Source organism: Cupriavidus sp. 01T418, assembly GCF_056398885.1.
In genome coordinates this window covers 1-56,119 of the sequence record NZ_JBFTQG010000040.1, presented here as the reverse complement: position 1 = coordinate 56,119, position 56,119 = coordinate 1, and the positions used below count along the sequence as shown (strand labels likewise).

53 protein-coding genes (1 of these 53 cut by a window edge) are annotated in these 56,119 nt (G+C 66.2%); 33 read left to right on the top strand and 20 right to left on the bottom strand.

The genetic code is table 11. From position 1 onward, the window contains the following. Positions 1–5,089, top strand: partial view of an AAA domain-containing protein gene (locus tag AC1DQ3_RS28065; protein ID WP_477123424.1) — the 3' portion only. Its footprint begins 389 nt before the window's first position; the window shows 5,089 of its 5,478 coding nt (coding positions 390–5,478); its start codon lies beyond the left edge, outside the window; its stop codon occupies positions 5,087–5,089. A gap of 72 nt (positions 5,090–5,161) precedes the next feature. On the opposite strand, the gene AC1DQ3_RS28060 is transcribed toward AC1DQ3_RS28065, so the two are convergent. From AC1DQ3_RS28060 to msrB, 5 genes are all read right to left on the bottom strand, one after another. Beyond that, positions 5,162–7,594, bottom strand: coding sequence for a TonB-dependent receptor (locus AC1DQ3_RS28060; RefSeq protein ID WP_477123423.1), 2,433 nt, complete (start codon positions 7,592–7,594; stop codon positions 5,162–5,164). Between the two features lie 89 nt (positions 7,595–7,683). Beyond that, positions 7,684–8,067, bottom strand: coding sequence for a DUF2946 family protein (locus tag AC1DQ3_RS28055; RefSeq protein ID WP_477123422.1), 384 nt, complete (start codon positions 8,065–8,067; stop codon positions 7,684–7,686). A 396-nt stretch (positions 8,068–8,463) separates the two neighbouring features. Continuing rightward, a complete protein-coding gene (gene msrA / locus AC1DQ3_RS28050) occupies positions 8,464–9,204 on the bottom strand; it encodes a peptide-methionine (S)-S-oxide reductase MsrA (protein WP_477123421.1) in 741 nt (246 codons plus the stop codon). A gap of 58 nt (positions 9,205–9,262) precedes the next feature. Next, a complete protein-coding gene (locus tag AC1DQ3_RS28045; RefSeq protein ID WP_477123420.1) occupies positions 9,263–11,044 on the bottom strand; it encodes a cytochrome c biogenesis protein DipZ in 1,782 nt (593 codons plus the stop codon). A gap of 38 nt (positions 11,045–11,082) precedes the next feature. Next, the gene (gene msrB, locus AC1DQ3_RS28040) at positions 11,083–11,595 is read right to left on the bottom strand and encodes a peptide-methionine (R)-S-oxide reductase MsrB (RefSeq protein ID WP_477123419.1); all 513 of its coding nucleotides are present in this window, start codon (positions 11,593–11,595) and stop codon (positions 11,083–11,085) included. Positions 11,596–11,924: 329 nt separating this feature from the next. On the opposite strand from msrB, the gene AC1DQ3_RS28035 reads away from it, so the two are divergent. Both AC1DQ3_RS28035 and AC1DQ3_RS28030 read left to right on the top strand, forming a co-directional pair. Further along, the gene (locus AC1DQ3_RS28035; protein WP_477123418.1) at positions 11,925–12,656 is read left to right on the top strand and encodes a response regulator transcription factor; all 732 of its coding nucleotides are present in this window, start codon (positions 11,925–11,927) and stop codon (positions 12,654–12,656) included. After that, a complete protein-coding gene (locus tag AC1DQ3_RS28030) occupies positions 12,653–14,158 on the top strand; it encodes a sensor histidine kinase (protein WP_477123417.1) in 1,506 nt (501 codons plus the stop codon). The genes AC1DQ3_RS28035 and AC1DQ3_RS28030 overlap by 4 nt, the downstream gene beginning before the upstream one ends. A gap of 26 nt (positions 14,159–14,184) precedes the next feature. Here AC1DQ3_RS28030 and AC1DQ3_RS28025 read toward each other — a convergent pair whose 3' ends face one another. Then, the gene (locus tag AC1DQ3_RS28025) at positions 14,185–15,084 is read right to left on the bottom strand and encodes a LysR family transcriptional regulator (protein ID WP_477123416.1); all 900 of its coding nucleotides are present in this window, start codon (positions 15,082–15,084) and stop codon (positions 14,185–14,187) included. A gap of 211 nt (positions 15,085–15,295) precedes the next feature. Here AC1DQ3_RS28025 and AC1DQ3_RS28020 point away from each other — a divergent pair, with 211 nt between their 5' ends. Together AC1DQ3_RS28020 and AC1DQ3_RS28015 are read left to right on the top strand one after the other, a co-directional pair. Then, positions 15,296–15,736 carry a DoxX family protein gene (locus tag AC1DQ3_RS28020; protein ID WP_477123415.1) on the top strand — a complete coding sequence of 147 codons (441 nt, stop codon included), beginning with the start codon at positions 15,296–15,298 and terminating at the stop codon, positions 15,734–15,736. 131 nt (positions 15,737–15,867) lie between these two features. Continuing rightward, positions 15,868–16,296 carry a TOBE domain-containing protein gene (locus AC1DQ3_RS28015; RefSeq protein WP_477123414.1) on the top strand — a complete coding sequence of 143 codons (429 nt, stop codon included), beginning with the start codon at positions 15,868–15,870 and terminating at the stop codon, positions 16,294–16,296. A 49-nt stretch (positions 16,297–16,345) separates the two neighbouring features. Here the strand turns inward: AC1DQ3_RS28015 and AC1DQ3_RS28010 are convergent, their stop codons facing one another. Both AC1DQ3_RS28010 and AC1DQ3_RS28005 read right to left on the bottom strand, forming a co-directional pair. Further along, the gene (locus tag AC1DQ3_RS28010; protein ID WP_477123413.1) at positions 16,346–16,768 is read right to left on the bottom strand and encodes a hypothetical protein; all 423 of its coding nucleotides are present in this window, start codon (positions 16,766–16,768) and stop codon (positions 16,346–16,348) included. Between the two features lie 131 nt (positions 16,769–16,899). Next, positions 16,900–17,229 (bottom strand): helix-turn-helix domain-containing protein, encoded by a 330-nt coding sequence (locus AC1DQ3_RS28005; protein ID WP_477123412.1) that lies wholly within the window; start codon positions 17,227–17,229, stop codon positions 16,900–16,902. 419 nt (positions 17,230–17,648) lie between these two features. Between AC1DQ3_RS28005 and AC1DQ3_RS28000 the strand changes: the two genes are divergently transcribed. Beyond that, a complete protein-coding gene (locus tag AC1DQ3_RS28000) occupies positions 17,649–17,903 on the top strand; it encodes a hypothetical protein (protein WP_477123411.1) in 255 nt (84 codons plus the stop codon). A 54-nt stretch (positions 17,904–17,957) separates the two neighbouring features. Continuing rightward, complete coding sequence (locus AC1DQ3_RS27995) at positions 17,958–18,305, top strand: hypothetical protein (RefSeq protein WP_477123410.1); 348 nt, start codon at positions 17,958–17,960, stop codon at positions 18,303–18,305. Between the two features lie 75 nt (positions 18,306–18,380). Here the strand turns inward: AC1DQ3_RS27995 and AC1DQ3_RS27990 are convergent, their stop codons facing one another. After that, a complete protein-coding gene (locus AC1DQ3_RS27990; protein ID WP_477123409.1) occupies positions 18,381–19,592 on the bottom strand; it encodes an MFS transporter in 1,212 nt (403 codons plus the stop codon). A 313-nt stretch (positions 19,593–19,905) separates the two neighbouring features. Between AC1DQ3_RS27990 and AC1DQ3_RS27985 the strand changes: the two genes are divergently transcribed. The 10 genes from AC1DQ3_RS27985 to AC1DQ3_RS27940 all read left to right on the top strand — a co-directional run bounded on the left by AC1DQ3_RS27985 (position 19,906) and on the right by AC1DQ3_RS27940 (position 31,426). Continuing rightward, the gene (locus AC1DQ3_RS27985; RefSeq protein WP_477123408.1) at positions 19,906–20,286 is read left to right on the top strand and encodes a VOC family protein; all 381 of its coding nucleotides are present in this window, start codon (positions 19,906–19,908) and stop codon (positions 20,284–20,286) included. 202 nt (positions 20,287–20,488) lie between these two features. Further along, the gene (locus tag AC1DQ3_RS27980) at positions 20,489–22,972 is read left to right on the top strand and encodes a penicillin-binding protein 1A (protein ID WP_477123407.1); all 2,484 of its coding nucleotides are present in this window, start codon (positions 20,489–20,491) and stop codon (positions 22,970–22,972) included. A 270-nt stretch (positions 22,973–23,242) separates the two neighbouring features. Next, a complete protein-coding gene (locus AC1DQ3_RS27975) occupies positions 23,243–23,917 on the top strand; it encodes a CDP-alcohol phosphatidyltransferase family protein (RefSeq protein ID WP_477123406.1) in 675 nt (224 codons plus the stop codon). Between the two features lie 16 nt (positions 23,918–23,933). Beyond that, positions 23,934–24,764 carry a HalD/BesD family halogenase gene (locus tag AC1DQ3_RS27970; protein WP_477123405.1) on the top strand — a complete coding sequence of 277 codons (831 nt, stop codon included), beginning with the start codon at positions 23,934–23,936 and terminating at the stop codon, positions 24,762–24,764. Further along, positions 24,761–25,768, top strand: a complete 1,008-nt coding sequence (locus AC1DQ3_RS27965) for a flippase-like domain-containing protein (RefSeq protein WP_477123404.1) — start codon at positions 24,761–24,763, stop codon at positions 25,766–25,768. The genes AC1DQ3_RS27970 and AC1DQ3_RS27965 overlap by 4 nt, the downstream gene beginning before the upstream one ends. Before the next feature lie 128 nt (positions 25,769–25,896). Then, positions 25,897–26,661: a phosphocholine cytidylyltransferase family protein gene (locus tag AC1DQ3_RS27960; RefSeq protein WP_477123403.1), complete on the top strand. Its 765-nt coding sequence runs from the start codon at positions 25,897–25,899 to the stop codon at positions 26,659–26,661. Beyond that, complete coding sequence (gene aepX / locus AC1DQ3_RS27955; RefSeq protein WP_477123402.1) at positions 26,658–28,364, top strand: phosphoenolpyruvate mutase; 1,707 nt, start codon at positions 26,658–26,660, stop codon at positions 28,362–28,364. The genes AC1DQ3_RS27960 and aepX overlap by 4 nt, the downstream gene beginning before the upstream one ends. Beyond that, complete coding sequence (gene aepY / locus AC1DQ3_RS27950; RefSeq protein ID WP_477123401.1) at positions 28,361–29,545, top strand: phosphonopyruvate decarboxylase; 1,185 nt, start codon at positions 28,361–28,363, stop codon at positions 29,543–29,545. Before aepX ends, aepY begins: the two co-directional genes overlap by 4 nt. Continuing rightward, on the top strand, positions 29,546–30,610 hold the full coding sequence (locus tag AC1DQ3_RS27945) for a 2-aminoethylphosphonate aminotransferase (RefSeq protein WP_477123400.1): 1,065 nt from the start codon (positions 29,546–29,548) through the stop codon (positions 30,608–30,610). Between the two features lie 138 nt (positions 30,611–30,748). After that, positions 30,749–31,426, top strand: coding sequence for an MlaC/ttg2D family ABC transporter substrate-binding protein (locus AC1DQ3_RS27940; protein WP_477123399.1), 678 nt, complete (start codon positions 30,749–30,751; stop codon positions 31,424–31,426). Positions 31,427–31,435: 9 nt separating this feature from the next. Here AC1DQ3_RS27940 and AC1DQ3_RS27935 read toward each other — a convergent pair whose 3' ends face one another. From AC1DQ3_RS27935 to AC1DQ3_RS27920, 4 genes are all read right to left on the bottom strand, one after another. After that, entirely contained in the window at positions 31,436–32,788 is a 1,353-nt protein-coding gene (locus tag AC1DQ3_RS27935; protein ID WP_477123398.1) for an MFS transporter, read from the bottom strand. Between the two features lie 104 nt (positions 32,789–32,892). Next, on the bottom strand, positions 32,893–33,108 hold the full coding sequence (locus AC1DQ3_RS27930) for a DUF2783 domain-containing protein (protein ID WP_477123397.1): 216 nt from the start codon (positions 33,106–33,108) through the stop codon (positions 32,893–32,895). 35 nt (positions 33,109–33,143) lie between these two features. Further along, the gene (locus AC1DQ3_RS27925) at positions 33,144–34,904 is read right to left on the bottom strand and encodes an FAD-dependent oxidoreductase (protein ID WP_477123396.1); all 1,761 of its coding nucleotides are present in this window, start codon (positions 34,902–34,904) and stop codon (positions 33,144–33,146) included. Positions 34,905–34,976: 72 nt separating this feature from the next. Beyond that, positions 34,977–35,936, bottom strand: a complete 960-nt coding sequence (locus AC1DQ3_RS27920; protein ID WP_477123395.1) for an MBL fold metallo-hydrolase — start codon at positions 35,934–35,936, stop codon at positions 34,977–34,979. Between the two features lie 289 nt (positions 35,937–36,225). Between AC1DQ3_RS27920 and AC1DQ3_RS27915 the strand changes: the two genes are divergently transcribed. Together AC1DQ3_RS27915 and AC1DQ3_RS27910 are read left to right on the top strand one after the other, a co-directional pair. Next, on the top strand, positions 36,226–37,020 hold the full coding sequence (locus AC1DQ3_RS27915) for an IclR family transcriptional regulator (protein WP_477123394.1): 795 nt from the start codon (positions 36,226–36,228) through the stop codon (positions 37,018–37,020). Positions 37,021–37,024: 4 nt separating this feature from the next. Next, a complete protein-coding gene (locus tag AC1DQ3_RS27910) occupies positions 37,025–37,894 on the top strand; it encodes an IclR family transcriptional regulator (RefSeq protein WP_477123393.1) in 870 nt (289 codons plus the stop codon). Positions 37,895–37,952: 58 nt separating this feature from the next. Here the strand turns inward: AC1DQ3_RS27910 and AC1DQ3_RS27905 are convergent, their stop codons facing one another. Next, on the bottom strand, positions 37,953–38,654 hold the full coding sequence (locus AC1DQ3_RS27905) for a glutathione binding-like protein (RefSeq protein WP_477123392.1): 702 nt from the start codon (positions 38,652–38,654) through the stop codon (positions 37,953–37,955). Positions 38,655–38,805: 151 nt separating this feature from the next. Between AC1DQ3_RS27905 and AC1DQ3_RS27900 the strand changes: the two genes are divergently transcribed. Next, positions 38,806–39,051, top strand: a complete 246-nt coding sequence (locus AC1DQ3_RS27900) for an AbrB/MazE/SpoVT family DNA-binding domain-containing protein (RefSeq protein WP_477123391.1) — start codon at positions 38,806–38,808, stop codon at positions 39,049–39,051. A 233-nt stretch (positions 39,052–39,284) separates the two neighbouring features. Here the strand turns inward: AC1DQ3_RS27900 and AC1DQ3_RS27895 are convergent, their stop codons facing one another. Both AC1DQ3_RS27895 and AC1DQ3_RS27890 read right to left on the bottom strand, forming a co-directional pair. Next, entirely contained in the window at positions 39,285–40,340 is a 1,056-nt protein-coding gene (locus tag AC1DQ3_RS27895) for an alkene reductase (protein WP_477123390.1), read from the bottom strand. 98 nt (positions 40,341–40,438) lie between these two features. After that, complete coding sequence (locus AC1DQ3_RS27890) at positions 40,439–40,735, bottom strand: ArsR/SmtB family transcription factor (RefSeq protein ID WP_477123429.1); 297 nt, start codon at positions 40,733–40,735, stop codon at positions 40,439–40,441. Between the two features lie 383 nt (positions 40,736–41,118). Here AC1DQ3_RS27890 and AC1DQ3_RS27885 point away from each other — a divergent pair, with 383 nt between their 5' ends. From AC1DQ3_RS27885 to AC1DQ3_RS27865, 5 genes are all read left to right on the top strand, one after another. Next, entirely contained in the window at positions 41,119–42,693 is a 1,575-nt protein-coding gene (locus AC1DQ3_RS27885) for a DUF1800 domain-containing protein (protein ID WP_477123389.1), read from the top strand. Positions 42,694–42,723: 30 nt separating this feature from the next. Continuing rightward, a complete protein-coding gene (locus tag AC1DQ3_RS27880; protein WP_477123388.1) occupies positions 42,724–44,076 on the top strand; it encodes a DUF1501 domain-containing protein in 1,353 nt (450 codons plus the stop codon). A 251-nt stretch (positions 44,077–44,327) separates the two neighbouring features. After that, a complete protein-coding gene (locus AC1DQ3_RS27875) occupies positions 44,328–44,846 on the top strand; it encodes a BON domain-containing protein (RefSeq protein ID WP_477123428.1) in 519 nt (172 codons plus the stop codon). Positions 44,847–45,007: 161 nt separating this feature from the next. Then, a complete protein-coding gene (locus AC1DQ3_RS27870; RefSeq protein ID WP_477123387.1) occupies positions 45,008–45,883 on the top strand; it encodes a hypothetical protein in 876 nt (291 codons plus the stop codon). An 8-nt stretch (positions 45,884–45,891) separates the two neighbouring features. Continuing rightward, positions 45,892–46,284, top strand: coding sequence for a nuclear transport factor 2 family protein (locus tag AC1DQ3_RS27865; RefSeq protein WP_477123386.1), 393 nt, complete (start codon positions 45,892–45,894; stop codon positions 46,282–46,284). Here AC1DQ3_RS27865 and AC1DQ3_RS27860 read toward each other — a convergent pair. Both AC1DQ3_RS27860 and AC1DQ3_RS27855 read right to left on the bottom strand, forming a co-directional pair. Further along, positions 46,258–46,653, bottom strand: a complete 396-nt coding sequence (locus AC1DQ3_RS27860) for a PIN domain-containing protein (protein WP_477123385.1) — start codon at positions 46,651–46,653, stop codon at positions 46,258–46,260. The two genes, AC1DQ3_RS27865 and AC1DQ3_RS27860, sit on opposite strands and share 27 nt — an antisense overlap. Next, a complete protein-coding gene (locus AC1DQ3_RS27855; RefSeq protein WP_477123384.1) occupies positions 46,650–46,895 on the bottom strand; it encodes an AbrB/MazE/SpoVT family DNA-binding domain-containing protein in 246 nt (81 codons plus the stop codon). Before AC1DQ3_RS27855 ends, AC1DQ3_RS27860 begins: the two co-directional genes overlap by 4 nt. 133 nt (positions 46,896–47,028) lie before the next feature. On the opposite strand from AC1DQ3_RS27855, the gene AC1DQ3_RS27850 reads away from it, so the two are divergent. The 3 genes from AC1DQ3_RS27850 (at position 47,029) to AC1DQ3_RS27840 (ending at position 49,208) form a co-directional block, all read left to right on the top strand. Continuing rightward, positions 47,029–47,523, top strand: coding sequence for a MarR family winged helix-turn-helix transcriptional regulator (locus tag AC1DQ3_RS27850; protein WP_477123383.1), 495 nt, complete (start codon positions 47,029–47,031; stop codon positions 47,521–47,523). 189 nt (positions 47,524–47,712) lie between these two features. After that, a complete protein-coding gene (locus AC1DQ3_RS27845) occupies positions 47,713–48,138 on the top strand; it encodes an organic hydroperoxide resistance protein (protein ID WP_477123382.1) in 426 nt (141 codons plus the stop codon). Positions 48,139–48,281: 143 nt separating this feature from the next. Beyond that, complete coding sequence (locus tag AC1DQ3_RS27840; protein ID WP_477123381.1) at positions 48,282–49,208, top strand: LysR substrate-binding domain-containing protein; 927 nt, start codon at positions 48,282–48,284, stop codon at positions 49,206–49,208. Between the two features lie 227 nt (positions 49,209–49,435). On the opposite strand, the gene AC1DQ3_RS27835 is transcribed toward AC1DQ3_RS27840, so the two are convergent. Beyond that, positions 49,436–50,509: a porin gene (locus tag AC1DQ3_RS27835; protein ID WP_477123380.1), complete on the bottom strand. Its 1,074-nt coding sequence runs from the start codon at positions 50,507–50,509 to the stop codon at positions 49,436–49,438. Positions 50,510–50,878: 369 nt separating this feature from the next. Here AC1DQ3_RS27835 and AC1DQ3_RS27830 point away from each other — a divergent pair, with 369 nt between their 5' ends. From AC1DQ3_RS27830 to AC1DQ3_RS27810, 5 genes are all read left to right on the top strand, one after another. Further along, entirely contained in the window at positions 50,879–51,247 is a 369-nt protein-coding gene (locus AC1DQ3_RS27830; RefSeq protein ID WP_477123379.1) for a helix-turn-helix domain-containing protein, read from the top strand. Positions 51,248–51,249: 2 nt separating this feature from the next. Next, on the top strand, positions 51,250–52,584 hold the full coding sequence (locus AC1DQ3_RS27825; RefSeq protein WP_477123378.1) for a type II toxin-antitoxin system HipA family toxin: 1,335 nt from the start codon (positions 51,250–51,252) through the stop codon (positions 52,582–52,584). A gap of 644 nt (positions 52,585–53,228) precedes the next feature. Then, positions 53,229–54,011: a dienelactone hydrolase family protein gene (locus AC1DQ3_RS27820; RefSeq protein ID WP_477123377.1), complete on the top strand. Its 783-nt coding sequence runs from the start codon at positions 53,229–53,231 to the stop codon at positions 54,009–54,011. A 69-nt stretch (positions 54,012–54,080) separates the two neighbouring features. Next, positions 54,081–54,251, top strand: coding sequence for a hypothetical protein (locus tag AC1DQ3_RS27815; RefSeq protein WP_477123376.1), 171 nt, complete (start codon positions 54,081–54,083; stop codon positions 54,249–54,251). Then, on the top strand, positions 54,248–55,321 hold the full coding sequence (locus tag AC1DQ3_RS27810) for an FUSC family protein (protein WP_477123375.1): 1,074 nt from the start codon (positions 54,248–54,250) through the stop codon (positions 55,319–55,321). Before AC1DQ3_RS27815 ends, AC1DQ3_RS27810 begins: the two co-directional genes overlap by 4 nt. A gap of 435 nt (positions 55,322–55,756) precedes the next feature. Here AC1DQ3_RS27810 and AC1DQ3_RS27805 read toward each other — a convergent pair whose 3' ends face one another. Then, complete coding sequence (locus AC1DQ3_RS27805; protein ID WP_477123374.1) at positions 55,757–56,020, bottom strand: hypothetical protein; 264 nt, start codon at positions 56,018–56,020, stop codon at positions 55,757–55,759. Between the last annotated feature and the right edge of the window lie 99 nt (positions 56,021–56,119).

Sequence of the window (56,119 nt, the reverse complement as noted above, 5' to 3'; positions counted from 1 at the left end):
GTACCTGCCCGGCCCGGGCAGCTGGGAGTTGCTGGTCGGCCATCACGACGAGATCGGCGACATCTTCCTGCTCGGCATGGTGCTGGCCAGCCTGGCTTGCGGCTCGGACTTCGCAGACGAAGACGATCTGCGCGGCTTCGTCGCCCACCGCCGCAATCTGTTCCTGCTGCACGAACGGCTGCATCCCATCGTGGCTGCGGTGATCGTGGAGATGACCGAGGTCAACCGGCACGACCGCGCCACCGGCTTGTTCGCGCTGGCCACGCGGCTGCGCACCTGGCGCGAGCAGCCGCCCGGCCTGGACGTGGAACGTGCGCTGGCCGGCGCCAGCGGGGCAGCGCCGCGCCGCAGTGCGGTGCTCGCGCATCTGCGCGACCGCCTGTTCGACCTGTCCCGGCGCAACCGCCTGCTGTACTTCCGTCCCACCGCGGCCAGCGTCAACCTGACCGTGGCCAGCGTGCCGCTGATGCTGCAGATCGAAAGCGTGCGGCCGGAGCACATCTGCACCTGGGGCGGGCCGTTCGCCGCCGAGCTGGTGGACGGCAAGCCGGTGTCGCTGCAGCGCTGGCTGCGCTTCGACGACCAGCCTTACCTGCCGGCGGCGCTGGACCGGCTGATCGCCGAAACCCGCCGCGACCGTGCCGAATTCGGCTTCAGCAACCTGCGCCTGGCGGTGGCATTCCTGCGCTGGCACAACCTGAAGGAAGCACCGGACGAGCGCATCGTGACGCCGCTGCTGTGGCTGCCGGTGGAGCTGGTCAGGCGCAAGGGCGTGCGCGACCAGTACGTGATCCAGTGCGCCAGCGGCGAGGCCGAGTTCAACCCGGTGCTGCGCCACCACCTGAGCCAGCTGTACGACATCCGCCTGGACGAGACGGTGGACCTGGGCAAGACTTCGCTGGCCGAGATCCATGCCAATATCCTGGCGCAGATCCGCGGCTCCGAACCGGCGGTGGCGCTGCGCCTGGTCGACAAGGCCGCGGTGCGGCTGGTGCGGCAGAAGGCGCTGCAGCGCATGCAGCAATTCCAGCGCCGCAAGCCGGGCGCGGCCGCCGCGCGCGCAAGCGGCGGCGGGCTGCCGCCGTACAGCTATGCGCAGGACGATTACCGGCCGCTGGGGCGGGCGCTGTTCGAGCACTGGGTGCGGCCGAGCGAGCTGCCACAGCGCTTCGAGGCGGGCGCCGCGCCGAGCGCCGGTCCGCGCCAGCCGAACATGACCCAACCCGCCGCCGAGGCCGCGGACGCTGGCGAGCGCACGGGCTTTGCGCTGCAGGAGTCCGACGGCCACCGCTATGCCTGGGACCTGGACCTGACCCAGGTGACGCTGGCCAACTTCAACTACAGGAAGATGTCGCTGGTGCGCGACTACGCGCAACTGCTGGACGAGCCTGGGCCCAACCCCGCCTTCGACCGCGTGTTCTCGATCGAGCCGCGCGAGGTCGAGACGCAAGCGCCGGCGCCAATGGCGCTGGGCGAACAGTGGAGCGTGGTGGCGTCCGATGCAACGCAGAACGCCGCGGTCGGCCTGGCGCGCAGCCAGCGCAGCTTCATCATCCAGGGCCCGCCGGGTACCGGCAAGTCGCAGACCATCACCAACCTGATTGCCGACTATGCCGGGTGTGGCAAGCGCGTGCTGTTCGTATGCGAGAAGCGCGCAGCGCTGGACGTGGTGTTCCATCGGCTCAAGCAAAGCGGGCTGGATCCGCTCTGCTCGCTGATCCACGACTCGCAGACCGACAAGAAGGCCTTTATCGCCGATCTGCGTGCCTGCTATGAGCAGTGGATCGCGCAGCCGCACGACGGTGACGCGCTGGAGGCGCGGCGCGCGCTGGTGGTGGAAGCCCTGGCCGTTCAACAACGGCAGATTGACCGACTCGAATCAGCGATGGCCGCAGTGCCCGAGGCGCTGGGCGAGAGCGTGCGCGCGCTGCTGCGCCGCCTGGCCGAACTGCCCATCGTGCCCGAGGTTGGCCCCGCCATGCGCGAGCGCCTGCCGGCGCTGGCCGGTTGGGATCGCCAGCGCGACCTGACCCAGCGCGTGCACCGCGCCATGCGCGAGCGCTTCGGCATGGACGCGCTGGCCGCGCACGCCTTCGCCCGGCTGTCGCCCCCGTTGCTGGCCGACGAGCGCGCTTTCGGCCGCGCCGAGCAACTGTGCAACGATGCCGAGGCGCTGTTCGAGGCGCTGGACCCGCTGCTCGACAGCACCGCCAGCCTGATCGACCACGACACCGCGCTGGAACAGGCCCGCGCGATCGCCGCCGACAGCCAATGGCTGCTCGATACCGGCCTGGCCGCGCACCTGGAACTGCTCGATCCTGCCTCGCCGGCGCATGGCGCGCTGCGCCAGGTGCGCGCCGATCTGGAAACACGCGCGCAGGCGCTGGCCGCCGCCCAGGCGGCAACGTCGAACTGGCGCGACAAGCTCAGCCCCGGCGACACGGAATCCGCGCTGGCGCTGGTCCGGCGCCTGGCGCCGTCGCCGATGCGCTGGCTGCAGCCGGCCTGGTGGCGCCTGCGCGGCGAACTGAAGCGGCGCTACGACTTCGGCAAGCATGCCGTGCATCCGGGCTACGCCAGGGTGGTGGAGGCGCTGGTTGCCGAACACGCCGCCAGCGCCGCGCTGAGCGCGGCCGATGCCGACAGCCGCCGGCGCTATGGCGTCAGCGAGATGCAGGCCTTCCTGCGCGCGCTGGCCGAACTCGAACAGCGCCTGCAGTCGGCCGGCGGGCCGCGCGAGCTGGTTGCGCATCTGCGCCAGGCCGTCGATCCGGCCGCCGCGGCGCGTGCGCAAGCGGGCGCGCGCGCGGCGCTGGACAAGCTGGCCCTGCGCGTGCGCGACGGCCTGACCCTGGCCGCCGACACGCGCCTGGGCGACATCGCCGAGCTGCTGCGCGACCTGCGCGAAGCGCTGGATGACCTGCCCGACCTGCTGCCGCTGCTGCGCGCCGTGCATGCCGCCGATCCCGCCTACGCCGCCACGCTGCAGTGGCTGGACCACGCGCCGGCGCAGCTGGAGGCGCTGGTTGCCGACGAGGCATTGCGCCGGCTGGAACGCGAGAGCCCCGCGCTGGCGGGCTTCAGCGGCGCGGCGCTGGCGCAGGCCGCGCGCGCCGTGGCGCAGGGCCAGCGCGAATTGCTCGCCCTCAACGCCCAGGTGATACGCGCGACGCTGCACCGGCAGTTTGCCGAGCACRTGCGCCAGTCCTCACTGTCGGCCACGCAACTGGACGCCAACGGCAAGGCGTTCAAGAAACGCTATGCCACCGGCCGCCGCGAACTGGAACATGAGTTCGGCAAGAGCATGCGCCACCGCTCGATCCGGGACCTCAGCGGCGACGAAACCGGGATGGTCGTCAACGACCTGAAGCCGATCTGGCTGATGAGCCCGCTGTCGGTGTCCGACACGCTGCCGCTGTCGCCGGACCTGTTCGATGTGGTGATATTCGACGAGGCCAGCCAGATTCCCACCGAGGAAGCGGTGCCTGCGCTGAGCCGGGCGCGCCAGGTGGTGGTGGTTGGCGACGAGATGCAACTCCCGCCGACGAGCTTCTTCTCCGCCAGCGGCGCCGAGGGCGACGACGAGATCCTGGTGGAAGAGGACGGCGAGCGCATCGCCATCAACCTCGACTCGGACAGCCTGCTCAACCAGGCCGCGCGCAACCTGCCCGCCACGCTGCTGGCATGGCACTACCGCAGCCGGCACGAAGCGCTGATCAGCTTCTCCAACGCCGCCTTCTACGACGGCCGCCTGGTCACCATTCCCGACCGCGCGCTGGAGCAGGCCGAGGACGAGGCAGCGCCGCTGCGCTCGGACCAGGAAGACGCCGGCATCGCCGGCGCCGATGCGGTGCTGGCGCGGCCGGTCAGCTTCCACCGGCTGGGCGACGGCGTCTACCTCGACCGGCGCAACGCGCCCGAGGCGCGCTACATCGCCCGGACCGTGCGCGAGCTGCTGCGCCGCGAGACCGGACTGAGCCTGGGCATCGTCGCCTTCTCCGAGGCGCAGCAAACCGCCATCGAGTCGGCGCTGGAGGCGCTGGCGAGCGAGGATGCCGACTTTGCCATGCGCCTTGAGCGCGAATACGTGCGCGAGGACGACGACCAGTTCAACGGCCTGTTCGTCAAGAACCTGGAGAACGTGCAGGGCGACGAGCGCGACGTGATCATCCTGAGCATCTGCTACGCGCCCGGGCCCGACGGCAAGATGCTGATGAACTTCGGCCCGATCAACCAGCGCGGCGGCGAGAAACGTCTCAACGTGATCTTCAGCCGCGCGCGCCATCGCATGGCGGTGGTGTCGACGATCCAGTCCGAAGCCATCACCAATGTGCACAACGATGGCGCTGCCGCGCTGCGCGCCTTCCTGCAGTTCGCGCAAGCCAGCGCGCGCGGCCAGTTCGAACGCGCGCAGGCGGTGCTCGGCGCGCTGAACCCGGGCGCGCGCGACGCCTTCACGCGCCAGGCCGCGTCCGACAGCATCCGCGATGCGCTGGCCGAGGCGCTGCGCGCGCGCGGCCACCAGGTGCACGTCAACGTCGGCCGCTCCCAGTTCCGCTGCGACCTGGCCATCGCCGATCCATCGGCGCAGGGCTACGCGCTGGCGATTCTGCTTGATGCGCCGGCCGAAGCGGTGGCGGACACCGCCGAGCGCTATGTGTTCCGCCCCGGCATCCTGCGCAGCTTCGGCTGGCGGGTGCTCGACATTCCCGGCAAGGATTGGCTGGCCGATGCCGACGCGGTACTGGCCCGCGTCGAGGCCATGCTGGCCGATGGCGAGGACCGCGCGCTGGATGCGGTGGTGCAGCCGCCGGCGCCGTTGCCGCGGCCGGTCCTGGTGCAGGCAGCGACGCCGGCTGCGGATTCGGCCGCGCCAACGGAACTGGTGCGGGCGCTGCGCTTCGAGCAGGGCAGTTCACGCAAGTTCTGGCGCGCCAGCCTGCGCGGTGCCGAGCTGAGCGTCAGCTTTGGCCGTATCGGCAGCAGCGGGCAGACCAATCTGAAGGCATTCGACAGCACCGAGCGGGCCCGTCGCGAGCTGGACAAGCTGGTGGCGGAGAAGCTGCGCAAAGGCTACGTGGAGGCGTAGCAGGGAGTGCCCGCATCGGCCAGGCGGGCGGCCCGCGCCGATGGCCAACGCCAATGCCGCTGCCGCTGTTGCCTACAGCGTGTACTTCACCGTCAGGTAGAACGTACGCTGCGGGAACGGGTGGAACAGGAAGTACTTGCGATTGTTGAGGTTATCGACGCCCAGCGCGCCGCTCCAGTGCTTGTCGAGCTGGTAGCGCACGCGCGCATCCATGACGAAGAAGCTCTCGAAGCCCTGATAGGTAGCGGGGTTGATGTCCGTGTTATCGACCGTCGCATACACGCGGCTGCTGTAGCGCGCCGCCAGCGTATAGGCCCACTTGTTGTCCGGCTGGTACGTCACCGCCATGGTGCTGCGCCACGTCGGCACGTACGGCACGCGCTTGCCGACCGATGTCGCACCCGGGATGGTGGGGACGTAGCTGTCGTTGGACAGGATGCGTGAATCGACGTAAGTCACGTTGCCGGAGACCGACAGGCCGTGGATCAGCACGTTGTCCTGCCGGCCTGCCAGTTCCACGCCGACCTGGCGCGTCTTGCCCACGTTCTGCGTAAAGGAAACCGGCGTGGCAAAGCCGGCGATCGTCGACGTTTGCGAGATCAAGGCGTTCGACACGTACTCGTTGAATACCGAGAGACGCATCTTGCCGTCGCTGGTATGGTGCTCGACGGCCAGTTCGCCGGACATGACACGCTCCGGCTGCAGGAAGGGATTCGCCTGGACAAAGGTCGTGCCGGTCTGGACAGACTGATACAGCTCGCCGACGGTGGGGAACCGATACGCCTTGCCGAACGAGCCGGTGACCGACCAGGTCTCGGTCGCGTCCCAGTTGACCGACGCCTTGGGAGAGAAGGCCGATTTGTCCACGCCGGGCTGGTTGATCGGCACGCCCACGCCATTGCTGCCGGTCGAGAAATTAAAGCCGTCATACGCGCGCCACCATTCGTAGCGGCCGCCCAGCGTGGCCTGCACGGCGGGCACCACGCGCCAGACGTCCTGCAGCCACAGCGCGCTGGTCTGTGTCTTGCCAAGCGAATTGCTGAACAGCGGGCCACTGCTGCCGGATGTCCAGTTCGCCGTCGTGTACGTGGGACTGACGAGCTTGAACTGATCGTAGTGCGCGCCAAAGCTGACAATGTTCGCCCCCGCCACGCCCTGCGGCCGCCAGGTGCCCTTGAGGTCGACCGTCGACCATCCTGTCCCGCTCATGTCGGTGGCGCGGCCGGGCCCGCCGCTCAGGGCGCCCGGATAGAGTCCGGTGGACAGTCGGTTCAGGTCGCGCAGATAGTAGAGGTTGCTCAGGACCATCTCCCAGTCGAACAGGCCCTTCGTCCGGGTTGCCACCTGCAGGCTCTGCATCAGGTGTTGCTGCTCGATGTTGTTGCTCGAGAACTGGCCGGCGATGGTGCTGGCGCTGTACGCGAACCCGCCGATGTTGACGCTGCCGCTCTGGGCGCCATAGAACGGCGTGCCGGCGGCGGTGCTCAGGTAGGTCTGGGCGCTTGCCTTGGAGTCGTTCTGCCAGTAGCCCAGCGTGTAGACGGCGCTCAGCGTCGGCGTGAAGTCGTAGGCCAGCTTGAGGGCGGCGTTGTCCTGCAAGGTGTGGATGAAGTTGCCCGCACCGATGACCTGGATCGCGCCGCCCGTGCGGTTGCGATCCGCGATTGCGCCGGCGATTACCGGCAGACCGGCGCCGGCCGGGGTCGTCGACTGGCTGATCGTGCCGAAGCTGAGCGGCTGGCTGAAGCTGTTGAGATGGCTGGCATTGAACCACCACGACAGCTTGCCCACGCGGTCGCCCAGCGTCGCGCTGTACTGCTGGGCCGGCTCGTTGTCGCTGGTGCCGTATTTGCCGAAATGCTGCACGGCGCCCGTGACTTCCAGGCTGCCCTCGAAGGCCTTCGGCATGCGCGTGGTGATTTCCGTCACGGCGCCGTACGAGTTGCCGGGGTAGGCAGCGGAGAACGGGCCGTACATCACGTCGATGCGATCGACCTGCTGCGGCGCCACCATGAACCACTGCGGCGATCCGTTGCCGTTATTGTTGTTGATCAGGGTCGAGAGCAGGACGCCGTCGGCGTAGATCAGGCTGCGCGCGCTGGCATTGATGCCTGTCGTGCGCGTGGCCATCGGCGACTGGGTGTCGCCGATAAAGCGCTTGCGCACCAGCACGTCCGGCAGGTACTTGAGCATGTCTTCCGTGCCCATGACGTTGATGGTCTCGGACGCCCGCTGCGCCGTGATGCTTTCGGTCGTTTGCGGCAACTGGTTCTTCTCGGCAAAGGAGCGGGCTTCGGTGACCTGGACGGCGGGCAGGCTCCGTTCGGCCGGCGCGCCCTGGTCTGACGCCAGGGCTGACGCCGCGCCGCTCGTTTGGGCATGGGCGCTGCCGGCCCCCAGGATGGCAGCCGACAGCAAGGTGCAGCCGCAACTGGCGAAGGCGAACGCAAACGCGGGAGACGGCAACGCAGCGCCTGCGATGCCGGCGCGAAGATTTGGATGCATGGCATTCCGGGCAAGACGGGGCGGACCGGTAGCCCGCCCGTGGCATGGACGCGCGCCCAGGGAGCGCGCGGGCGATCAGGCGAAAGCGATCATGCCGAGGGTGGCGCCCGCGCCGTCGCGCGCAGGATGCCCGGAGGCTGGTAGGCATTGCGCTGCAATGCCGGCCGCACCAGGCCAAGCCGGGCGAGGTGAGGGAGAAAGACGAACGGTACATGCGGCAACGCATTGGCGTTGCCAAGATCCGCGCAGACCACGCAGCAGAGGGCAGCGCCAAGACTGTGGGGGGTGCCGGGTGCGTCCTGGGGGAGGGACGTGTGATTGTCGATCGGAACAACGCGCATGCCGCTTGCGCTGCAGATCGTCATGTCCGTCATCTGCCCGTCCGTCTGCCCATGGGCCATCTGCAGCCATGGCGCATGCAGCGCCATGCCGAGCAGCGCGAGCCATAGGACGAGCCGACGGGTGAAGGACATAGGGCAGGGAGACGTTGGGTGGCTGATTAGATGGGTGGCCGATTATAGTGGCGCGTCGCCGCCTGCAAGCACGCAGTGCGCCAGATTCCATTGGATCGGGGTGCGACACGAAGCCGCACCGGCCGCCATTGGCATGACATGTGCACTAAAAGGCATCGGGTGTGGCCGGCGCCCTTGCACCTTGTCAGCTTAGTACCCATTGCGGCGCATTTGGCTGCGCTGTGTGCGGTTCGCCACGTATTTGACGTGGCGAAATCTGGACGTGGCCCAGGCGTAGGGTCAGGTGCCCTACCCGCGATCTGCTGCCTTTGAGGGGAGAGGGAGCGTCGGCCGTTGTCATTTCAAACGGCTCCGGCGCTCGTCATTACATCAATACGTCATTACTCCATTACGTCATTACGCGCCTGCCACCTTCAGCAGCACCGGATCGTTGCGATACAAGTCCGGGAACATCTGCTTCAGGTAGCCGATCTTGGGCAGGTCGTTGATGACGATATACGCGTGCGAGGGATGGTTGGTCAGGAAATTCTGGTGATAGCTCTCCGCCGGATAGAAGGCCTTGTAGTCCTCGATGCGGGTGACGATCGGCGCCTTGAACGCATTGGCCTTGCCCAGCTGCGCGATATACGCCTGCGCTATGTTGCGCTGCTCGGCGGTGAGCGGGAAGATCGCCGAGCGGTACTGCGTGCCGTGGTCCGGGCCCTGGTAGTTGAGCTGGGTGGGATTGTGCGCGACCGAGAAAAACACCTGCAGCAGCTTGCCGTAGGTGACCTGCGTCGGGTCGAACGTGACCTGCACCGATTCCGCGTGGCCGGTGTTGCCGCCGCTGACGGTCTCGTACTGCGCCGTGCCCGCCGCGCCGCCAGCGTAGCCCGACGTCACCTGCTTCACGCCACGCACGTGCTGGAACACGCCCTGCACGCCCCAGAAGCAGCCGCCCGCGAACACAGCGGTCTCGGTCTGGGCGGAGGAGGCTTTTTCATCCAGCGCGGGCGGGGGGATCCTGACGGCGTCCTCGGCGGAGTTCGCCACGCGCTGCCAGGCCAGCAGGCCGGCGGCCAGCATGATGAGGCCGGCGAGTTTGGCGGTGGACGAGCGCGTCCAGGAGGAAGAGCCGCTTGAAGAGTTCGTGTTCATGATTGCCAGTCCTTGATTGCGTCTTGCAGTGCTTTGAATCGCGTTGCTGCCGCGTGGGTCAGCCGAAGGTGAACGCATAGGCGTCGACGCCCGCGTCCAGGAATTCGATGGCGAAGGTGCGGTCGGCGACCTTGCCCGTTTGCCGCACCAGTTGATACAACCGCTGCTCCGTGACCGTGCCGCTGCCGTCCGCCGCCACGTCGGTGCCGCGCGCGTCGCCCGGCGCGGCACCGTCGATGCTGACGCGGAAACGCACCGGCTTGCCATCCTTGCCCGGCCCCAGCACCAGGTGCAGATCGCGCGCATGGAAGCGGTAGACGATGCGTCCGGACGCGCCCGCCAGCGTCGCGTGCTCGCCGTCGATCTTCCATGTGCCGGCCAGGCCCCAGTCATTGAGCGCCGGTTGCGGGGGCGCTGTGTAAGTGTGCACCTTGTCGTGCGCCTGGCCGCCCGGCGACCCGAAATTCTCCGCCCGTTCGTAGCCGAGATACGTTTCGCCGGACTGCATATCCGTGTCGTCGGCGGCCATCTGCACGCCTTGCGCGCCGGCGGTGCCCAGGCCCGTGGCCACCTTCGCGGCGCCGGCGTGGCCGGTTTCCGCCAGCAGTTGCTGGATCACCTGCTCGGACTTCGCGTACTCGCCCTCGCCAAAATGGTGGAAGCGGATCTGCCCCTGCGCGTCGATGAAATAGTGCGCCGGCCAGTACTGGTTGTTGAAGGCGCGCCAGATCGCGTAGTTGTTGTCGACCGCGACGGGGTAGTCGATGCCCAGGTCGCGCGCGGCCTTCTTCACGTTATCGAGATTGCGCTCGAAGGCGAACTCCGGCGCGTGCACGCCAATCACCACCAGCCCCTGGTCGCGGTACTTCTCGGCCCACGCCTTCACGTATGGCAAGGTGCGCAGGCAGTTGATGCAAGAGTAGGTCCAGAAATCCACCAGCACCACCTTGCCGCGCAATCCCTCGGCGGTGAGCGGGGGAGAGTTCAGCCACTGCACCGCGCCTGTCAGCGCCGGCAACTGGCCTTCCACCGGAAGCGGTGCCGGGCCGCCATTCACCGTGCGCATCATCGCGCCGGACTCGGCGGCCATCGCCGGGCCTGGCCCGGCCGCGGGCTTGTCCGACAGGCGGTCGACCAGATGCTGCTCGATGCCACCCGTGGCCACGGTGGATACACGCGCCAGCACGCCGGTATCCAGCCCCAGCGCGATGGCGGCCACGCCGAGCAGCATGGCCGCGCCGATGCCGCGCCGGACCCATTCCCCCGCGCCCAGCGAGCGCTTCATCGCGGTAAAGACCCGGCCGCCGATCAGCAGGGCCACGGCCAGCGACGTGGCCGCGCCGGCCGCATAGGCGGCCAGCAGCAGCGTGGTGCCCACGCTGGCGCCGCGCAGCGCGGCCCCGGTGAGCACCAGGCCAAGGATCGGGCCGGCGCACGGCGCCCACAGCAAGCCGGTGGCGATGCCCAGGAGGAACGACGAGCCCGGCCGGACCTGCTGGCCGTCGGATTGGGCAAAGGCCGAGAGCCGGCTGCCGGCGCTGACCAGCGGGTGCATCAGCCGGTCCGCGAAGCGCGGCAGCAGCAGCGTCAGGCCGAAGACGGCGAGCAGGGCAATCGCCAGCCAGCGTCCATACTGGTTGGCCTGGGTGACCCATCCGCCGCCCACCGCCGCCAGCGTGGCCACCGCCGCGAAGGTCAGCGCCATGCCGGCGAGCAACGGCAGGCCGCTGCGCACGAAAGGCTGGTCGGCCCGCGAGAACACGAAGGGCAGGACGGGCAGGATGCAGGGGCTCAGGATGGTGAGCGCACCGCCCAGATAGGCAAGGACAAGGAGGAGCATGGAATCGTCGCTGTTTGAGTTGGAGGCCGGATGCCCGTTCAAGCCGCCTGCGGCTTGAACGTCATCGCCAGGCCGTTCATGCAGTAGCGCAGCCCGGTCGGCTTGGGACCGTCGTCGAACACATGGCCCAGGTGGCCGCCGCAGCGGCGGCAGTGCACCTCCGTGCGCGACATGCCGAAGGAGCGGTCCGTGTGCGTGCCGACCGCGTTGTCCAGCGGCGCCCAGAAGCTGGGCCAGCCGGTGTGGCTGTCGAACTTCGTGCGCGACGAGAACAGATCGAGCTGGCACCCCGCGCAGGCGAAGATGCCGGCACGATGTTCGTCGTTCAGCGGGCTGCTGTAGGGCCGCTCCGTGCCTTCCTCCCGCAGCACGTTGTACTGGGACGGCGTGAGCATCTGGCGCCACTGTGCGTCCGTGCGGACCACTTCGAAGGTTTCAGCGGGCTTGCCCGCGCCCGGCTGCGCGGCGGCGAGCGCGCGCCAGCCGCTGACGGCAGCCAGTGCCGCCACGGCGGCACCACCCGATACCAAAAAGCGCCTTCTGCTTCCCATGATGTGCTCCTGGCCTTGATTGAGCGATCGTTGCGGCCCGCCGTTGCTGATCGCTGGCCACATCGTTGGGCGCATCGTAGGCCTGGCGCGATCCCGGAGTCCTCACGAAAGGTTAAATTAAATGTGATAACTGAAGGGCTCGAAATTTTGCACAATAGCCAGGCCGGCGCACTTTCCGTGCCTGTCCTGTCATGGGCGAGCCGGCTCGCGCTCCAGGGCCCGAACCGGATCACCCGAAGCGGATCACCCAAGCGGATCACCCAAGCGGATCACCCAAGCGGATCACCCAAGCGGATCACCCAAGCGGATCACCCAAGCGGATCACCCAAGTGGATCACCCCAAGCGCATCCTGATCGTCGAAGACGACGTCGACATCGCCAATATCTTGAGCCTGCACCTGCGCGACGAGCGCTATGACGTCGTGCACAGCGCCGACGGCAACGAGGGCTTGCGCCTGCTGGAGCAGGGCAACTGGGATGCGCTGATCCTGGACCTGATGCTGCCCGGCGTGGATGGCCTGGAGATCTGCCGGCGTGCCCGCGCCATGGCGCGCTACACGCCGATCATCATTACCAGTGCGCGTTCGAGCGAGGTGCACCGCATCCTTGGCCTGGAACTCGGCGCCGACGACTACCTCGCCAAGCCCTTCTCGGTGCTCGAACTGGTGGCCCGCGTGAAGGCGTTGCTGCGGCGGGTCGATGCGATGGCAAAGGACCTGCGGATCGATGCGGGCAGCCTGGAACTCGGCGGCCTGTCGATCGATCCGCTCACGCGCGAGGCGACGGTGGAAGGCCGGCGCATCGAACTCACGCCGCGCGAGTTCGACCTGCTGTATTTCTTCGCCCGGCATCCGGGCAAGGTGTTCTCGCGCATGGACCTGCTGAACGCCGTCTGGGGCTACCAGCACGAGGGCTACGAACATACGGTGAACACCCATATCAACCGGCTGCGCACCAAGATCGAAGCCGACCCGGCGCAACCCAGCCGCATCCTGACCGTCTGGGGACATGGCTACAAGTTCGCGGCGGGACCTTCGGCAACGCAGGGGGATGCGCCGTGAGCCTGAACCTCGGCCGTCGCCTCACGCTGACACAGCGCCTGTCGCTGGTGTTTTCCGTGCTGCTGCTGGCTTGCTGCGGCGCCTCCGCGTGGCTGCAGGTGCGCTCGAACGACATGCGCGAGAAAGAGGTCATTCAGGACCTGTCGCGCGATCTTGCCGGACACATCGCGCGCAATGCGTCGCTGATGGACGCCAACGGACTGAAGCCGGATGCCCTGCGCCGCTTGTTCGGCCAGTTGATGGTGGTGAACCCGAGCGTGGAGGTGTACCTGCTGGACAGCCAGGGAAGGATCCAGGGACACGATGCGCCGGCGGGCCATCTGCTGCGCGCGCAGGTGGACCTCAAGCCGGTGCGGCGCCTGCTGGCCGGCGAGCCGCTGCCCATCCTCGGGGACGACCCGCGCAGCGCCGGCGGGCGCAAGGTGTTCAGTGCCGCGCCGCTGCGCGTCGGCGGTGGCGAGCCCTCCGGCTATATCTACGTGGTACTGCTGGGCGAGGCGCATGACGAACTGGCGGCGCGGGCTTCTGCCAACTCGGTGCTGCGCACCACGCTGTGGTCGATGGGGCTGGTGGCGCTGCTGGGTTTGGTCGCCGGCTTGACGGCATTCGGGCTGATCACCCGCCCGCTGCGCCGGCTCACCGAGGCGATGCGCCGCTTCGATGCCGACGCCGCGCCGCCGGCGCCGCCGCGCGTGCCGCGCTCGCCGTGCGCCAATGCGCGCGATGAAATCGCCGCGCTGGAGGCCGCCTTCGCGCAGATGGCGGACCGCATCGCCGAGCAATGGCGCGCGCTGACCAAGCAGGACCAGGAGCGGCGCGAACTCGTCGCCAATATCTCCCACGACCTGCGCACGCCGCTGACCTCGCTGCACGGCTACCTGGAGACGCTCTCGCTCAAGGCCGACACGCTCAGCGAACCCGAGCGCAAGCGCTATCTGGCCATCGCGCTGGCGCAAAGCCTCAAGGTGGGCCGCCTGGCGCAATCGCTGTTCGAACTGGCCCGGCTCGAGCACGGCATCGTACAGCCGGCGCTGGAGGATTTTTCATTGGTGGACCTGCTGCAGGACGTCTTCCAGAAGTTCGAGCTGCCGGCCGAAGCGCGGCATCTGCGGCTGCGCGCCGGCATCCCGCAGCGCCTGCCCGCCGTCAGGGCCGACCTCGGCATGATCGAGCGCGTGCTGACCAACCTGCTCGACAATGCCATCCGCCATACGCCCGCCGAAGGCGCCATCGATGTCGACCTGGCCCTGCGCGAGGGCAAGGTGGCGGTCACCGTCAGCGATACCGGGTCGGGCATTGCGCCGGAACTGCGCGACAGCCTGTTCCAGCGGCCATTCAGTGCCGGCGGCGCCCATCGCGGCGGCGGGCTGGGTTTGCTGATCGTCCAGCGCATGCTGCAACTGCATCACAGCCAGATCCGGCTGGTGGAGCGGGCAGGCAAAGGCACGGTGTTTTGCTTCGAGCTGCCGGCGTCCGGCGGCGGGGCTGGCAATGCCCGCTAGAGGCTAGAAGCGGGACGCGGGACGTCTCAGTCCCGGGCCTGGCCGGCGAAGCGGGCGATCAGCCACGAGGCGGCGGGGCCGGGTGGCGAGTCGGCCCGATAGATCGCCTCGAAGGGGTAGAAATTGCCCCGATAGTCGGGCAGGTCGAGCAGCACCAGGCGGCCCGAATCGAGATCCTCCTGCACCATGGGCACCGGCATATTGCCCCAGCCGATGCCTTCACGCAGCAGCATATGCTTGGAGCCCAGATCCGCCAGCCGCCACGTATGCGGGCTGACGACCGCGAAATCCATATTGCGCGTCAGTGTCGATCGGTCCGATAGCACCAGCTGCACATGGTGCCGCCCGGCGCCTGGTGGATTCGGATTGCCGGTGGCGAGCGGGTGGTCCGGGGCCGCCACCGGGCGCAGCATCACGCTGCCGATCCGGATACGATCGATCTCCGTCCCGCCGGCGCCGAGCGGCCCGCTGACGCCGATATTTGCCTTGCCGTCCAGCACCATCTGCGTCACCGCGCCAAACGACTCTATGCGCAAGTGAAGCGCTACCGTAGGGAACGCCTCGCGGAAGCCCTTCAACGCATCCACCACGCGCGCCGCGGGCAGCATCACGTCCAGCGCGAGGTGGATCTCGGCCTCCAGGCCCTGCAGCAGCCCTTTTACCTTCGCGCGCAAGCCGTCGATGCCCATATAGACCGTTCGTGCCTCGGCCAGCACGGTGCGGCCCGCCTCTGTCAGCTGCGGCTTTTTCGTGGTCCTGCGGTCGAACAGCGCCACGCCGAGCTGGTTCTCCAGGTTGGCGATCGTATAGCTGATGACCGAGGTCGCCCGGCTCAGCTTGCGTGCCGCGCCGGCAAAGCTGCCCACCTCCACCACAGTCAGGAAAACCTTCAGTTGATCCAGCGTCGGCGTACCGGGATTGATCATCTTATCGATATTTTCGAACGTTTCGATCCATATTATCCCAGTTTCACGGATCTAGAAATCCGCCTACATTCCATCCATCGGTTGTGCGTTGCAATGTAAAGGATGCCACGGCAAGCCAAGTGCATACCGCAGCACCCGATTTCGAAGACATTTCAACCATGTATCAACTGGCCCGCCATGGTGGTGTGGCCGCATCGAATGGAGAACTCCCATGTCGCAAGCCGCACCACTTAACGCCCAGGTTCGCAGCCTTTCCGAGTCACCCGCCGCGGCGGGCCTGACGCTGCTCGGCCGTGTCCTCATCAGCACCATCTTCCTGCTCTCCGGGGCGTCCAAGCTTGCCGCTCCCGCAGCCATGATCGGCTACATCCAGTCGGTAGGCCTGCCGCTTCCGCAGGCGGCGCTGGCCATTGCCATCGTCGTGGAAGTGGCGGGCGGCCTCGCGCTGGTCCTGGGATACCGCACTCGCCTCGTGGCGGCCGTGCTCGCCGTGTTCAGCGTAGCGACGGCGCTGGCCTTCCATGCCAACCTGGCGGACCAGAACCAGTTCATCCACTTCTTCAAGAACATCGCGATGGCCGGCGGCCTGCTGCAGGTCGTGGTCTACGGCGCCGGGCGTTTCAGCCTCGATGCGCGGCGCGGCAATGCGTGAGCCTGACCGGTCCCGGTAGGTCCACAAGACGCCGCCAGGCGTCAGGGACTGCGCGTATCCCTTGCCGCCGGTTGTGAACGCGGTATGATCAGCCGGGCGATGGCCGCCGACACGGCAGGGTGAGGGAAGAGATGAAAACCAGCGCAAGAAACCAGCTGAGCGGCAAAGTGACCGCGATCCAAAAGGGCGCGGTCAACGACGAGATCGAACTCGAGATCGCCGGCGGCGCGAGGATCGTGGCCACCATCACAAGCGACAGCACCAAGCGTCTCGGTCTTGCCGTTGGCAAGGAGGCCCTTGCGCTGATCAAGGCGTCGTCCGTGATCGTGGGCGTGGCCGATCCGGGCATGCTGCTCTCCGCCCGCAACCAGCTCGCGGGCACGGTGTCGGGCATCAAGATCGGCGCGGTCAATGTGGAGGTGTCCATCGACCTGAAGCAGGGCGGCGAGATCGTGGCCATCATCACCAACGACAGCGTGACCAGCCTGGGGCTGGTGCAAGGCGGCGCGGCCGTTGCCATCTTCAAGGCCTCCAGCGTCCTGCTGGCCACCCGGGCCTGAGCGGAGCCTGCTGCGCCGGGATCCGCCGCCGAAGCCGGCGGCGATCCGTTCAGGAACGCCGCGCGGGCGTATCGACCTTCGGATGCGCATCCGCGTCCAGCGACTTTTCCGCATCGTCCCCGGTGCGCCCCTTGTAGTACAGATGAACCCCGATCGCCAGCGAGTCGTTGCGAATCTCCTGGAACGCCTTCCATGCCTTTGCCGGGTCCCTGAACACGAGATAGTGGGCCTCCTGCTCGATCAGCGTAGCGACCTGGTGCAGGCCGTGGCCGTGCAGCGTACTGACCAGCACGTCGAGGCTGCGATGCGTGCGCGCGTCGGTGCGCGGGTACAGCATATGCAGGACGGCGATGCGCTGCTCCGACACCAGCGCCGACAAGGCGACGACGATCTCCTGATGGTTGAGCGCGGTGACGATGCAGTCGGGGGCGCCTTCGTGCTTCGGGAATAGTGCTTCGATCGTGGAACTCATGGATGTACCCCTTTCTTTACTGGCTTGTGTAAGCGTAAGCATAAGCATAAGCGCGGCGCGCGGTCCCCATTTCGATCCCGGCATCTGTCCGGCATGGCCCGGTTGCGCAATGGAGATGCATGAATCTACTGCTATGGAAGACGTGCGCAAATATGCGCGCTGTCTGCCTTTTTCCCCGACTTGATGTCAGAGAAGAACTTGGACCAGGCCTTTGAGAGATGAGCGAATGGTTGCGCGTGGGCGTCACGATGGATGTCGGCCATCCACGGGTACTGCTGATACTTGATGGCGTTGAATGATTTCTTCAGCGCCATCGCGCTCGGCTTACCACCGGCTGCGCGTTGACGGTTCCATTCCGCCAGCGCCCAGTTCCAGACGAAACGTGCGCACCCAGCCGCCTTCACGAAGTAATCGACTTCGCGCTGGCCGGTCACAAGTTCGATCGTGTGGGCTAACAGCATTGGCGGCAGTTTCCGTGTTCCGTATCGCGGCTTAAGAACGGTATCCTGGGCGCGCACGATTATGCGCGTACGCGCACGCTACCTGGAGACTATCTCCTATTTTGCGCCTAGGGATAACCCTAGATTTCTGACTATACACTGTCCGTCGCGCCTTCATTCTCCCGGCGCAATGCGTCAATCCTGTATGTGCAACGGCGCGCGAATCGCTTCCAAGGCATCGCGTCCGATAGGGCCCGTGGCAATCCGGGCCAAGTGTTGGCGCACGGCAGACGGTGTGGCCGGTTGTTGGTCGCGCCCCGCCATTTGCTTCCGGTTTTAGGCTCCTGCGCGCACACCGAGGGCTTCCGTGCCTATGGCATGGCGCGTGCTCAGTGGAAGGCAGAACGTCTTCGGCGTTCATCCCCCTTCAGGAGAAAGCAATGTCCACCCTATGCATCAAGAACCTGCCTCGTATCAACGAGCTGGACCAGGCCGCGAGAACTGTCGTGACTGGCGGCGCCGGTGCTTACCCCATGCCCGCGATCATGGTCGGGGAGCCCGCCCCTGGCGGGTTTCCAAACCTGCCCGCCATGCCGAAGTTCCCGCACGGCTTCCCCTTCACGCCCAGCCCTCCGATCTGGCACGGGCCGATCGTGGCGCCAGACCCGGACCCGCCCAAGGTCGTCCCCCTGTAAGCCGACGTCATTCAGCAAGCCGGAGATCCCGGACCCGATCCAAAGGAGCCCAACATGAAATTCAGGTTCATCCAACCCGCCATCACCGCCGCCATTCTTGCCGCCGTTTTCGTTGCCGGCGCGGCGCAAGCCTCTGGCCCACGKGACAGCACTGTCCCTGGTGACAAGTACGGCTACAACTTCCGCGTTGGCAAGACCGATGCATTCACCGACGGTGCGCGTGCCGGCAAGTTCGACACCTTCACCGACGGCGCTCGCCAGGTCGACCCATACACCGATGGTTCGCGCAACGTCGATCCCTACACCGACGGTGGCCGCACTGTCTCTGGCATGGACCGCCGCGGTGTATCGGCCGAACCGGGGCGGAGCTTCGACGTCTACAGTGACGGCGCCTATGCCTGATTGCCTGGCATCATCCGGCATGCAAGCCTTTCGCCAGGTCCGCGCAAGCGGGCCTGGCGAGAGCGGGTTTGCGATTCATCCGGATTCGGGTGCGCAGCGCGTTGCGTGCATTTGTCCGGCAAGGTAGGCAAGGTTTTGCGCGACAAACAGCGCTAGCAGTATTGCCGCCATACTCCACGCCAGGGGCGGCAACCACGGCAACAGGCCCGCAATCTCCGGGTGCTTGCCGACCCCCGATGCGACGATGGCAATCCGTGTGAACGCCGCGAGCGCGGACAGCGCGAACACCAGGCCGGTGAAGAAGCCTTCGCGCCCGACATGGCCGGCATCGATGGCGGCGTTCGCCGCAGTGCCCAGGATCACACCCCATAGCCCGCCTGCCACGCATTGCGCGGCCAGGACCCCGGCCAGCGAAGCCGCCGAGGCGAACCCGAACAGTGCCAGCGCGCCAAGCGCGGTAGCCGCCAGCAACAGGACATAGGCCGGGAGACGCTTGAAGACAGCGGTTCCGGGCAAGAGCACGCACAGCGCGAAGCCGAGCCAGAATGCCGGCATGGCGCGAACCAGTCCGGCCGCCGGCATGAACTTCAGGTATACCGGCGCCGAGTTGACGGTAGTGTGGATCTGAAACCCCAGGGCCAGGGACCAGACGGCGGCGAAGAACAGCCAGACCATCCGCACACGCCCCCCGGGCCGTGGGGCCAGCCTTGCCTCGTCGGCCTTGTCGGCATGAGCCGCGGGCATCGTCTCGGCCCAGCCTAACGCTGCCACAGCAACGACGAGGCCGGCGCTCGCGACAGCAAACGGCAAGGTGGGCGAGATGCCACGCAACCAGACGGTAAACGCGGGCGCCAGCGCGGCGGCGATGCCCAGGCCAAGAAAGGAGCAGGCCACGAAGAATGAGGTGGCCGATGTCTTCATGCGCCTGCTGATGATCACCATGGGCGGCGCGCGCAGTGCCGAGGACGTTGCTGCCCACACCGCGGTCAAGCCAAGCAGGATCCCTGGCGACGTTGCGTGCGGCAACAGGACAAAGGCGGCGCACGAGGCCACGGTCATTGCCAGTATCCAACCGGCCAGGTGCCGCATGGTATTCGCGACCCGGTCGGCTGCAATGCCCAGCGCGCTATCCATGGCGACGAAGATCACCTGGTCCATCAACAGGATCCAGGCGGCATGTTCCTTGGCGATGCCCGCCTGCGCCGCCAGTTGCGGAAGAAATGCCAGGTATAGCGTCCACGTGAGCGCAAGCAGGAATTGCACGGAACAGAAGATCAGGGCGCGCATGGATCTCTCCGGCTATGCATCCAGGGAATCGGTCATCTACCCACGGCCGCGCGGCACTTCCATGCCGTTAAATCCTTCCTCACCAAGCATAGGGCAGCCGCCTGGTGCGCGAAAGCGCGCGCCTTGCCCGCAAAGGTGCGATGCGTGCAGAAGGACCCGAAGCGCCGCAAATGCCGCACCGTCACCGGCTTGAGTCCCCCGCCGCGATGAACAATACTGTGGCATGGGCCCGCCGGCAGCGGCGGGTGGGACCTGTACATGCCGTACATGCGGTATATGCCGTATATGCCGAAGTCACCTCAAGGAGCGAGCCATGTTGCGCGACAGTCATGCATTCAGCGGATACTCGGTGGACGACATCGCGAAGGCAACGAACTTCTACGGCGGCACGCTGGGCCTGGAAGTTTCCCAGACCGGGGGCTTGCTGACGCTGTATCTTGCCGGTGGCCACAACGTGTTGCTCTATCCCAAGCCCAATCATTCGCCCGCCACATTTACCGTGCTGAATTTTCCAGTGGCCAGTGTGGACCGCGCGGTGGAGGAACTCGGCAAGCGCGGCGTGCGGTTCGAGATCTACGACCTGCCGGGGTTGAAGACGGATGAGCGCGGGATCTGCCGGGATAGCGGCGGTCCCGTCATCGCGTGGTTCAAGGATCCGGCGGGCAATATCCTCTCGGTACTCGAACCGATGTAGATCCTGGCCCGATGCCGGTCGCCTGGCGCGCGGCACGACAGGCAGCGCGCGCTGTCGTGGCCGACCGGCGCGCGCAACATTTGGCTGTAATCGGGACGGTACCCTGAAGCCCGAAGCGATTTTGGTAGGATGCAGGCCTTTCCATCCACGGTGCGCCAGCAGGTTGCGCCGGAATGTGACTCCGCCCAATGTTGCTTGCTTCATGAATCTGGCCCAGATCAAGACCCTCGCCGCCGGGCAGCTTGCCCGCCTGCGCCGCCCTACGCGGCGCGGTGTCCTCAAGGCGCTGGCTGCCGTGCCGGCACTGTTCCTGCTGTATGTGCTGCTGTTGATTCCGTTCACGCCGGGCATCAGCGACATCCGCAAGGCCAAGTCGGACCAGCCCGCGCAAGTGCTCTCGGCCGACGGCAAGGAACTGGCCGTGTACAAATGGGCCAACCGCGAATGGGTCAGGCTGGCCGATATCTCGCCCAATGTGACGGTTGCGCTGATCGCCACCGAGGATCACCGCTTCTACCAGCACTTCGGCCTGGACTGGCGGCGCATGGGTTCGGCAGCCCTGCATACCTTTTCCGGAGCCCGGCAGGGCGGCTCCACCATCACGCAGCAGCTTGCCCGCAATCTCTACCCGGATGAAATCGGCCGCGCGCCCACGCTCACGCGCAAGCTCAAGGAAGCCATCACCGCGTTGAAGATCGAGGCGCTCTATACCAAGGACGAGATTCTCGAAACCTATCTCAATACGGTGCCGTTCCTGTACAACGCATACGGCATCGAGATGGCGGCGCGCACCTACTTCGACAAATCCGCCCGCGAGCTGGATATGCTGCAGAGCGCCACGCTGATCGGCATGCTCAAGGGCAACAGCTACTACAACCCGGTCATCAATCCCGAGCGGGCCGTGCAGCGGCGCAATACCGTGCTGGCGCAGATGGTCAAGTACCAGAAGCTGGAGCCGGCGAAGTACGAAGCGCTGAAGAAGCGGCCCCTGCGCATCGACTTCGAGCGCCAGACCGAGCCGCCGGGGCCGGCGCCGCACTTCGCGCAGCAACTGCGCAAATGGCTGATCACCTGGGCGGACCGCAACGACTACAACATCTACACCGACGGCCTGGTGGTGCGTACCACCATCGATTCGCGCCTGCAGGCGATGGCCAACCAGGCCGTGGCGCGCCAGGGCAACCAGTTGCAGGGTATCGCGAACGCAGCCTGGGCACCGCGCTCGGGCTGGGCCGCCAATAAGGAGCTGGTGCAGGCCTTCGTGCGCGAGACGCCGGAGTACCGGTCGGCACGCGATTCCGGGCTGGCACCCGAGGCGGCCATGAAACAGTTGCTGGCGGATAGCGCCTTCATGCAGGCGCTGCGCCAGTCGAAGACCCGCATCCAGGCCGGCTTCCTCGCGCTGGACCCGCGCAGCGGCGAGATCAAGGCATGGGTGGGCAGCCGCGATTTCAGCCTGGATGCCTTCGACCACGTGCAGCAGGCGCAGCGCCAGCCGGGCTCCACTTTCAAGCCATTTGTCTACGGCGCGGCGTTCGCGCAAGGCGCCAGCCCCGACGACACCTTTGTCGACCAGGCCGTGGAAATCCCGCTGGCCGGCGGCGAGGTCTGGCGGCCTTCCGACGACGGCCCGCCCAGCAGGCGCGCCATGAGCTTGCGCGACGGCCTGGTGTATTCCAAGAATACGATCACCGCCCAACTGATGCAGAGCGTGGGCCCGGCCAAGGTGGCCAAGGTGGCCCGCGCCATGGGCGTGCGCCAGAGCCGGCTCGACATCGTTCCCTCGCTGGCGCTGGGTACCAGCCCCGTTACCTTGAAGGAGATGGTCTCGGCCTACGGCACCATCGCCAACCAGGGGGCCTACCTGGAGCCGATGATGGTCACCCGCATCGAGGACCGCAAGGGCGAGGTGCTGGAGACGTTCCACCCCGCATCGCCCGAGCAGGCACTGCCCCTGGCCACGGTGCAGACGCTGCTGGATGTCATGCGCGGCGTGATCGACCGGGGCACGGGCATGAGCATCCGCACCCGCTTTGGCATTCGCGCGGATGTGGCCGGCAAGACCGGCACCACGCAAGACAACGCGGATGGCTGGTTCATCATGATGCATCCGCAACTGGTGGCCGGCGCCTGGGTCGGTTTCAACGACAGCCGGGTGACGCTGCGCAGCGACTACTGGGGCCAGGGCGCGCACAGCGCGCTGCCCATGGTGGGCGACTTCTTCCAGCGCTCGCTAAGGGCCCGCGCGATCGATCCCAATGTCCGCTTTGTGAAGTACGAAGAGACCGGTACCTTCGACGCGCTGGGCGGGGCCATACGCGGCTGGTTCCAGCGCCTGTTCGGGCCGGCCCCGAAGCCGGAAGCCCCGCCTGCGCCGCGGCGCGCGGCGGCGGCGCCGCCGCCGCCGCTGCCGCCCGAAACGGAGCCTGCGCTCGAGGCTGGCGCGGTGCTGCCGGCAGCGCCTGCGGCGTTGCCGCCCGGCGGTGCCAGCGTGCCCTCGGGGCGGGAACTTGCGGATGCCGTGCCGGGCACGGCATCCGCAAGTTCGCCGGCGAGTGCGCCTGTCGAGGCCTCGCCAGGCGCGCCGCCCGATGCGTCACGCGTGCGGGAGGCGCCGGCAGCCGGTGCTGCCGCATCCGCGCAGGATGCGGCCGTGGCGCCGGCAGGCGAAGGCAGCGTGCCCTGACGCCAGGCATCGGGCTCAGGCAAGCCGGGCGTCGTCGGCGATCGCGGTTCGGAAGAGCCTGGCAAGCCGCGTCGCGGCAAGCGAGATGGCAATCCGGCACCGTGCGCGCACTGTTTCTGGCCATATCGCTTACCATATCGGTTTGACCGCCGTATCCCTGTGACGCGATCTGGCCGGCCTGGCTGTTGTGTTTCCGCAATGCAAGTGCGGGAAGCGGCGCTGGCATGCCAGCCTTGCGGCCGCTTTTCTGCCCGGTGGACCTTTTTCCCGATGAACAACAATCCGAACAATGCTCGTGGCGAGCCTCCCGCTCCACATACCTGGGACGCCCGTCTGGCGCGCGCGCTTGTGCGCCCGCTCAAGGACTCCCGGGTCACCCCGAACCACCTGACCACCCTGCGGCTGCTGATTGGCCTCGCCGGCGTCGGCTGCCTGATGCAGGGCGGTTTTGCCTGGACGAACTACGGTGCCCTGCTGATCGTGATCTCCAATTTTGTGGATCATACCGACGGCGAGTTGGCGAGAATTAGCGGGAAATCTAGCAAGATAGGTCATTTTTACGACCTGGCAAGCGATGCGCTGATTACGATCCTGCTGTTCGTGGGCATGGGCGTGGCCATCTCGGAGCAGCCCGCGACGGGGGCGTTGCCGCCGGTGCTGCAAGGCACGCTGGCGGGCGTGGCCGTGGCGCTGATCTTCTTCCTGCGCATGCGTATCGAAGAGCGGGCAGGGAAAAGCGGGACGAAGCAGGCATCGGCCGCGGGATTCGAGACCGAAGACGTGCTTTACCTGCTGCCGCTTGTCACGCTGACCGACGGCATCGCGCCGTTCCTGACGGCGGCATCGATCGGCGCGCCGTTGTTCGCGGCCTGGGTCATCGTCGACTACTGGCGCGTAATGCGGCGCGGCGAGCCGGCCAGGGTTTCCACTTCGACGAAGACCTAAGCGACCAAGCGACCCGATGAGCGAGCAAGCTACCAACGAGATCACGCTGGACGACCCGTCCATCCCGGCTCCCGCGACGGCTTCGCCACGCCCGAAGCCGGCCACGCCCAACCCCGACGCCGCCGTGGCCAGCCGCACCGGCAAGCTGGACAACGCGAAGCTGCGCGCCGATTTCGTGCGGCAGGGCGCCTTCCTGCACCTGGAGGACTTCCTGGCGCCGGAAGTCACCGCGCAACTGGTTGCCAGCGCCCGCGCGCTGGTGCCCAGGATCAACCGCAACTACTTGCCCGGCCACAAGCAGGGCGGCAGCGTCAGCCGCCACACTATCGACGAACTGGCGCCGTTTATCGCCGAACTGTATCGCTCGAAGACGCTGATCGGCTGGCTGGAGCAGATGTGCGGCGAACAACTGCGGCTGTCGCCGGACACCGATGCACACGCCTACGCGCTGTATTACTACACACGTCCCGGTGATCACATCGGCTGGCATTACGACACCTCTTATTACGACGGCCGCCGCTACACGCTGCTGCTGGGCGTGATCGAAGAATCCTCGTGCCGGCTCGATTACGAACTGCACACGCGCGATGCGGATGTGCCCGATGAGCCGGGTTCGGTGCAGACCACCCCCGGCGGGCTGGTGTTCTTCGACGGCGACAAGCTGCGCCACCGTATTACGCCGGCCGGCGCCAACGAGATGCGGGTGTCGCTGACCTTCGAGTACGTCACCGATCCGGGCATGCGCCCGTGGCTGCGATTTATCTCCAATATGAAGGACGCGATCGCCTATTTCGGCTTCAGGCAGGTATTCAGGAAACTGGTCCCGGGCCAGAAGCGCCGCACATGACCCGAGCCGCCATGCTATTCCTGTCGATCGGCGCGGCGCTTTTCGTCGCGCTGCTCGCCTGGCAGGGATTCGGCTCCGTCGCGTCGACGTTCATGTCCGCGGGCTGGGGCCTGGTGGTGGTTGTCGCGTTCCACCTGGTGCCGCTGGTGCTGGACGCTGGCGCCATCTTTGTCCTGTTCGACCGTCGGGCCGGGCACGGCACCATGCGCGACGCACTGCGCGCGCGCTGGGCGGGCGAGTCGGTGAACAGCCTGCTGCCTGCCGGGCAGATCGGCGGGCCGGTGCTGATGGTGCGCTACCTGGCGCAGCGCGGCACGCGCATGCGCGATGCCGCTGCCGCCATTACGGTCAGCACCACCATGCAGGCGCTCGCGCAGTTGGTGTTCGCGTTTATCGGCCTGGCGCTGTTTGCCTTGTATGGCGGGCACGATGCGCTTTCGGATCTGCGCACGCCTACCCTGATCGTCACGGCTGTGCTGGCCTTGTGCATCGTGGCGTTCTACGTGATCCAGACGCGGGGTTTGTTCGGCCGGGTCCTGCGCGTGCTGTCCAGGCTGTTCGGCAAGCGCGACTGGTCCGGCCTGACGATGCGCGCCGATGCCGTGGATGCGGCCGTGCATGGCATATACCGCGACGGCCGCAAGGTGGCGAGCACCTTCGCGCTGAGCCTGGCCGGCTGGCTGGTCGGCACCGGCGAAGTCTGGCTGGCCCTGCATTTCCTGGGGCATCCGGTCAGCTGGCTCGATGCCTTGCTGCTGGAGAGCGTCGGGCAGGCCATTCGCGGCGCGGCCTTCGCCATTCCGGGGTCGCTGGGCGCGCAGGAAGGCGGCTACCTGCTGCTGGCCCCCATCGTCGGCCTGCCGCCGGATGCGGCACTGGCGCTGTCACTGGCCAAGCGCGCCCGCGAGATCGGGTTCGGCGCGCCGGGGCTGCTGTTTTTACATTTGAGTGAACGGAAATTCCAGCGGCGGCGTGCGGCCACGCCCGCTGAATCCCTGAAGTAGGTGGTGGTGGACCTGGCGGTGCGGCAACGCGCGCAAGTCAGGCCAGACACCGTGCGGTTTCAGTGATTCAGCGGGCCGGTCGCGTGCTGCCGATTGATTGATGCAATTTGCATGGGTGCGGAGAACGAATGCGAGCAATCATCCTTGCCGCGGGCCTGGGCCTGCGACTACAGCAACAGCCCGGGGAGCAGTTCCCGAAGTGCCTGCTGCGTTTTGACGGTATCACCCTGCTGGAGCGGCATCTGCGCATGCTGGATGCGGCGGGTGTGGACGAGATCGTGCTGGCGCTGGGTTTCCAGCCCGGGCACGTGGAAGCCGAACTGGACCGGCTCGGGCGCGACCCCTACCCGGAAATCGTGCTGAACCCACGCTACGACCTGGGCAGCGTGCTGACCGTGCATACGGTGGCCGATGCGCTCACGCGCGGCGGCGACGTGCTGCTGATGGACGCCGACGTGCTCTACGACGAGCGCATCCTCAGCGCGCTGGTGGCTGGCGACACCACCAACCGCCTGCTGATCGACCGCGATTTCGAAGCCGGCGACGAGCCGGTCAAGCTGTGCGTGAAGGATGGTATTCCGGTGGAGCTGCGCAAGCAGCTCGCGGTTGGCCTGGCGTACGACACCATTGGCGAATCGGTCGGGTTCTTCCGCTTCCAGGAGCAGACGGCGCGCCGCCTGGCGCAGATCGTCCAGGGCTATGTCGACAGCGGCCGCTCGAACATGCCGCATGAAGAAGCCGTGCGCGACCTGCTGCTCGAAGGCGGCCATGTATTCGATATCGCCGATGTGAGCGGCGCGCCGTGGATCGAGATCGATTTCCCGAACGATGTCGCGCGCGCGCGCGACGAAGTCTTGCCTGAATTGCAGCCGCTGGTTGGAGTACCGCAATGAACGCGATCGACCCGATTTTCTCGACTACCACCCGCACTGCCCGCCTGCGCCAGATGATTGTGGGCAACGAGCTGGAATTCATGATGGAAGCGCACAACGGGCTGTCCGCCCGCATCGTGCGCGAAGCCGGCTTCAAGGCCATCTGGGGTTCCGGCCTGGCCATCTCCGCCCAGTACGGCGTGCGCGACAACAACGAAGCGAGCTGGACCCAGGTCGTCGACACGCTGGAGTTCATGGCCGACGCCAGCGACCTGCCGATCCTGCTCGACGGCGACACCGGCTACGGCAACTTCAACAATGTGCGCCGCCTGGTGCGCAAGCTCGAGCAGCGCGGCATTGCCGGCGTCTGTATCGAGGACAAGCAGTTTCCCAAGACCAACAGCTTTATCGACGGCGAGCGCCAGCCGCTCGCCGAGATCGATGAGTTCTGCGGCAAGATCAAGGCCGGCAAGGATTCCCAGTCGGACGACAACTTCTCCATCGTCGCCCGCGTGGAAGCGCTGATCGCGGGCTGGGGCATGGACGAAGCATTGCGCCGCGCCGAAGCCTACCGCCAGGCCGGCGCCGACGCCATCCTGATCCACAGCAAGCTGTCGCGCCCGGACGAGATCCTGGCGTTCGCGCGCGAGTGGGCGGGCCGCGGCCCGCTGGTGATCGTGCCGACCAAGTACTACAGCACGCCGACCGACGTCTTCCGCAAGGCCGGCATCAGCGTGGTGATCTGGGCCAACCACCTGATCCGCGTGGCGGCATCGTCGATGCAGGCTGTGGCCAAGGAAATCCACGACAGCGAGACGCTCGTCAACGTCGAAGACCGCATCGCCACCGTCAACGAGATCTTCCGCCTGCAGGATGCCGGCGAATACTCGGCCGCCGAGAAGATGTACCTGTCCGGCTCGCAGGCGCCGGGCGCGGCCGTGGTGCTGGCGGCCAGCCGTGGCACGGGGCTGGAGCCCCTCACGGAAGACCGGCCGAAGGTGATGCTGCCGGTGGCAGGCAAGCCGCTGCTGCGCTGGCTGGTGGATGCCTTCAAGAAGCAGTCGATCAACGATATCACCGTGGTGGGCGGCTACCAGGCCAAGGCCATCGACACGGCGGGCGTCAAGCTGGTGCTCAACGAGCAGTACGCGCAGACCGGCGAGCTTGCGTCGCTGGCGTGCGCGGCCGATGCCTTGCATACCGACACCGTGATCGCCTACGGCGACCTGCTGTTCCGCAGCTATATCCTGCGCGACCTGCTGGAGAGCGACGCGCCGTTCAGCGTGGTCGTGGACTCCTCGCTTAGCACGGAATCGAACCGGAGCGTGCGCGACTTTGCCTACTGCTCCGCGCCGGACGACCGCGACCTGTTCGGCCAGAAGGTCTTGCTGCGCCATGTGTCCAGCAAGGGCCAGGAGCCGGGCGCCGGACAAGCGCAGGTGCCGCACGGCCGCTGGATCGGGCTGTTGAACGTGCGCGGCGAAGGGCGCGAGCGCCTGCAAAAGCGGATCGCCGAGCTGCGCACGCGCGACGATTTCAACACGCTGGACATGCCCGCGCTGCTCAATGCGCTGGTCGCAGCCGGCGAAGAGATCGAAGTGAAGTACGTGCACGGCCACTGGCGCGGCGTGAACGACCTCGACGATTTCCGCCGCGCGGGCGATTTCGCGCACACGCAAACGCCGTTCGCGGTTGGCGCAACGGACGCAGGGGAAGCCCGGTGATCGAAGCGGCACAGTTTGTCGAGGCCGCGCGCGCACGGGGCTTCGACTGGTATGCCGGCGTGCCTTGCTCGTACCTGACGCCGTTTATCAACTACGTGCTGCAGGACCCGACGCTGCATTACGTATCGGCGGCGAACGAAGGCGATGCGGTGGCGCTGATCGCCGGGGTGACGCTGGGCGCGCAAGACGGACGGCGCGGCATCACCATGATGCAGAACTCTGGCCTGGGCAACGCGGTGAGCCCGCTGACCTCGCTCACCTGGACCTTCCGCCTGCCGCAGTTGCTGATCGTTACCTGGCGCGGGCAGCCTGGCGTTGCCGACGAGCCGCAGCACGCGCTGATGGGACCGGTCACGCCGGCCATGCTCGACACCATGGAGATCCCGTGGGAGACCTTCCCGACCGATCCGGCCGAGGTGGGCCCGGCGCTGGATCGCGCGGTGGCGCATATGGATGCTACCGGCCGTCCATACGCGCTGGTCATGCAGAAAGGCAGCGTTGCGCCTTACGAACTGAAGCAGCAGGAGCGGCCCGTGCCGCGCGCCAGATGCACGCCGGTTTCGGCGGTGCGAGGCGCAGCGCAGGACGGCCTGCCTGCGCGCCGCGATGCCCTCCAGCGCGTGATCGCGCATACGCCCCTCGGCAAGACGGTGGTGCTGGCATCCACCGGTTTCTGCGGGCGCGAGCTCTATGCGCTCGATGACCGCGCCAACCAGTTGTACATGGTGGGCTCGATGGGTTGCCTGACGCCGTTCGCGCTTGGGCTTGCCCTCGTGCGTCCGGACCTGAAGGTGGTGGCCGTCGACGGCGACGGCGCGGCGCTCATGCGCATGGGCGTGTTCGCCACGCTCGGCGCTTATGGCCCGGCCAACCTCACGCACGTGCTGCTCGACAACGGCGCCCATGATTCCACCGGCGGCCAGGCGACCGTGTCGCCCAATGTCTCGTTCGCCGGCGTGGCGGCCGCTTGCGGATATGCCTCGGCGGTGGAAGGCGACCAGCTCGGCATGCTCGACGAGGCGCTCTCTGCTGCGGTGCAAGAATCCCCTGCCGGCCCGCGTTTCGTGGCGCTGTCGATCCGTGCCGGCACGCCGGACGGCCTGCCGCGCCCGACCATAACCCCCGTCGATGTGAAGACGCGCCTCGCGCGCCATATCGGCGCCGATCAAGGAGAGAAGTAAATGCTGCTACTCAACCCGGGTCCCGTGACCTTGTCGGAGCGCGTGCGCCAGAGCCTGCTGCAGCCCGACCTGTGCCACCGGGAAAGCGAGTTCTTCGATCTGCAGGACGAGGCGCGCGCGCGCCTGCTGGATATCTACAAGCTGGATCCCGCCGAATGGTCCGCGGTGCTGATGACGGGTTCCGGCACGGCGGCGGTCGAGAGCATGATCGCCGCGCTGGTGCCGGAGCAGGGCAAGCTGCTGATCGTCCAGAACGGCGTGTACGGCGAGCGCATTACGCAGATCGCCACGCAGTACCGCATTGCCCACGAGGTGGTCGCGCACGACTGGATGCAGGCCCCCGATCTCGGCCGCATTGCCGCCGCGCTCGACGCGGACCGCGCCATCACCCACGTGGCGGTGATCCACCATGAAACCACCACCGGCCGCCTGAACGACCTGCAAGCCCTCGACGCCCTGTGCCGCGCGCGCAATGTCGGCCTGCTGGTCGACGGCGTGAGCAGCTTCGGCGCGGAGGCGATCGATTTCGGCGGCAGCATCGCCGCGGTGGCGGCCACGGCCAACAAATGCCTGCATGGCGTGCCCGGCGCGTCCTTTGTCATTGTGCGGCGCAACGCGCTGGAACAGGCCGCCAGCCGGACCTACTACCTGGATCTCGGGCGCCTGGCGCGGCTGCAGGACCAGCGCAACACGCCGTTCACGCCGTCGGTACAGGCCTATTACGCGCTGGTGGAAGCCTTGCGCGAACTGCAGGACGAAGGTGGCTGGCGCGCGCGGCACGCGCGCTATGCGGCGCTGGCGGAACGCGCCCGCGCCGGGCTGGAGGCCCTGGGCATGCCGGCCCTGTGGCCGTCGGAGCAGTCCTCCGTGGTGTTGCGTGCCTACCGTTTGCCGGCTGGCCTGACGTACCCGCAGTTGCACGATGGCCTGAAGGAGCGCGGTTTTGTTATCTACGCGGGGCAGGGCGGCCTGTCGGCGGAGCTGTTCCGTATTTCCACGATGGGGAATATCCAGATGGATGACATCGAGCGTTTGCTGCAGGGCTTCAAGGCATTGACGCAGTAATCGCGCCGGCTGGTGCCGTTGTTATTTGTCACCGGCATTTTGTTTTTGCGGGCAAAGCACTAGCATGGGGTAATGGATGCGGCATTCCGGGTCCCGGACGTTGCCGCATCCAGCTGATTCTTGCGGAGGAATATAGCGATGCGTCGCCGTTTCCGCCTTGCCCTTGCCGGTTCCGGCAGCGCCGCCATTGCGATATCGGCAGCGCTTGTCCTCGCCACGGTCGTGCCGGGGAGCGCCGCGGCGGCTGGCCCCAGCGAGGCGCCCGCTGCCGCCGCCGGCGTTGACCGCTCTTCGCCGGATCGCATGGTCCGCGCCGCCGTCGAAGGCGTCATCTCCACCATCCAGGCCAACCCCGAAACCCGCAGCGGCGATCTCGACAAGATTACCGGCGTGGTGCGCAAACAGTTCCTGCCCTATACCGATTTCAAGCGCACCACGCGGCTTGCCGTCGGCAACGCCTGGCGCAGCGCCTCGCCGGAGCAGCAAAAGCAACTCTACGAACAGTTCGAGACACTACTGGTGCGCAGCTACGCGCTCTCGCTGTCGCAAGTGCRCGACCAGGCACTGAAATTCACCTATAGACCGGCGCGCTCCAGCGGCAACGATGTGGTGGTCGAATCCAGCCTGTTCAACAAAGGCGACGAAGTAAAAATCGATTACCGCCTGCAACGCGGCCCCGCGGGCTGGGCCATCTACGACATCAACATGAGCGGTGCCTGGCTGATCGAGATCTATCGGCGGCAGTTCGCCGACATCGTTGCGCGCAGCGGCATCGATGGCCTGGTCAAGTACCTGGTCAGCCATAACGCCGCTTGACGTCTGGCGCTACGCCTGCGTTGGATTTCGCCCGGCGATCAGCCGCGGCTCGCTACCGGGCACGCCAATCCACATGGCAACCCCGCTAGCGACCAGCATGCCCGCCAACAGATACAACGCATTGTCCATGCTGCCGGTGTGCGTCTTGATCTGGCCAATGACCCAAGGGCTGACAATGCCGCTGGTAATCCCGATGCTGCTGATAAAGGCAATCCCGGCAGCCGCTGTATGCGCAGGCAGGTGGCTGGGCGGCAATGCCCAGAAGATCGGCAGCGCGGCAAAGATCAGCACGGTCGCCACGGACAGCAGCGCGAGCATCGCCGCGAAGCTGTGCGGATGCAAGGTCAGCAACGCCAGTGCCAGCGCGCCGCCAGCCGTGCAGGCCAGGAAATGGCGATGCCGCTCGCCGCGCCGGTCCGAGTTGCKGGCAATCAGGATCAGGCCGACCGCGCCGATTGCATTCGGGATGACGGAATACAGGCTGATCGACATCACGTCGGTAATGCCAAAGTCCCGGATCATCAGGGGCATCCAGAAGCTCAGGGCGAGCGAGCCGCAGGTCAGCGAAAAGTAGATGAACGCGAACAGGTAGATGCGCGGGTTGCGCAGCGCCTGCACCAGCGCGCTGTAGGCGTGCGCATGCGTGGCGTTCCCGGCCGGGCCGTTGTGCGCGGCGAGGAAGGCCTTCTCCTTCTCGGTGAGCCAGCTCGCTTGCTGCGGGCCATCGACCAGGCACACCGCGGCGATCAGCCCGAGAACGATGGCGGGCGCGCCTTCGATGGCGAACATCCACTTCCAGCCGTAGAGGCCGAGCACGCCGGCCATGTCGCGCATGATCCAGCCCGAGATCAGCCCGCCCAGTACGCCTGCCACGGCAACCCCGGCAAAGAAGATCGCCATCACCGCCGCGCGCCGCCGCGCCGGGAACCAGTAGGTCAGGTACAGCACGATGCCAGGGAAGAAGCCCGCCTCGAACACACCGAGCAGGAAGCGCAGCGCATGGAAGTGCGTGGGGGTGGACACCCACATCATGCCGACCGAGGCCAGGCCCCACAGCAGCATGATGCGGGCAAAGGTGCGGCGCGCGCCGAAGCGGGCCAGCAGCATATTGCTGGGCACCTCGCACAGGACGTAGCCGACGTAGAACACGGCTGCGCCCAGCCCGTACATCGCATCGCTGAAGCCGAGGTCCTGCTTCATCTGCAACTGGGCAAAACCGATATTGATGCGATCGAGGAAGGAGATGACGTAGCAGACGAACAGGAAGGGGATGATGCGCAGCCAGATCTTCCGATAGAGCGCGTCTTCGTCGCGCACGGCAGCAGGCTGGGGCGCGACGGCCCCTGCAGAGGAATAAGTCATGGATGGTCTCCGGGAACGCGGGCTTTGATCGTTGAATAGCCCTGGATGCCGACGTCTTGCGCGCCTGGGCAAAGAGTGGAAGCGGCGGGCGCGGCCCGCCGCGATCAGGCTTGCGCCATGCGATCCTGCGCCGCGCCCTCCCGCGCCAGTTGCATGGCCGAGAGCAGCGTGCCGTGGTCGCCGATATGATTGGCCAGCAGCAGGATCAGCCGCGCATTGACCGCCCGGCTCTGGCCGTCGTCGAGATCGCGGTGCATGTCGATCAAGGCTTCGTAGAAGTCGTCGGGGCGCGTCAGGTTGGGGTCTGTGTTGAGTGCCATCGCTCTGTCTCCGATTCGGCATGTCGCCGGAATTTCTATGCCGCCACGGCGGCAGCCGCTTGCGTCGCTGGTGCCACTGCTGCCGCTCCTGCCTCCTGCATGCGCGGCGCCTTGCCGGTTGCGCGGGCCAATGCCTGCTCGATGCTTGCGGCGTCAGCCTGCCGCCAGCGCGCGCACACATGCTGGTCCGGGCGGATCAGGTACAGCGTGCCGGGCTGCGCGCCGTAGCGCTGTGCCGCCAGGCCTTCGATATCGCGCAGTACAGTTACGCCTTGCGTTGCGGCGGCTTGCCCGGCGGCCACTTCGCCGCCGTCGACCACGACCACCTTGAGCGGCAACGCGCCTTGCCGCAGGCGCTGCAGCGCTTGCAGGCTGTTGGCATCGAGCGCGCCAAAGACCAGGGCCGTGAACTGCCCGCCCAGCTGCGGCAACAGCCATCCCGGGCCTTGCTCCGTCGATACAGGCGCATCCACGCAGGCCGCGCCGGGCGTCATGCCGCCGGCAAACTCGCTAGTGTCGGGCGTATTGAGCGGCGAATCGTGCAACACGCAAGGCAGGGAAAGCCGTCCGCTGTTCACGAGCTGCCGTGCGAACGCATGCTGCCTCGACAGGTTCAGCACGGCATCGCGGAACACCTTGCTGACCGCGCTCTTCGGCGTAATGAAGTCGGTCGAACGCGTCGAGTTGCGGATGTTCTCGTCGGCGGCGTACTCGCGCTCGCTCGCATAGGTATGGAGCAGGCTGTCCGGCGCGTAGCCCTGGAGCACGAAGGCCAGCTTCCAGGCGAGGTTCTCCGCATCCTGCACGCCGCTGTTGGCGCCGCGCGCGCCGAACGGCGAGACGCCATGCGCGGAGTCGCCGGCAAACAGCACGTTGCCATGGCGGAAGCTGTCCATGCGCAGGCAGGAGAAGGTATAGACGCTGACCCACTCCAGCTCGAACTTCACATCGGGCCCGAGCAGTGCCTGCACGCGCGGAATCACGCGCTGCGGCGTCTTCTCCAACACGGGATCGGCATCCCAGCCGAGCTGGAAGTCGATGCGCCAGACATTGTCGGGCTGGCGGTGCAGCAGCACGGACTGGTTCGGATGGAAGGGCGGATCGAACCAGAACCACCGCTCGGTGGGGAATTCGGCTTCCATCTTGACGTCGGCGATCAGGAAGCGGTCCTTGAAGGTGCGACCCTTGCTGTCCAGGCCCAGCAGCTTGCGCAGCGGGCTGCGCGCGCCGTCGGCCGCCACCACGTAGCGGCCGGTGAGCGCGTAGGGGCCGTCCGGGGTATCGACGCTCAGCACCACGGTGGCGTCCGGCGTGCCGGCATGGCACTGCTCGACGCCCACCACCTTGTGCTTCCAGCGGATGTCCAGGTTCGGCAACTGGCGCGCGCGGTCGAGCAGGAAGCCCTCGACGTAGTACTGCTGCAGGTTGATGAAGGCCGGCCGCTGGTGCCCGGCTTCCGGCAGCAGGTCGAAGCTGTAGACCTGCTCGTCGCGCACGAAGACCTTGCCGACGTTCCAGCAGACGCCCTTGTCCACCATGCGGTCGCCACAGCCGAGCCGGTCGAAGATATCCAGCGTGCGCTTGGCGAAGCAGATCGCGCGCGACCCGCTCGACAGGGTGCAGTCATCGTCCACCAGCACGACCGGCACGCCCTGCCGGGCCAGGTCGATCGCGGTGGCCAGCCCGACGGGGCCGGCGCCGACGACGATGACGGGGTGAGGATTGCCTGCCTGTGCCAGCCGCTGCTCGGGGCAGGGCTGGTAATCAAATGACAGGTTCTGGTAGTCGTTGCTCATGCCTGTGTCTCCATCCACTCTGCTCGGCCATGCCTTGGTGGCCGTCCATGCGGCAATCAGCCTGCCGTGCCTTCAGTGCTGCAGCGCGGCCCACATTTCCTGGTCGCGCTGCGCGGTCCAGATGCGCGGATGGGCGATGCCGCTGGCCTCGTCGAAGGCGCGCGACACGTCGAACGGCAGGCAGTGCTCGTAGATGAAGACATGGCCGAACTTCGGGTCCATCGACTTGCGCGTATGGGCCATCGCGTTCTTCAGGTCGAGGCGGTCCACCACCGCTTCCCTGCCGGCCTGGAACAGCGTGGTGACGAAATCCCTGGTGTATGCGATGCCCTTCCCGACCTCCTCCGGGTTGGTGAGGGCGGGGCCGCGTCCGGGAACCAGTTTCTCGGCGCCCAGTGCCTGCAAGGCATCGAGCGTGGCCGGCCACTGCGCAAGCTGCGCATCGCCGCAGTAGCACGCAGCGTCGTATTCCACCAGGTCGCCGGAGAACAGCACCTTCTGCGAAGGCAGCCAGACCACGGTGTCGCCCTTGGTATGGCCGGAGCCGAGGTGCGCGATGCGGACTTCGAGCTTGCCGAGGTACAGCGTGATTTCCTTCTCGAACACCAGCGTCGGCCAGGTCAGTCCGGGCACGGTCTCCACGCCGGCGAACAGGCGCGGGAAGCGCTCGATCTCCGATTTCATATCCGCCTCGCCGCGCTCCACGATCATCTCGTAGGTGCCGCGGCTGGCGATGACCTGCTGTGCGCCTTCGGCGAAATAGGCCGATGCGCCCAGCACGCGCACTGCGTGGTAGTGCGAGAGCACGACGTACTTGATGGGCTTGTCGGTGACCGCGCGGATCCTGGCGATCAGGTCCTGCGCCATGGCGGGCGTGGCGGTGGTGTCGACGATCAGCACGCCATCGTCGCCGATGATCACGCCCGAGTTGGGGTCGCCTTCGGCCGTGTACGCGTAGGCGTTCTCGGAGAGCTGGGTGAAGGTGATTTTCTTGGTTTCCAGGTCGGCCTGGGATGCGAATGCCTTGCTCATGCTTGCCTTTTCTCGTGTGTCTTGCGTGGGGGGGAAAGACGAGACAGGGGGTGCCGCCGGGCCGCATGGCGAAGACTGTCTCGCCCCGTATTGACTCTGTTACTGCACCGGTATCGGGGTAAGGCCATCTTAGAAATCGGAGAAAAATTAGTCAATAACAAATTGAATTGTTTTTGACTAAACCACAGAGAGGGCCGGATGCGGCACAGAAAACCAAGGGGAAACCCTGGGTCATAGCGGGAACGGGGCGCCGCGTCGATTACTATCTTGGTTTTCAAGCGAGAGGCGAATGGCACGATCAGCGGGCAACACGTCGGATGCCGGCGGCGGGGAGAAAGCGCAGCGCGGCATACAGAGCGTCGAAGTCGGCGGCCGCTTCCTGCGGGCGCTGGCGGATGTCCGTGCGCCCATGACCCTGGCCGACCTCGCGGCCAGCGTGGGGATCCCACCCCCGCAGGCGCACACTTACCTCGTCAGCCTTGTGCGGCTTGGCCTGATCAAGCGCGACCATCTCTCCGGGCGCTACGAGCCGGGTCCGCTGGCGCTGCAACTCGGCATGCTGCATCTCGATCACGATCCGGCGTACCGGGCAGCGGTGCCGCGCGTGGCCGCGCTTGCCGCGTCGTGCGGGTTCAGCGTGGCGATTTGCGCCGCCGGGCCGCAGGGGCCGACCATCGTCCGCTATGCGCATGCCGGTTCGCCCTTGCATGTGAACCTGCACGTCGGCTCGGTCATGTCGCTGTCGGCTACCGCGACCGGCCGCGTGTTCTGCGCGTTCCTTCCATCCGGGCAATGGCAGGCGATCTGGCAACAGCAGCAGCCGGGGGACACGCCCGCCGCCGCCTTCGGCGCCACCCTGGCCGCCATCCGCGAGCGCGGCATCGAGCGCAGCATCGATGCGCCGAGCCCGGCCGTCAGCAGTCTCAGCGTGCCGGTGCTCGACGCCACCGGCCGGCTGCGCCTGGCGCTGACCGTGGTGGGATCGAGCGGCGCCATCGACATGGATTGGCGGGGTCCCGTGGCACTGGCACTGCTCGACACCGCGGCGGCCATCCGTGACGCCATCGCCGGCACTCCCGCATGACCCCATGATCCCGACGACCATGCCCAACGACGATAGCCAGGGCGAAGCCGCCAAACCGCAGCGCGGCATCCAGTCGCTCGACAACACCGGCCAACTGCTGGCGGCGCTGGTGGCCGCGGGGCGGCCCCTGCCATTGCGCGATCTCGCGCGCGCGGCCGGCATGCCAGCCGCCAAAGCGTTCCCGCATCTCGTCAGCCTGCAGAAAATCGGCCTGCTGGCGCGGGACGCGGCGGGCAACTACCGGTCCGGCCCGCTGGGCCTCGAACTCGGGCTGATCGCCTTGCAGCGGCTATCGCCGACCCGCGAAGCCGAGCCGGAAGTGATCGAACTGGCGGGCACGACCAGCCTGAGCGTGGCCATGGCGGTGCTCGGCCCGCTGGGGCCAACGGTGGTCCGCCTGGAGGAAGCCGCGCGGCCGCAGCACGTCAGCCTGCGGGTCGGTACCGTGCTGTCGCTGGTCAATACGGCAATCGGCAGGCTGTTTGCGGCGCACTTGCCGGCGCACGTGTTGATCGGCCTGCTGGCCCAGGATGAACTTCGGCTGGCGGGTGTGCCGAAGGCGCAGGTCGTCGAAGCGGCCGGCGGCGCCGCCGAAACGCTCGCGCCGGCGTATGCCGCCCGGCTGGCGCAAATCCGCGCGCAGGGCATCGACAATGCACTGAGCCGGCCCGTCCCGGGGATCGACACGCTCGCCGCAGCCGTGTTCGACCATACCGGCAGCCTCGCGCTCGTCATCGCGCTGATTGGCACGACAGGCAGCTTCGATAGCGACACTGGTGGCGCGACGGCCAGCACCCTGTTGCAAGCGGCGCGGCGATTGTCGTGGCGGTTCGGCGCGATGGCGCCGGCCGTGGGGATCGGCCCTGGATGCTGATCGCCTGGCGCTTGCCGTCAAGCACCTGGCGCAGCGCCGCCGCCATGATGCCCGCCCGTCAGCGCACGGTCGACGCGTCCTGGCCGAACAACAGCCGCCTGGACGCTTCGTCGACCACCGGCGCGGTATTGATCGTCTTCGCCAGCGCATAGGCGCGCTCGGTGGCGGGGCGCGCGCGTATGCGGGCGAACCATGCTGCCAGGTGCGGGAAGTCTTCAAGATTCTGGCGCTGCCTTTCATGCGGCACGATCCACGGATAGCAGGCGATGTCCGCAATCGCGTAGTCGGCACCGCAGATGTACGCCCGCCCGTCCGCCAGGTGCTTGTTCAGCACGCCATACAGCCGCGCCGTTTCCTTCACGTAGCGCTCGATGGCATAGGGCAACGGCTCGGGCGCGTATTGCACGAAATGGTGGTTCTGGCCTGCCATCGGCCCGAGCCCGCCCACCTGCCAGAATAACCATTGCAGCGCCATATTGCGGCCACGCAGGTCCGCCGGGATAAAGCGCCCGGTCTTGTCGGCCAGGTACAGCAGGATCGCGCCCGACTCGAAGGTGGCGACCGGCTCGCCGCCATCGGCCGGCGCCAGGTCGACGATGGCCGGGATGCGGTTGTTGGGCGAGATCTCCAGGAAGGCCGGCTCGAACTGTTCGCCGCGGCTGATATTCACCGGGACCACGCGATAAGGCAGGCCGGCCTCTTCGAGAAACATCGTGATCTTGTGGCCGTTGGGGGTGGTCCAGTAGTACAGATCGATCATGGGGATGGTCCTGTTGTGGCGCATGGCATGCCCGGGAGAGCGGGACGCCTGGACGAGCTTGCGTGCAGGTGGATTATAGGATTGCCTCTTGCTGGCAATAAGGTCGATCCTACGTCAATGTATATACGTCCATGCATATCAAAGGGGGGGAATGAAGCTGCAAATCGCGAAATGGGGCAATAGCCTCGCGCTACGTATTCCAGCTGATTACGTTCGCCACGCTGGTCTTAACGAGGGCGACCAAGTGCAGGCCAACCTGACTGTCGACGGCGCTATAAGCATTCGCGCGGCCAAATGGGACCGGAAGGCTTTCGCGCAAGAACTGGAGTCGACGCGCGAGGCGATGCCGATGACGGAGTCAGTCATGGAGGAACTGCGGCACGGAGCACGCTACTGATGGTGTACTGGCGGCGCTCTACGTGAATGAGCCGATGAGTTCCGCTGTTTCTCGAGTTTTGAGCGCCTGGCGGAGCGCTCCTTATCGCCTGCCTCACGGGCTCACGTCTCAAGGGGTAACTCCGTCATAGTGCCGCGGCACACAGTGAAACGCCCCGCGCAAGGCGGGGCGTTCAACCGATCAACCAGTTCAACTGGCCTGGCGCGCTGGTTCACGCGAGCCGGCACCCGTGCTCACGCGAGCGCGGGGTAGTCGATATAACCTTCGGCGCCCGGGTGGTAGAAGGTCTCGGGCTGAGGCGCGTTCAGCGGCGCGTCGATCTGCAGGCGGCGCGGCAGGTCGGGGTTGGCGATGAACAACTGGCCAAAGGCCACCGCATCGGCTTCGCCGGCTTGCAGCACGTGCTCGGCCGTTTCCTTGGTCATCTTCTCGTTGGCGATATACGCACCGCCGAAGGCCTGCTTCAGCGCAGGGCCGAGGCGGTTGTCGCCGAGCGCTTCACGCGAGCAGATAAAGGCGATGCCGCGCTTGCCGAGTTCGCGCGCCACATAGCCGAAGGTGGCGCCGAGGTCGGAGTCGCCCATGTCGTGGATATCGGCGCGCGGCGCCAGGTGCACGCCCACGCGCGATGCGCCCCATACGTCGATGCAGGCGTCGGTCACTTCCAGCAGCAGGCGGGCGCGGTTCTCGATCGGGCCGCCGTAGGCGTCGGTGCGCTTGTTGGTGCTTTCCTGCAGGAACTGGTCGAGCAGGTAGCCGTTGGCGCCGTGCACTTCCACGCCGTCGAAGCCGGCGGCCTTGGCGTTTTGCGCGCCGTGCCGGTAGGCGGCGACGATGCCGGGGATTTCATCGGTCTCCAGCGCGCGCGGCGTGACAAACGGGCGCTTGGGGCGCACCAGGCTGACGTTGCCCGCGGCCGCGATGGCGCTGGGCGCCACCGGCAGTTCGCCGTCGAGGAAGACCGGGTCGGAAATGCGGCCCACGTGCCACAGTTGCAGGAAGATGCGGCCGCCGGCGGCGTGCACGCCATCGGTCACCTTTTTCCAGCCAGCGACTTGATCGTCGGACCAGATGCCCGGGGTGTCGGCGTAGCCGACGCCTTGCGGGGTGACGGCGGTGGCTTCGCTGAGGATCAGGCCCGCCGAGGCGCGCTGCACATAGTACTCGGCCATCAGGGCATTGGGCACGCGGCCGCCGCCGACTGCGCGCGAGCGCGTCAGGGGCGCCATGATGACGCGGTTGGGAAGATCGAGGTCGCCGATACGGATCGGATCAAAGAGTGTAGGCATGGCTATTGGTCTTGGTACCGAGGAGGGTGAAGCACCGTTGGTGCGGAATCGGCGCTAGCGCGCCGCTTGTGTTGCGCAGCGCAGGGCGCCGCCAGTTCCTACAGATCGCTATGCATGTGATCGAGGAAAGCCTGGATGGTCTCTTCGTTGCGCTTGAAAAAAATCCATTGGCCAACCCGCTTGGACGTCACCAGCCCGGCGCGCTGCAAGGTGGCGAGGTGAGCCGACACAGTGGATTGCGACAAGCCGGTGCGCGCGTCGATCAGGCCCGCGCAGACGCCCAGCTCAAGCGGGTAGTCCTGGATGGCGAAGTTCTCCTGCGGCGATTTCAGCCAGCCCAGGATATTGCGTCGCACGGGGTTTGCCAGCGCTTTGTGGATGGCGTCGATGTCGATCGGGTTCGCGTCGGGGGTGGCGTCAGGGTTCACTGCTGTCAGATTGTCAGGGAAGGGGTCGATGCTTCGCTGTCAGGCGAAACAAATATCTGCTTCTCACAAAATTAATATCGTCACTATACGATATACGTTCCGACTTCGCTGGCGTGATGAAAGCATCACCAATTGGCCTCTCCGTGCGAAGGGTTTTGGCGGTTTCCAACCTGGTTGCTTTGGAAGGCCATGATGGCTAGACCTCACCTGGTTTTTTAACGAAACCAATCGGAGCCTGTCATGCCATTCAACCCTGGAGGCGCCGTCGCAGGCGCCCAAGTCAACCAAAACCGGTCCGCTCGCGTAAGAGCGGTATCACCCCGCGTTGTCCGAGATAAGGCAGGCCATCCATGCGCTTCAGGTTTTCACGTGTGATGCCGGTGCTGCTGTTGGCGGCCGCTGCCGGCCTGCTGGGCGCGTGCGCGCAGGGCGGCGGCGTGCCGAACAGCGGCGCGCCGGTGGCCCTGAAGCCGGCCGACCTGCACTGGCTCAACACTGTCACCTTCGGTGCCGACCAGGCCAGCATCGAGCGGCTGCGCAAGCTGGGCCGCGAGCGCTATCTCGATGAACAGCTCGAGGCACCCGCCACCGATACCGGCGAACTCGCCGCCGCCATCGGCGCGCTGAGCATTGCGCAGCAGAGCGGCGAGCAACGGCTGCGCAGCGTGCGCGCCGAGCAGCAGCGCATCAATACGCTCGCCGACGATGCCGAAAAGCAAAAGGCGCGCGAGGCGCTCAACCGCAGCGGCAACGAGGTGCTGCTCGATACCAGCCGGCGCCACTTGCTGCGCGCGCTCTACTCTACAGCGCAGTTGCGCGAGCAGATGACGTGGTTCTGGATGAACCACTTCAGCGTGTATGCCGGCAAGGGCGCGGTGCGCTGGGTGCTGGCCGATTACGAGGACAAGGCGGTGCGCCCGCATGCACTGGGCAAGTTCCGCGACCTGCTGATGGCCACGGTGACCGCGCCGGCCATGCTGGAGTACCTGGACAACGCACAAAGCGCGGTCAACCGCATCAACGAGAACTATGCGCGCGAGCTGATGGAGTTGCATACGCTGGGTGTGTCCGGCGGCGCCAGCGGTTCGCGCTATTCGCAGCAGGACGTGCAGGAACTGGCCCGCGTGCTGACCGGTCTCGGCATCAACGGCAGCGGCCAGCCGCCGAAGTTGCCGCCGCAAATGCAGGCGCTTTACCGTGCCGACGGTGTGTTCGAGTTCAACCCGAACCGGCACGACTTCGGGCCCAAGACCTTGCTCGGCCATCGTATCGAGCCGAGCGGCTTCCACGAGGTAGAGCAGGCCGTGGACATGCTCAGCCGCGAGCCCGCCACAGCGCGCTTTATTGCCTGCAAGCTTGCTGCGTACTTTGTTGGCGATGCGCCGCCGCCGTCGCTGGTCAACCGCATGGCGGCCACCTTCACGCGGAGCGACGGCGATATTGCTGCGGTGCTGCGCACCATGTTCCTGTCGCCGGAGCTGAATGCAACGCTCGCCTCGGGCAACCGCAAGTTCAAGGAGCCGATGCAGTTCGTGGCCTCGTCGCTGCGGCTTGCCTATGACGGCCGCACGGTGGCCAACCTGCGTCCGGCCATCGGCTGGCTCAACCAGCTCGGCGAGCCGCTCTATGGCCGCATCACGCCGGACGGTTTCCCGGCCGCGGAGAGCGCCTGGGCCAGTTCGGGGCAGATGGTCAAGCGCTTCGAGATTGCCCGTGCCATCGGCTCCGGGCAGGCCGGATTGTTCTCCAGGGACGATGGCAAGCCCGCCGAGCGCACCGGATTTCCGCAACTGAGCAACCGTGTGTTTTTTGACAGCATCGAGCCGATTCTCGGGCCAGCCACGCGTACTGCGATGACGCAGGCGGCTTCGCAGGCGGAGTGGAACACCATCCTGCTTTCCTCTCCCGAGTGGATGCAGAACTGAGCGGCCCCGCCTTGGACCAAGGAGCACCCCATGCAACGACGTGAATGGCTCAAGGGCGCCGGGCTGGCCGGACTGGCCGCGCTGGCGCCCGGCATCGTCGCGCGCGCCTACGCGCTGCCGCAGCAGGCCGATGCGCGTTTCCTGCTGGTGTTCCTGCGCGGTGGCTACGATGCCACCAATGTGCTGGTGCCCGCGGGCAGCGATTTCTATTACGCGTCGCGCCCGACCATCGCCATCGCCAGGCCGGTTGCGCAGGGCGCCCCGGCCGATCCGCGCGCCGCGCTGTCGCTGGCGGCGGCCTTCGACGCTGGCGCGGGCAGGGGCATCGACACCTGGGCGCTGCATCCCGCGCTCAAGGACAGCCTGCTGCCCTTGTGGCAGAAGCAGCAGCTTGCCTTCGTGCCATTCGCGGGCACCGACGACCTGTCGCGCAGCCACTTCGAGACGCAGGACGGCGTCGAGGCCGGATTGCCGCTGGCCGGCGACGGGAAGGGCGGCGGGCGTGTCGATGCCTCGCTGCGCGGCACCGGCTTTCTCAACCGCTTGGCCGAATCCATGGGTGGACGTGCCGCGCCGGTGGCTTTCACCGACGGCTTGCCGATGGTGCTCAGCGGCGCGCTCAGCGTACCCAACGTCTCGCTCAAAGGCACTGGGCGCACGCCCTTCGACGAGCGCCAGACGCGCGTGCTGGCCCGGATGTATCGCGGCACGCGGTTCGAGTCGCTGATCAATGAAGGCTTCGAGCTGCGGCAGACGGTGGCGCAGGAGGCCGAGGCCATGCAGCGCCGCAACAGCATGATGGTCGCGAACCTGCCCGCGCAGGCCGAAACGGATATGGCCGGCCGCATGGAGGAAATGCAGGCGGCCAACCGCCGCGCGCTCAGCGCCAAGGGCTTCGAGCTGGAAGCGCGGCGCATGGCAAGCCTGATGCGCGATCGCTTCAATCTCGGCTTTATCGACGTGGGTGGCTGGGATACGCATGTGAACCAGGGCGGCGCGCAGGGACAACTGGCCAACCTGCTGGACAACCTGGGGCGCGGCGTCGCCGGCTTCGCCGACGAGATCGGTCCGACGTGGAGCAAGACCACGGTGGTGGTGGTCTCCGAGTTCGGCCGCACGTTCCGCGAGAACGGCACGCGCGGCACCGACCACGGCCACGGCACGGTGTACTGGGTGGCAGGCGGCACCGTGCGCGGCGGGCGCATTGCCGGCGAGCAGGTCGCGGTGGAGCAGCGTACGCTGAACCAGAATCGCGACTGGCCGGTGCGCAATGAATACCGCGCCATGCTGGGCGGCGTGTTCAAGCGCCTCTATGGGCTGGACGACGCGCGGCTGGCGCATGTGTTTCCCGGTAGCCGCGCGGTGGATATCGGACTGGTCTAGCGTCGTTCCCAGCCCTTGGCCAGGGGGTTTTGTTGCGCCGCAATGCTGCTTCGGCAGCTTGTTCCGGGGTCCGTGTCTGGCGCGAAAGCGGGGCGGCTGAGCGGCGGCACCCGCGCATGGCCCGGGCTTTCCACGGGCCGAGGCGGGTCCTATGCTATGCAGACGCCGCCGTCACCGGGGAGCTTGCCGTGTCCGTCCGCCCTTCCCTTTCTTCCGCGCAGATCGCCATGACGGCGCTCGCCAGCGCCGCCATGCTGGCTTGTCCCGCGCGCGGCGCCGACAGCGACCAGGAAAACCGTGGCCACGATCCCTTCTTCCAGGTCTCTTCGCGCATCGCCAACTGCCCGGAGCCACTCGGCCCTCGCGTGGACGCAGCGCAATGGCGGCGCGACGCGCATCACCGGATCGAGGACGGCAACCACTGCTATGTGGAAGGCCGTTGCCGCCTGGCCAATTCCTACCAGTACGAGCAGGAGATCGTGGAAAGCGTGCAGCGCCGCCTGCAGTCGCTGTCGCTAGCCATGCCGGGCTGGCAGGATTCCACGCTGTGGCTCACGGTGCGGGGGCGCTGGCTGCTGGTGCAGGGTTGCCTGGGGCGCGGCTTTGCGCGCCAGCCTTTCATGGCGGCGTTGCGCAACGTGGCGGATGTGGAAGTCGTGATCGACCAGACCACGCAGGATCCGGCACATGGGGTCCCCTACCCGCTGTTCGATGGTCGCCAGGGCGCGGCGGGGACGGCCCAGCCACAGGCGGCCGGAGCGCCGAAGTAAGCATTTTCCTGGTATGTGTGGATTCTTCAGCGCCGGGACCAATCCAGGTTGTGGGCCGTCATGCCAAGTGCTACCTTCGAGGCATGCTGGCGGCCCGGCCGGGCCAAATTCCCTCTGTCCGGGGGAATCGCCAGTGCGAGGTTTCTCGCTTGGGACAAGACATGTATGCTCACCCTGACGGGCCGAAGCGCGCCTACCGAAGACTGGGCGCGGTTTTATTTTCACTGCTGCTAGGCGGGCTTGCCGATGACGGGATGGCACAGCAAGGCCGGATTGACAGCGCGCCTGCCGAGGGCGTGCCCGGCACCATCTGCGACGCACCATGGTTCCGGTCGGGCGCGCGCGCGCAGATGGAGGCCAGTGGCGACATGCCGATGTCCATCACCATGACCATCCGGCATCCCGCGATCACGGAAAAGGGCTGCAGCGCATGGCTGGCGATCCACTCGAAGTCGGCGCTGGCGGCCATGATGGGCCCGCCGGTCGTCATGGACCAGGTGCACAGGATGAGCTTTGACAGGGACGCGACCGGTTCGGTGGCCAGCGTGAGCAGCCAGCACGCCACCATCAATGCGCAGGCGCGCTATACGCGGCTGTTCGGGCAGGCTTCGTTCCAGGGCAAGGGCGTGCTGACCTACGCGGGCCTGGCTGTGCGCGAGGGCGTGGTGTTGCCTGGCGAGACCCTTAGCTCCAGCCTGGACCTGGAGATACACAGCCTGTCAACGGGCGAACTGGTCACTACCATTCGTGCCCCCTCGGCCTCGGTCTCCGTTGGCGAGCGCCGGGTCGGCCGCGCGCAATCCATCGACACCGCGATGGGCCGCCGCCAATGCATGCCCATCACCTATGAGAAGCGTACCTCGCTGGGGCCGTTGTTGATGGGCGACGAAGTCATCCAGACCGAGCCGGCGGTCATGAACGTCACCGACTGGTACTGCCCGACCGAGGCGTTTGTGCTGCGCACGGAAGTGCGGCAGAAAGGGAAGGTCGAGAGGATCGATACGACGGCGATCGGCATGGACGAGGAGGCGCCATGAGTGACGATATGGATCTGCTGCCGGTGCTGCGGCAGCTCGAAACCGAAATGCACCAGCCTGCCGCCCGCGGCGACAGGAATCGGCTGGACGCGCTGTTGCACGAGGACTTCCTGGAGTTCGGCAGGTCCGGCGGCGTCTATACCAAGGCCGATACCCTGGACGAATTGCCCTCCGAAGCCGCCTCGGGCACGATCTGGGCGCAGGACTTCGCGCTGCGCCCGCTCGGGCCGGGTGTCGCCATGCTGACCTACCGGTCGGCGTGCCGGCGGCCGGAAGGCGGCCTGGATCGGCACACCCTGCGCGCGTCGATCTGGAAACTGACCGACAAGGGCTGGCAGATGTATTTTCATCAGGGCACGCCGGCTGACTCTTTTCTACTTGATGAGTTGCAACCCGGCTGACTTTGCCGCCTTTGTGTCAAAGGTCGCCGTGTATTCGCATTGTGCGTCGTGGCAGGCACGTTCGATCAAGCAGTCCGCAAAGTCGGCTGATGAGGAAGCGAATAGCCTCACGGCTTTCCAAACGGTCTCCGACGCTTCAACGGCCAACTCCTTCGTGCGCAGTAGCGTCTCGATGACCCGGACGATAGCGTCGCGTTGCGCGTCGTAGCATTTGCTCAACACCCAGACGAGCTCGACCAGTGCTACTTGTGTCACGTAGCCTGGCCGCTCGGAAGATAGCGATTCGATCAGGGCGTTGGCTCGAGGCGACTGGACGGGATCGTCCTGGGCAAGATAACGAACAAGTACGTTGGTATCGAGGCCAATCATCGTGCCGACGCTCCCTGTTCGGCGATGGCCATGTTCATGTCCTCCACTGAGACTGGCCGTTTCGGCGTGCCAATGATGCCCTTCAGGGCTGTTACCGATTGAATGGCCGGAACAACTTCATATCGGCCGGATTGTTCGTTCATGATGAATTCGATTCGGTCACCTGAACTTAACCCTAGTGCATTGCGCACGTCGACAGGGATGGTGACCTGCCCCTTCGAGGTCATGGTAGCTGACGTCATGGCGCGTTCCCGTGGCGGCTGATTTCCTTACTTTAATGTAAGGATAACGAAACCTCAAGCTGTGCATCGTGGCAACGATCTGCAAATAAAAAATAGCTTGCAATTAAATAGTGCGCAATATAAAGTTCAGCCCATGGACACGAAACGCACCTCCCGGACCCCGCAAGCAGCACCTGACGCGCTGGCCAATGGCGCGTCCGCGCTGTTGCTGGACCAGCAGTTCTGCTTTTCCGTGTACGCCACGTCACTGGCGCTGAACAAGCTGTATCGGAAGCTGCTGGCGCCGCTGGGCCTGACTTATCCGCAATACCTGGTGATGATGGTGCTGTGGGAGGCCGATGGCCTGACGGTTTCGGAAATCGGCGCGCGGCTGCATCTGGATTCGGCAACGCTGACCCCGTTGCTCAAGCGCATGGAAGCCCAGCAACTGGTGCGGCGCGAGCGTGCCACCGCCGACGAGCGGCAGGTGATAATCTCGCTGACTGTCGAAGGTCATGCGCTGAAGGAGCCGGCGGAAGCCGTGCCTCGCGCGGTGCTGTGCGCCTCGGGGTGCAGTGTCGATCAGATCGTGGCGGTGAAGGCCGAGCTCGACAAGCTGCGCGAGCGGTTTGCCGAAGCGGGGGCCTGAGCAGGATGAAGGCCCCGGCGCCGCGCCAGCGGCTGATGCCGGATGGGCTGGTCAGGATGACGGCCCCTTTGTATTGTGATTTATATAGTGAGCTATTTAATAGCTAGCTATTTAGCGTGGAAAGCTCCAGGGCTTTCTCGAACCGAAGGCTCGATGAGCCAATGTTTATCCCTTGTCAGGAGTGTCATCATGTCGATCGAAAAAGTCCTCTACCGTGCCGCCGCCACCGCAACCGGAGGCCGTGACGGCCGCGCCGTGTCTTCCGACAACGTGCTGGACGTCAAGCTGGCCACGCCGCGCGAACTCGGCGGCGCGGGTGGCGAGGGCACCAACCCGGAACAACTGTTCGCGGCGGGCTACTCGGCTTGTTTCATCGGTGCACTGAAGTTCGTCGCGGCCCGCGACAAGATAGCGCTGCCTGCCGATACCGCCATCACCGGGCAGGTTGGCATCGGCGTAATTCCCACCGGGTTCGGCATCGAGGTGGACCTGAACATCGCGTTGCCGGGCCTGGACCGCGCCGTCGCGCAGTCGCTGGTCGAAAAGGCCCACATCGTCTGCCCGTACTCGAATGCCACGCGCGGCAATATCGACGTGCGTCTCAACCTGGTCTGAGCATCGTTTCCCGGGCGGCCGGCGCGGACTCCCGTGCCGCTCACCCGGGAGCCGGCCCTGCGCGATGCTCTAGAATGAGCCTCCCCGCGCATGGGCCGGCTCGCCCGTCCTGCGCGCAAACAGCAGACGGACTACGGAGCCCAGTGCGCTACGAACTCACCGACTTGCGCCTGTTCCAGGCGATCGCGGAAGCACAGAGCCTGTCCAGTGGCGCCTGCGCCATCCATATCACGGCATCCGCCGCCAGCTACCGCCTCAAGAATCTCGAACACGCCATGGGCACGGCCTTGTTCGTGCGCAGCTCGCGCGGCATGGAGCTCACGCCTGCCGGCGAAACCCTGCTGGTGCACGTGCGTGACCTGCTGCGGGGCGTGGAGCGCATGCATGGCGAGGTAGGGCGGTTCTCCGCCGGCCTCAAGGGGCATATCCGGCTGCTGGCCAACAGCAGTTCGCTCAACGGCTTCATCATTCCCAGCGTGAGCCGTTTCCTTGCCGCAAATCCCGACGTCAATATCGACCTGGAAGAGCGCGCCAGCCAGGTAATTCCCGCTGCAGTGGCGGCGCAGGAGGCCGACATTGGCATCCTCGCCGGCGATATCGATGCTGGCGACGTCAAGGCCGTGCCCTACGCCGTGGACGAACTGATCCTCGCCGTGCCCGCCGACCATCCGCTCGCGCGCCAGCCGGAGATTCGCTTTGGCGCGGCGCTGGATTTCGATTTCGTATGCATGAGCCGGAACAGCAGCAATTTCCTATTCCTGCGCGACATGGCGCAGCGCGCCGGCAAAAGCCCGAACGTGCGGCTGCACGCCCACAGCTTCGAGGCCGTGCTGTCGCTGGTCGAAGCCGGCGTGGGCGTGGCATTGGTGCCGCGCAGCGTGGCCGCGGCGGCACTGCGCGAAGCGCGGGTGGCGGGGGGGCGGCTGGCCGAGCCCTGGGCCCGGCGCGAATTGAACCTGATCGTTCGGGCCGATGGCAAGCTGCCATCTTTTACGGCGGCCTTTGTGCAATTCCTGCTCGACGATCCTCGCGTCGCCACCACGCGCGAAGAGGGCGTGCCGGTCGAATAGGCGCCAGCGCTACGGTCTTCCCGGACTTGGCGCAGGCAAGCGGTATCCGCGTGTACATCGCGCCGGGCAAGCGCTTTTCCGGGAACCGACCCATCCCGCAAAGCACCAAAAAAAATGGCCGGCATTGCTGCCGGCCAAACGTCCTTCGACTCAATGAGCAAGCCAAGGTCGATATGATCATTCGCTGGCGTGGCCCACAGGCCTGCCAGCTTCTGCCGCGATGGAGATCAGAAACGGTGGCGCACGCCGGCCATGGCGCCGGTCTGGTTCTGGCCCGGCAGCGTATTCAGCGCGTTGGTGACGCCGTAGGTGGCCTGGCCCTTGTTGGCCACGTAGCCGAGCAGCAGGTAGGCGTCGGTGCGCTTGGACAGGGCATAGTCGGCATCGATCACGAACATCCACGAATTGTTGCTGTCCTTGCGCGCGTTGGTATAGTAAGCCGCGCCGGTCAGGCTGAAGGCCGGGGTGATGTTGTACAGCGCGCCAAGCCAGTACAGGTTGTCCTGGCGAACCGTGGGCGTGGCGAGTTCGTCGCGCAGCCAGCGGTAGCCGGCGAACAGCTTCGCATTGCCCAAGGCATAAGACCCGCCAATCGCGGCGCGCTTGGCCGCGGAGCCGGACGTGGCCACCGTGCTGCCCTGGTACTGGTCATAGGCGACGCCCACCGAGACCGGCCCGGTAGCGTACGCAACGCCACCGCCGAAATTCTTGCCGACCCGGAAATTGCCCGGGACTTCGCCGCCATTGGGGATGGTGCTGTCACGGCCGAAGCTATAGAAGCCGGTTGCGGTCAGGCCGCCGAACTTGCCGGTGTACTTGACGGCGTTGTCGGCACGGCCGTTGAAGCCCTGGGTATCGACCGAGTTGAGCGAGAAGCTGTTGCCGGCCGCCATCGGGTCATAGGCGGTGAACAGGTCATACAGCGAGTTTTGCTGACGGCCCAGCGTAATGGCGCCGAGGTCGTTCTGCAGGCCGACGTAAGCCTGGCGGCCGAACAGGCGGCTGCCTTGGGCCGACGTGCCGGTGTCGAGATTGAAGCCGCTTTCCAGCACGAAGATGCCCTTCAGGTTGTTGCCGAGATCTTCTACGCCACGAATGCCCCAGCGCGAACCGGAAAGGCCGCCGGACGTTACGCTATACAGCGAGCCGCCCCCGTTGGGACCTTGCACGTGGCTTTGGTAGAGGATGCCGGCATCGGCAATGCCGTAGAGCGTGACGCTGGAGGCGGTTTGGGCGGAGGCAATACCGGAGGCGGTGCATGCCGCCGCTGCGGCGGTCAGTACGAGGAGGGATTTTTTCACTATCGATCTCGGTTTTCTTGTATGGGCGAGGAGTGGTGCCTGCTGCCGGGGAGGGTCATGGGCGCGAAGCGAGCCAGGGACGTTCCACCGATGCGGCAGCCGCAGTCTGCGGTTGTTTTGTGACGCCAATATGAAAACAATTATGAAAAAATAAACATAACTATTGCCAAAAATGAAATTAAATATTGCGGCTTGCGCATGGAAGGCCGGCGCCCCCTGCGCTGGCTGGCACGCAATGCGTTATACAGTCCTTGTTTTGTAAATTCAATTTACAGGCTATAATTTGTATTTATAATTTACAAATCGTGGGCTGTATTTGTGCTTTACAGGCTATACTTTGTGAGCAAGTAGGCTGCCCCGGAGATCGCCATGGACTATCCCATCAAAGCCATCAGCCAGCTTCGCCCCATCCTGCAGGGGTTTCGCAAGGCAAGCGGGTTCACGCAGACAGAGGTCGCGGCAAAGCTCGGCATTACGCAGCAGTCCTATGCCCAACTGGAAGCCAATCCCGCCGCAGCCAGCATCGAGCGCCTGTACCGGGCGCTACAAGTCCTGGGCGTGGAATTGGTATTGAGCAGTTCGCCCACCGCGGAATCCGCAAGGCAGCCTGCTGGCACATCGATGCCAGCGAAACGCGGCACAGCGACTACGCTGGTGGCGCAGGATAGCGCCGGCTCAGGCAACGCCAGACGTGGCAAGGCAGCCGGGGTCGCGTCACCGAAGCGCGAGGCGTGGTAAGCATGGGACGCCGCTCACACAGGCAAAGGCTGCAGATCTGGATGAACGGTATCCCGGCTGGCATCTGGGAACGGGCGCAAGCCGAGTCACTGACCTACTTCGAGGAATGGACCCAGGACGAGCTAGGACGCCCCCTTTCCCTGTCGCTGCCGTTCAGGCCTGGCAACGCGCCCTACAAGGGCAGCATCGTCACCGACTTCTTCGACAACCTCCTGCCGGACAGCGACGCCATTCGCCGTCGTCTTGCGCAGCGCTACAGGACCGGCGGCGTCACGCCATTCGAACTGCTTTCCGTGCTGGGACGCGATTGCGTGGGCGCGCTACAACTGCTGGAGGAGGGCGATACGCCGGTCGACCTGATGGCGATCAACGGGAAGCCGCTGGCGGAAGCGGATATCGCGCGCTTGCTTCGGGATACCACCAGCGGCACGCCGCTGGGTGCCTACGATCAGGGTGAAGCGCTGCGCCTGTCGATTGCCGGGGCGCAGGAGAAGACCGCGCTCCTCCACCATCGGGGCCAGTGGATGCTGCCCCACGGCAGCACGCCGACCACCCACATCTTCAAGCTGCCGCTGGGCCTGGTGGGCAATATGCGGGCCGATATGCGCACCTCGGTGGAGAACGAGTGGCTGTGCGCGCAAATCGTTGCCGGCTACGGGCTTCCGGTGGCGCGCTGCGACATGGCCAGCTTCGAGGACCAGAAGGTGCTGGTCGTCGAGCGATTCGACCGCAGGCTGGCAAGCGATGGCAGCTGGATGGTCCGCCTCCCGCAAGAGGATTTCTGCCAGGCCACCGGTACGCCGGCCTTGCTGAAGTACCAGGCGGATGGTGGCCCAGGCATCGCGACCCTGATGGAGATGCTTGCAGGCTCGGAACAGGCGGAAGAGGATCGGCGCAACTTTTTCAAGGCGCAGCTAGCGTTCTGGTTGCTCGCCGCCACCGATGGCCATGCGAAGAATTTCAGTATCGCGCTGCTGCCTCGCGGCAACTACCGGTCCACGCCGCTCTACGACGTTCTGTCGGCACATCCCATCATGGGACCTGGCCGCAACCAGGTCGCGCCACAAAAAGCAAAGCTCGCCATGGCCGTTCGCGGCAGCGAGAACAACTACCTGATCGGGCAGATTCGCCGCAGGCACTGGCTTGCGCAAGGCCGCCAGGTTGGCCTGAGCGCGGGTAGCGTCGAGGAGATCATCGAGGAGCTGATTTCCTCGACGGAAACCGTATTGTCCGAAGTCGTGGCCAGCCTGCCGGTTGGCTTCCCGGCGGACCTGGCTGACGCGATCCTCGATGGCGTGCGGCGGCAGTCCCGCAAGCTGGCTGCCATGGCGGCATGACGGCATGACGGCGTCAGGATAAAAGCGCGCCACGCGCATCCGGGCTTTGTCCGCGCATGCTGGCGCCGGCCTACTGGCGCAACTGGAGCCAGGTGGGAAAGCGGCTGTCGAACACCTGCGGGGAAATATCGCTGAGATGCGAACATGCCTCGTCCGGCAGCGCGATGCTCAATTCGCTACGCCACACGACCACGCCGGCAAACCGGACGACCCGAATGCGCGACTCCCGTGGAACCGGGTACAAGGCAACATGCCCCGGGAGGGCTACCAATGAAACGCGCCGCCGTACCTCGCAGCTGACCCATCCGGACCTTTGGCGGCGCACCAATAACATGGCGGCAACCTGCCGGTGCAAGTAAAGCGCTCGCGTGACCAGAATGGACATCAAGAGCGCTGAGACCCAAAACATGATGTAGCTCCCTATGGCTGTCGCTCTCTTGTCCAACCCAAGGCGACTTGCAACGCGCAAAGTGTGCCACCTTGTCATCTTTGCGGATATCCGGCTTTCTACCCAGATCGTTGCAGCGACTCAGGAAACGAGGCGACCGCCGCGTGTGTCCTCATTTTTCTGACACAATGGATTCCGGATCCGCCAACATCAGCGTACCCACCTCATCCGGATGAAACGCCTGTCGATTCTTCTTGTGGCTGTGCTTGCCGCCTGTGCCCAGGCGCCACGGCAGCCGCTTGTCTTTGGTGGCGACACGGTCGCCGGTCCTCGCAGCAACGCACCCGGAGAACTGTTCCTGCCGACGGGCAGCGGTCCATTTCCTGCCATCGTGCTGCTGCACGGTTGCGACGGGGTAGGGCCGCACTATCGCGACTGGGCGCGCCGCCTTGCCGCCTGGGGCTATGCAACCCTGGTCGTGGACAGTTTCCGGCCGCGCGGCGTGAACACGGTGTGCAATCGCGGCATGCTGGTGCCCCCGGCGCTGCGGGCCGCCGATGCCTTTTCCGCCGCCGCGTATCTGCGCTCGCGGCCTGATGTGGACGCCGGCCGGATCGGCGTCATCGGTTTTTCCCACGGCGGCTGGACGGTGCTCAAGGCGGTGCTGGCGGACGCGGTGGCTGCCAACGCGGCGCAACCGTTCGCCGCCGCGATCGCGTTCTACCCGGGGTGCGAGCCCGCGCCCACGGCGCTGGCCACGGATACCCTGATCATGATTGGCGACGCGGATACCTGGACCCCCGCGCAACGCTGTGTGCGCTGGCGCGACGCCATAGAGGGCAACGGCCATGCTGTCGAACTGGTGATATATCCTGGCGCATTGCATGGATTCGACTCGGCACGGCCGCCCCATCCTTATGCAGGCCACGTGGTTGGGCGCGGTCCCGACGCCGCCGACGACGCGACCGCCAGGACCCGCCGTTTCCTGATGCAGCACCTGAACCAACCGTTGTCGGCGCCGCCGGGCGCACCTGGCTGACCAGGGCGGCTGCCGCACCCGGGCGAGTCCGGGCCAGCCGCCAAACGCCAGGGCAAAGGAGGCGTAACGATGAACATCCCAGCGAGCGCGGCCGCAACTTCGGACCGGGATCCTGCGCCGATCCGCATCTTCGATGCGCCGCGCGAAGCCTGGTTCAAGGCATCGTCCAATCCCTTCTTCCCGTACCTGCTGCAACGCATGGACGCAGGCATCGCAGGTCCCGGACCCGTACCTGAATGACCATTCCGCTATCCACACGCCTTCCCCCTTGGCTGCGGCGCGTGCTGCGCCCGCTGCTGGACCCGGCACGCCGCTATCGCTACGCCATGCTGATCCATGCGGGCAGGGTGGCGCTGGGACTGGCGACCTCGATCGCGCTGACCACCGGCCTCCACCTGCCTCACGGTGAATGGGCATCCATCACGCTGCTGGTCGTCATCGGCGGCCTGCAGCACCACGGCAATATCCGCAAGAAGGCGGTCGAGCGCGCCCTCGGCACGCTGTTCGGGGCGGGGGCGGGGCTGGTGATCATCTTGCAGCAATCGTATTTCCACGCGCCGATGCTCAGCTACGCGCTGATCGTCGTTGCCTGTGCCATCTGCGCGTATCAAGCGATCGGCAAGGGCGGCTATATCGCGCTGCTTTCCGCCATCACCATCTTCATCGTCGCCGGTCACGGCGAGAACGCGATTGCCGACGGGCTGTGGCGCGCGGCCGATGTGCTGATCGGCATCGCGATCGCAGTGTCGTTCTCCTTCGCCTTGCCCCTGCGCGCCACGTATTCGTGGCGCTACACGCTGGCGGAGGTATTGCGCAGCTGCGCCAGGGTGCACACCGCCATCGCCACGGAAGTTGCCTTCGACAACGCCGAACTGCAGCGCGCCATGGTCCTGCAAGGCGGTCTGCTGGTGCAATTGCGATCCCTGATGCCGTCGGTCGCCAAGGAGATCGACGTATCGATGGCGCAGCTCGAAGCCATCCAGCACAGCGTGCGCGTCGGCATCAGCCTGCTGGAAGTGCTCGCCGCCACCCGGCCGCGCGTGGACGATGACGATTCCAGGGCCTTCATCCGRAACGTTCTGTGCGAAGAGTCGCGCTGCGTCAACGCCATGCTGATTGGCATGGCGCGCGCCCTGGCATACGGCGTGGTCACGCGCCTGGCGCCACGCGGCGATTCACCGCTGGAGCGAATGATGGATGCAGTACCCGCGCAGTGGACTGGCTATGTGTCGCTGACGCTCCGGCTGTCTGGCGAGTTCGATGAGCTCCGGCAGCGGGTGGCGGCGATTGCGGACCAGTGGAATATTTGAAGGTTCTTCAAGCGGGTGACCCGTGAGGTTCCGCCGCTTCACGGCGAATTCATGTTTGTCATCCTGGCGGAAGACCCGGGGCGGATTTACTGCGGCCTGGAACAATTTCAGTGGCCATTACTGGCCTGACCAGAAATTTCGGCACGTCAATTTTATTCCTGCTGTGCGGCTCCTGTTGCCCGAGAGCCTGTATGAGGAATGATTGGGCCTGCGCCTGACGAATCGAACGCAACCAGAGGGAATCCATCGTGATGGGGCCGTGCGTTGCAAGGCCAGCACGGCGATCTGCGTGCCTCAATCCGGCCGCCAGGTGGTCCATGTACTTCGCAAATCCGTCGCTCGTGTCAGCACCGTGCTGTCCGGAGCAGCGCAAGCAGGCCGGCAAAGACCAGCCTGTTGCACACCAGCCTCCGCGCGCGGAGGCTCCCGCATCGATCACAGCAGGGCTGCCTGCGTGCCGTTGCCAAAGTTCTGCAAGGTGGGGATCTTCAGGTTCAGGTGCGAGCTGGCGTCGATCGTGTTCACGGTCGGGCCGACCTGAAATCCCGTGGTCGGGCTGGCGAAGCCGCCGCCGCCGACAACGTTCTGCGAATTGCCGCCGACGACAGAGAAGGCGCTGCCGCCGCGCACGGCGGACATGGTCTTGCCGTCGAGTTCCTTGTCCAGCGACAGGTCCTTGATCATGAGGGTCGATTGCATGGTGAGTCTCCTAAGGGGTTCGGTTGGGGAGCACCCTCCAGAAGGGCGCTCCGGTATTGCGTTACAGCGCGTTGCGTTACAGCGCGTTACAGCACGGCC

What these genes read in the sequence shown, in the direction of transcription:
- AC1DQ3_RS27970 (WP_477123405.1), top strand. Translation starts at nt 23,934, where the DNA reads ATGAGCGAGCAAGCTACCAACGAGATCACGCTGGACGACCCGTCCATC.
- AC1DQ3_RS27895 (WP_477123390.1), bottom strand. Translation starts at nt 40,340, where the DNA reads ATGCCTACACTCTTTGATCCGATCCGTATCGGCGACCTCGATCTTCCC.
- AC1DQ3_RS27910 (WP_477123393.1), top strand. Translation starts at nt 37,025, where the DNA reads ATGATCCCGACGACCATGCCCAACGACGATAGCCAGGGCGAAGCCGCC.
- AC1DQ3_RS27885 (WP_477123389.1), top strand. Translation starts at nt 41,119, where the DNA reads ATGCGCTTCAGGTTTTCACGTGTGATGCCGGTGCTGCTGTTGGCGGCC.
- AC1DQ3_RS28005 (WP_477123412.1), bottom strand. Translation starts at nt 17,229, where the DNA reads ATGCTGTTAGCCCACACGATCGAACTTGTGACCGGCCAGCGCGAAGTC.
- AC1DQ3_RS27960 (WP_477123403.1), top strand. Translation starts at nt 25,897, where the DNA reads ATGCGAGCAATCATCCTTGCCGCGGGCCTGGGCCTGCGACTACAGCAA.
- AC1DQ3_RS27905 (WP_477123392.1), bottom strand. Translation starts at nt 38,654, where the DNA reads ATGATCGATCTGTACTACTGGACCACCCCCAACGGCCACAAGATCACG.
- AC1DQ3_RS28045 (WP_477123420.1), bottom strand. Translation starts at nt 11,044, where the DNA reads ATGCTCCTCCTTGTCCTTGCCTATCTGGGCGGTGCGCTCACCATCCTG.
- AC1DQ3_RS28025 (WP_477123416.1), bottom strand. Translation starts at nt 15,084, where the DNA reads ATGATCAATCCCGGTACGCCGACGCTGGATCAACTGAAGGTTTTCCTG.
- AC1DQ3_RS27980 (WP_477123407.1), top strand. Translation starts at nt 20,489, where the DNA reads ATGAATCTGGCCCAGATCAAGACCCTCGCCGCCGGGCAGCTTGCCCGC.
- AC1DQ3_RS27900 (WP_477123391.1), top strand. Translation starts at nt 38,806, where the DNA reads ATGAAGCTGCAAATCGCGAAATGGGGCAATAGCCTCGCGCTACGTATT.
- AC1DQ3_RS27990 (WP_477123409.1), bottom strand. Translation starts at nt 19,592, where the DNA reads ATGCGCGCCCTGATCTTCTGTTCCGTGCAATTCCTGCTTGCGCTCACG.
- AC1DQ3_RS28010 (WP_477123413.1), bottom strand. Translation starts at nt 16,768, where the DNA reads ATGAGTTCCACGATCGAAGCACTATTCCCGAAGCACGAAGGCGCCCCC.
- AC1DQ3_RS28020 (WP_477123415.1), top strand. Translation starts at nt 15,296, where the DNA reads ATGTCGCAAGCCGCACCACTTAACGCCCAGGTTCGCAGCCTTTCCGAG.
- AC1DQ3_RS28055 (WP_477123422.1), bottom strand. Translation starts at nt 8,067, where the DNA reads ATGTCCTTCACCCGTCGGCTCGTCCTATGGCTCGCGCTGCTCGGCATG.
- AC1DQ3_RS27830 (WP_477123379.1), top strand. Translation starts at nt 50,879, where the DNA reads ATGGACTATCCCATCAAAGCCATCAGCCAGCTTCGCCCCATCCTGCAG.
- AC1DQ3_RS27865 (WP_477123386.1), top strand. Translation starts at nt 45,892, where the DNA reads ATGGATCTGCTGCCGGTGCTGCGGCAGCTCGAAACCGAAATGCACCAG.
- AC1DQ3_RS27825 (WP_477123378.1), top strand. Translation starts at nt 51,250, where the DNA reads ATGGGACGCCGCTCACACAGGCAAAGGCTGCAGATCTGGATGAACGGT.
- AC1DQ3_RS27805 (WP_477123374.1), bottom strand. Translation starts at nt 56,020, where the DNA reads ATGCAATCGACCCTCATGATCAAGGACCTGTCGCTGGACAAGGAACTC.
- msrB (WP_477123419.1), bottom strand. Translation starts at nt 11,595, where the DNA reads ATGGGAAGCAGAAGGCGCTTTTTGGTATCGGGTGGTGCCGCCGTGGCG.
- AC1DQ3_RS27815 (WP_477123376.1), top strand. Translation starts at nt 54,081, where the DNA reads ATGAACATCCCAGCGAGCGCGGCCGCAACTTCGGACCGGGATCCTGCG.
- AC1DQ3_RS28000 (WP_477123411.1), top strand. Translation starts at nt 17,649, where the DNA reads ATGTCCACCCTATGCATCAAGAACCTGCCTCGTATCAACGAGCTGGAC.
- AC1DQ3_RS28015 (WP_477123414.1), top strand. Translation starts at nt 15,868, where the DNA reads ATGAAAACCAGCGCAAGAAACCAGCTGAGCGGCAAAGTGACCGCGATC.
- AC1DQ3_RS27850 (WP_477123383.1), top strand. Translation starts at nt 47,029, where the DNA reads ATGGACACGAAACGCACCTCCCGGACCCCGCAAGCAGCACCTGACGCG.
- AC1DQ3_RS27915 (WP_477123394.1), top strand. Translation starts at nt 36,226, where the DNA reads ATGGCACGATCAGCGGGCAACACGTCGGATGCCGGCGGCGGGGAGAAA.
- AC1DQ3_RS27880 (WP_477123388.1), top strand. Translation starts at nt 42,724, where the DNA reads ATGCAACGACGTGAATGGCTCAAGGGCGCCGGGCTGGCCGGACTGGCC.
- AC1DQ3_RS27925 (WP_477123396.1), bottom strand. Translation starts at nt 34,904, where the DNA reads ATGAGCAACGACTACCAGAACCTGTCATTTGATTACCAGCCCTGCCCC.
- AC1DQ3_RS27985 (WP_477123408.1), top strand. Translation starts at nt 19,906, where the DNA reads ATGTTGCGCGACAGTCATGCATTCAGCGGATACTCGGTGGACGACATC.
- AC1DQ3_RS27855 (WP_477123384.1), bottom strand. Translation starts at nt 46,895, where the DNA reads ATGACGTCAGCTACCATGACCTCGAAGGGGCAGGTCACCATCCCTGTC.
- msrA (WP_477123421.1), bottom strand. Translation starts at nt 9,204, where the DNA reads ATGAACACGAACTCTTCAAGCGGCTCTTCCTCCTGGACGCGCTCGTCC.
- AC1DQ3_RS27845 (WP_477123382.1), top strand. Translation starts at nt 47,713, where the DNA reads ATGTCGATCGAAAAAGTCCTCTACCGTGCCGCCGCCACCGCAACCGGA.
- AC1DQ3_RS27920 (WP_477123395.1), bottom strand. Translation starts at nt 35,936, where the DNA reads ATGAGCAAGGCATTCGCATCCCAGGCCGACCTGGAAACCAAGAAAATC.
- AC1DQ3_RS27870 (WP_477123387.1), top strand. Translation starts at nt 45,008, where the DNA reads ATGTATGCTCACCCTGACGGGCCGAAGCGCGCCTACCGAAGACTGGGC.
- AC1DQ3_RS27945 (WP_477123400.1), top strand. Translation starts at nt 29,546, where the DNA reads ATGCTGCTACTCAACCCGGGTCCCGTGACCTTGTCGGAGCGCGTGCGC.
- AC1DQ3_RS28060 (WP_477123423.1), bottom strand. Translation starts at nt 7,594, where the DNA reads ATGCATCCAAATCTTCGCGCCGGCATCGCAGGCGCTGCGTTGCCGTCT.
- AC1DQ3_RS27965 (WP_477123404.1), top strand. Translation starts at nt 24,761, where the DNA reads ATGACCCGAGCCGCCATGCTATTCCTGTCGATCGGCGCGGCGCTTTTC.
- AC1DQ3_RS27875 (WP_477123428.1), top strand. Translation starts at nt 44,328, where the DNA reads ATGCTGGCTTGTCCCGCGCGCGGCGCCGACAGCGACCAGGAAAACCGT.
- AC1DQ3_RS27930 (WP_477123397.1), bottom strand. Translation starts at nt 33,108, where the DNA reads ATGGCACTCAACACAGACCCCAACCTGACGCGCCCCGACGACTTCTAC.
- AC1DQ3_RS27860 (WP_477123385.1), bottom strand. Translation starts at nt 46,653, where the DNA reads ATGATTGGCCTCGATACCAACGTACTTGTTCGTTATCTTGCCCAGGAC.
- aepX (WP_477123402.1), top strand. Translation starts at nt 26,658, where the DNA reads ATGAACGCGATCGACCCGATTTTCTCGACTACCACCCGCACTGCCCGC.
- AC1DQ3_RS27975 (WP_477123406.1), top strand. Translation starts at nt 23,243, where the DNA reads ATGAACAACAATCCGAACAATGCTCGTGGCGAGCCTCCCGCTCCACAT.